The 56,233-nt window shown below is 54.9% G+C and carries 55 protein-coding genes and 2 pseudogenes (1 of these 57 only partly in view); 26 read left to right on the forward strand and 31 right to left on the reverse strand.

Annotated elements, in window-relative coordinates; all coding sequences use genetic code 11:
• From IPZ49_RS23160 to paaA, 11 genes and pseudogenes are all read right to left on the reverse strand, one after another.
• Positions 1–374 (reverse strand): annotated as a pseudogene (locus IPZ49_RS23160) (phenylacetate--CoA ligase family protein); the annotation flags it as partial.
• A gap of 26 nt (positions 375–400) precedes the next feature.
• On the reverse strand, positions 401–1,606 hold the full coding sequence (gene pcaF / locus IPZ49_RS11945; protein ID WP_063145954.1) for a 3-oxoadipyl-CoA thiolase: 1,206 nt from the start codon (positions 1,604–1,606) through the stop codon (positions 401–403).
• Complete coding sequence (gene paaI / locus IPZ49_RS11950) at positions 1,606–2,028, reverse strand: hydroxyphenylacetyl-CoA thioesterase PaaI (protein ID WP_063145955.1); 423 nt, start codon at positions 2,026–2,028, stop codon at positions 1,606–1,608. Before paaI ends, pcaF begins: the two co-directional genes overlap by 1 nt.
• Entirely contained in the window at positions 2,018–3,442 is a 1,425-nt protein-coding gene (gene paaH / locus IPZ49_RS11955; protein ID WP_063145956.1) for a 3-hydroxyacyl-CoA dehydrogenase PaaH, read from the reverse strand. The genes paaI and paaH overlap by 11 nt, the downstream gene beginning before the upstream one ends.
• A gap of 1 nt (position 3,443) precedes the next feature.
• Positions 3,444–4,232, reverse strand: a complete 789-nt coding sequence (gene paaG, locus IPZ49_RS11960; RefSeq protein ID WP_113788081.1) for a 2-(1,2-epoxy-1,2-dihydrophenyl)acetyl-CoA isomerase PaaG — start codon at positions 4,230–4,232, stop codon at positions 3,444–3,446.
• The gene (gene paaF / locus IPZ49_RS11965) at positions 4,232–4,999 is read right to left on the reverse strand and encodes a 2,3-dehydroadipyl-CoA hydratase PaaF (RefSeq protein WP_063145957.1); all 768 of its coding nucleotides are present in this window, start codon (positions 4,997–4,999) and stop codon (positions 4,232–4,234) included. Before paaF ends, paaG begins: the two co-directional genes overlap by 1 nt.
• The gene (gene paaE, locus IPZ49_RS11970) at positions 4,996–6,066 is read right to left on the reverse strand and encodes a 1,2-phenylacetyl-CoA epoxidase subunit PaaE (protein WP_058646320.1); all 1,071 of its coding nucleotides are present in this window, start codon (positions 6,064–6,066) and stop codon (positions 4,996–4,998) included. Before paaE ends, paaF begins: the two co-directional genes overlap by 4 nt.
• Positions 6,067–6,073: 7 nt before the next feature.
• Positions 6,074–6,571, reverse strand: a complete 498-nt coding sequence (paaD, locus tag IPZ49_RS11975) for a 1,2-phenylacetyl-CoA epoxidase subunit PaaD (protein ID WP_063145958.1) — start codon at positions 6,569–6,571, stop codon at positions 6,074–6,076.
• 11 nt (positions 6,572–6,582) lie between these two features.
• Positions 6,583–7,329, reverse strand: a complete 747-nt coding sequence (gene paaC, locus IPZ49_RS11980; protein ID WP_063145959.1) for a 1,2-phenylacetyl-CoA epoxidase subunit PaaC — start codon at positions 7,327–7,329, stop codon at positions 6,583–6,585.
• Positions 7,330–7,337: 8 nt separating this feature from the next.
• Positions 7,338–7,625, reverse strand: coding sequence for a 1,2-phenylacetyl-CoA epoxidase subunit PaaB (gene paaB / locus IPZ49_RS11985; protein WP_003857353.1), 288 nt, complete (start codon positions 7,623–7,625; stop codon positions 7,338–7,340).
• A gap of 12 nt (positions 7,626–7,637) precedes the next feature.
• Positions 7,638–8,567 (reverse strand): 1,2-phenylacetyl-CoA epoxidase subunit PaaA, encoded by a 930-nt coding sequence (paaA, locus tag IPZ49_RS11990; protein ID WP_032624863.1) that lies wholly within the window; start codon positions 8,565–8,567, stop codon positions 7,638–7,640.
• A gap of 285 nt (positions 8,568–8,852) precedes the next feature.
• Between paaA and paaZ the strand changes: the two genes are divergently transcribed.
• The 7 genes from paaZ (at position 8,853) to IPZ49_RS12025 (ending at position 18,112) form a co-directional block, all read left to right on the forward strand.
• Complete coding sequence (gene paaZ / locus IPZ49_RS11995) at positions 8,853–10,892, forward strand: phenylacetic acid degradation bifunctional protein PaaZ (protein ID WP_063145960.1); 2,040 nt, start codon at positions 8,853–8,855, stop codon at positions 10,890–10,892.
• A gap of 225 nt (positions 10,893–11,117) precedes the next feature.
• Positions 11,118–11,600 carry an Hcp family type VI secretion system effector gene (locus tag IPZ49_RS12000; protein ID WP_063145961.1) on the forward strand — a complete coding sequence of 161 codons (483 nt, stop codon included), beginning with the start codon at positions 11,118–11,120 and terminating at the stop codon, positions 11,598–11,600.
• A gap of 113 nt (positions 11,601–11,713) precedes the next feature.
• On the forward strand, positions 11,714–12,007 hold the full coding sequence (locus tag IPZ49_RS12005) for a polymorphic toxin type 44 domain-containing protein (protein ID WP_223825170.1): 294 nt from the start codon (positions 11,714–11,716) through the stop codon (positions 12,005–12,007).
• A complete protein-coding gene (locus IPZ49_RS12010) occupies positions 11,985–12,380 on the forward strand; it encodes a hypothetical protein (RefSeq protein WP_032624319.1) in 396 nt (131 codons plus the stop codon). The genes IPZ49_RS12005 and IPZ49_RS12010 overlap by 23 nt, the downstream gene beginning before the upstream one ends.
• A gap of 159 nt (positions 12,381–12,539) precedes the next feature.
• The gene (gene tynA, locus IPZ49_RS12015) at positions 12,540–14,813 is read left to right on the forward strand and encodes a primary-amine oxidase (protein WP_063145963.1); all 2,274 of its coding nucleotides are present in this window, start codon (positions 12,540–12,542) and stop codon (positions 14,811–14,813) included.
• A gap of 166 nt (positions 14,814–14,979) precedes the next feature.
• Positions 14,980–16,953 (forward strand): alkyl/aryl-sulfatase, encoded by a 1,974-nt coding sequence (locus tag IPZ49_RS12020; protein ID WP_048966596.1) that lies wholly within the window; start codon positions 14,980–14,982, stop codon positions 16,951–16,953.
• Positions 16,954–17,005: 52 nt separating this feature from the next.
• Positions 17,006–18,112, forward strand: coding sequence for a GGDEF domain-containing protein (locus IPZ49_RS12025; RefSeq protein ID WP_023300025.1), 1,107 nt, complete (start codon positions 17,006–17,008; stop codon positions 18,110–18,112).
• 39 nt (positions 18,113–18,151) lie between these two features.
• On the opposite strand, the gene IPZ49_RS12030 is transcribed toward IPZ49_RS12025, so the two are convergent.
• Positions 18,152–19,651, reverse strand: a complete 1,500-nt coding sequence (locus IPZ49_RS12030) for an aldehyde dehydrogenase family protein (RefSeq protein ID WP_022648012.1) — start codon at positions 19,649–19,651, stop codon at positions 18,152–18,154.
• Between the two features lie 241 nt (positions 19,652–19,892).
• On the opposite strand from IPZ49_RS12030, the gene feaR reads away from it, so the two are divergent.
• Complete coding sequence (gene feaR, locus IPZ49_RS12035; protein ID WP_023300024.1) at positions 19,893–20,801, forward strand: transcriptional regulator FeaR; 909 nt, start codon at positions 19,893–19,895, stop codon at positions 20,799–20,801.
• Here the strand turns inward: feaR and IPZ49_RS12040 are convergent, their stop codons facing one another.
• Genes IPZ49_RS12040 through IPZ49_RS12050 form a run of 3 tightly spaced genes read right to left on the reverse strand, consistent with a single transcriptional unit; the run spans position 20,802 to position 23,954 of the window.
• Positions 20,802–21,119: a YdbL family protein gene (locus tag IPZ49_RS12040; RefSeq protein WP_022648010.1), complete on the reverse strand. Its 318-nt coding sequence runs from the start codon at positions 21,117–21,119 to the stop codon at positions 20,802–20,804.
• Between the two features lie 7 nt (positions 21,120–21,126).
• Positions 21,127–21,318 carry a YnbE family lipoprotein gene (locus IPZ49_RS12045; RefSeq protein WP_003857369.1) on the reverse strand — a complete coding sequence of 64 codons (192 nt, stop codon included), beginning with the start codon at positions 21,316–21,318 and terminating at the stop codon, positions 21,127–21,129.
• Complete coding sequence (locus IPZ49_RS12050) at positions 21,315–23,954, reverse strand: YdbH family protein (protein WP_063145964.1); 2,640 nt, start codon at positions 23,952–23,954, stop codon at positions 21,315–21,317. Before IPZ49_RS12050 ends, IPZ49_RS12045 begins: the two co-directional genes overlap by 4 nt.
• A gap of 210 nt (positions 23,955–24,164) precedes the next feature.
• On the opposite strand from IPZ49_RS12050, the gene IPZ49_RS12055 reads away from it, so the two are divergent.
• Both IPZ49_RS12055 and IPZ49_RS12060 read left to right on the forward strand, forming a co-directional pair.
• The gene (locus IPZ49_RS12055; protein WP_003857375.1) at positions 24,165–25,154 is read left to right on the forward strand and encodes a 2-hydroxyacid dehydrogenase; all 990 of its coding nucleotides are present in this window, start codon (positions 24,165–24,167) and stop codon (positions 25,152–25,154) included.
• Between the two features lie 658 nt (positions 25,155–25,812).
• A complete protein-coding gene (locus tag IPZ49_RS12060) occupies positions 25,813–26,649 on the forward strand; it encodes an alpha/beta fold hydrolase (RefSeq protein ID WP_022648007.1) in 837 nt (278 codons plus the stop codon).
• 87 nt (positions 26,650–26,736) lie between these two features.
• Here the strand turns inward: IPZ49_RS12060 and IPZ49_RS12065 are convergent, their stop codons facing one another.
• Both IPZ49_RS12065 and IPZ49_RS12070 read right to left on the reverse strand, forming a co-directional pair.
• Positions 26,737–26,910 (reverse strand): GnsA/GnsB family addiction module toxin, encoded by a 174-nt coding sequence (locus IPZ49_RS12065; protein ID WP_022648006.1) that lies wholly within the window; start codon positions 26,908–26,910, stop codon positions 26,737–26,739.
• Between the two features lie 307 nt (positions 26,911–27,217).
• On the reverse strand, positions 27,218–27,496 hold the full coding sequence (locus IPZ49_RS12070) for a DUF1471 domain-containing protein (RefSeq protein WP_063145965.1): 279 nt from the start codon (positions 27,494–27,496) through the stop codon (positions 27,218–27,220).
• A gap of 250 nt (positions 27,497–27,746) precedes the next feature.
• On the opposite strand from IPZ49_RS12070, the gene IPZ49_RS12075 reads away from it, so the two are divergent.
• Positions 27,747–28,337: a DUF4142 domain-containing protein gene (locus IPZ49_RS12075; RefSeq protein WP_063145966.1), complete on the forward strand. Its 591-nt coding sequence runs from the start codon at positions 27,747–27,749 to the stop codon at positions 28,335–28,337.
• A 74-nt stretch (positions 28,338–28,411) separates the two neighbouring features.
• Here the strand turns inward: IPZ49_RS12075 and IPZ49_RS12080 are convergent, their stop codons facing one another.
• Both IPZ49_RS12080 and IPZ49_RS12085 read right to left on the reverse strand, forming a co-directional pair.
• The gene (locus IPZ49_RS12080; protein WP_063145967.1) at positions 28,412–30,508 is read right to left on the reverse strand and encodes a pyrroloquinoline quinone-dependent dehydrogenase; all 2,097 of its coding nucleotides are present in this window, start codon (positions 30,506–30,508) and stop codon (positions 28,412–28,414) included.
• A gap of 10 nt (positions 30,509–30,518) precedes the next feature.
• On the reverse strand, positions 30,519–30,884 hold the full coding sequence (locus IPZ49_RS12085; protein ID WP_023300020.1) for a hypothetical protein: 366 nt from the start codon (positions 30,882–30,884) through the stop codon (positions 30,519–30,521).
• 368 nt (positions 30,885–31,252) lie between these two features.
• On the opposite strand from IPZ49_RS12085, the gene IPZ49_RS12090 reads away from it, so the two are divergent.
• The 3 genes from IPZ49_RS12090 to IPZ49_RS12100 all read left to right on the forward strand — a co-directional run bounded on the left by IPZ49_RS12090 (position 31,253) and on the right by IPZ49_RS12100 (position 36,839).
• Positions 31,253–32,110 carry an alpha/beta fold hydrolase gene (locus IPZ49_RS12090; RefSeq protein ID WP_023306125.1) on the forward strand — a complete coding sequence of 286 codons (858 nt, stop codon included), beginning with the start codon at positions 31,253–31,255 and terminating at the stop codon, positions 32,108–32,110.
• Between the two features lie 121 nt (positions 32,111–32,231).
• The gene (locus tag IPZ49_RS12095) at positions 32,232–33,197 is read left to right on the forward strand and encodes a magnesium and cobalt transport protein CorA (RefSeq protein ID WP_022648001.1); all 966 of its coding nucleotides are present in this window, start codon (positions 32,232–32,234) and stop codon (positions 33,195–33,197) included.
• 333 nt (positions 33,198–33,530) lie between these two features.
• Positions 33,531–36,839, forward strand: coding sequence for an autotransporter domain-containing protein (locus tag IPZ49_RS12100; RefSeq protein WP_063145968.1), 3,309 nt, complete (start codon positions 33,531–33,533; stop codon positions 36,837–36,839).
• 74 nt (positions 36,840–36,913) lie between these two features.
• Here the strand turns inward: IPZ49_RS12100 and IPZ49_RS12105 are convergent, their stop codons facing one another.
• A complete protein-coding gene (locus IPZ49_RS12105) occupies positions 36,914–37,675 on the reverse strand; it encodes an OBAP family protein (RefSeq protein ID WP_038415995.1) in 762 nt (253 codons plus the stop codon).
• A 117-nt stretch (positions 37,676–37,792) separates the two neighbouring features.
• Between IPZ49_RS12105 and IPZ49_RS12110 the strand changes: the two are divergent.
• Positions 37,793–37,897: pseudogene (locus IPZ49_RS12110) on the forward strand (ASCH domain-containing protein); the annotation flags it as partial.
• A 79-nt stretch (positions 37,898–37,976) separates the two neighbouring features.
• Here IPZ49_RS12110 and IPZ49_RS12115 read toward each other — a convergent pair.
• Positions 37,977–39,245 (reverse strand): Y-family DNA polymerase, encoded by a 1,269-nt coding sequence (locus IPZ49_RS12115; RefSeq protein WP_032622206.1) that lies wholly within the window; start codon positions 39,243–39,245, stop codon positions 37,977–37,979.
• 1 nt (position 39,246) lies between these two features.
• Positions 39,247–39,666, reverse strand: a complete 420-nt coding sequence (locus tag IPZ49_RS12120) for a translesion error-prone DNA polymerase V autoproteolytic subunit (protein ID WP_022647996.1) — start codon at positions 39,664–39,666, stop codon at positions 39,247–39,249.
• Positions 39,667–39,992: 326 nt separating this feature from the next.
• Here IPZ49_RS12120 and IPZ49_RS12125 point away from each other — a divergent pair, with 326 nt between their 5' ends.
• The 3 genes from IPZ49_RS12125 to IPZ49_RS12135 all read left to right on the forward strand — a co-directional run bounded on the left by IPZ49_RS12125 (position 39,993) and on the right by IPZ49_RS12135 (position 41,771).
• Entirely contained in the window at positions 39,993–40,232 is a 240-nt protein-coding gene (locus IPZ49_RS12125) for a DinI family protein (RefSeq protein ID WP_006808847.1), read from the forward strand.
• A 263-nt stretch (positions 40,233–40,495) separates the two neighbouring features.
• The gene (locus tag IPZ49_RS12130) at positions 40,496–41,185 is read left to right on the forward strand and encodes an SOS response-associated peptidase (RefSeq protein ID WP_063145969.1); all 690 of its coding nucleotides are present in this window, start codon (positions 40,496–40,498) and stop codon (positions 41,183–41,185) included.
• Between the two features lie 367 nt (positions 41,186–41,552).
• Positions 41,553–41,771 (forward strand): cold shock domain-containing protein, encoded by a 219-nt coding sequence (locus IPZ49_RS12135; RefSeq protein WP_022647994.1) that lies wholly within the window; start codon positions 41,553–41,555, stop codon positions 41,769–41,771.
• A 248-nt stretch (positions 41,772–42,019) separates the two neighbouring features.
• Here the strand turns inward: IPZ49_RS12135 and IPZ49_RS23165 are convergent, their stop codons facing one another.
• A complete protein-coding gene (locus IPZ49_RS23165) occupies positions 42,020–42,184 on the reverse strand; it encodes a YnfU family zinc-binding protein (protein WP_213083702.1) in 165 nt (54 codons plus the stop codon).
• A 149-nt stretch (positions 42,185–42,333) separates the two neighbouring features.
• Between IPZ49_RS23165 and IPZ49_RS12140 the strand changes: the two genes are divergently transcribed.
• Positions 42,334–42,561, forward strand: a complete 228-nt coding sequence (locus tag IPZ49_RS12140) for a hypothetical protein (RefSeq protein WP_071881491.1) — start codon at positions 42,334–42,336, stop codon at positions 42,559–42,561.
• 208 nt (positions 42,562–42,769) lie between these two features.
• On the forward strand, positions 42,770–42,877 hold the full coding sequence (locus IPZ49_RS23375; RefSeq protein ID WP_022647993.1) for a YnaM/YnfT family protein: 108 nt from the start codon (positions 42,770–42,772) through the stop codon (positions 42,875–42,877).
• A gap of 297 nt (positions 42,878–43,174) precedes the next feature.
• On the opposite strand, the gene dcp is transcribed toward IPZ49_RS23375, so the two are convergent.
• Entirely contained in the window at positions 43,175–45,208 is a 2,034-nt protein-coding gene (dcp, locus tag IPZ49_RS12145) for a peptidyl-dipeptidase Dcp (protein ID WP_193762846.1), read from the reverse strand.
• 143 nt (positions 45,209–45,351) lie between these two features.
• Between dcp and ydfG the strand changes: the two genes are divergently transcribed.
• Both ydfG and IPZ49_RS12155 read left to right on the forward strand, forming a co-directional pair.
• Entirely contained in the window at positions 45,352–46,098 is a 747-nt protein-coding gene (ydfG, locus tag IPZ49_RS12150; RefSeq protein WP_022647991.1) for a bifunctional NADP-dependent 3-hydroxy acid dehydrogenase/3-hydroxypropionate dehydrogenase YdfG, read from the forward strand.
• Positions 46,099–46,188: 90 nt separating this feature from the next.
• Positions 46,189–46,875 (forward strand): GntR family transcriptional regulator, encoded by a 687-nt coding sequence (locus tag IPZ49_RS12155; RefSeq protein WP_003857403.1) that lies wholly within the window; start codon positions 46,189–46,191, stop codon positions 46,873–46,875.
• Positions 46,876–46,910: 35 nt separating this feature from the next.
• Here IPZ49_RS12155 and IPZ49_RS12160 read toward each other — a convergent pair whose 3' ends face one another.
• Entirely contained in the window at positions 46,911–47,342 is a 432-nt protein-coding gene (locus tag IPZ49_RS12160) for a universal stress protein (protein WP_023300013.1), read from the reverse strand.
• Between the two features lie 287 nt (positions 47,343–47,629).
• Between IPZ49_RS12160 and ydfZ the strand changes: the two genes are divergently transcribed.
• Positions 47,630–47,833 carry a putative selenium delivery protein YdfZ gene (ydfZ, locus tag IPZ49_RS12165; RefSeq protein ID WP_003857405.1) on the forward strand — a complete coding sequence of 68 codons (204 nt, stop codon included), beginning with the start codon at positions 47,630–47,632 and terminating at the stop codon, positions 47,831–47,833.
• 44 nt (positions 47,834–47,877) lie between these two features.
• Here the strand turns inward: ydfZ and IPZ49_RS12170 are convergent, their stop codons facing one another.
• From IPZ49_RS12170 to IPZ49_RS12190, 5 genes are all read right to left on the reverse strand, one after another.
• Positions 47,878–49,341, reverse strand: coding sequence for a mannitol dehydrogenase family protein (locus IPZ49_RS12170; RefSeq protein WP_063145971.1), 1,464 nt, complete (start codon positions 49,339–49,341; stop codon positions 47,878–47,880).
• Between the two features lie 223 nt (positions 49,342–49,564).
• Positions 49,565–50,944: an MFS transporter gene (locus IPZ49_RS12175; RefSeq protein WP_063145972.1), complete on the reverse strand. Its 1,380-nt coding sequence runs from the start codon at positions 50,942–50,944 to the stop codon at positions 49,565–49,567.
• Positions 50,945–51,017: 73 nt separating this feature from the next.
• Complete coding sequence (locus tag IPZ49_RS12180; protein WP_063929038.1) at positions 51,018–52,037, reverse strand: Zn-dependent oxidoreductase; 1,020 nt, start codon at positions 52,035–52,037, stop codon at positions 51,018–51,020.
• 14 nt (positions 52,038–52,051) lie between these two features.
• Complete coding sequence (manD, locus tag IPZ49_RS12185) at positions 52,052–53,266, reverse strand: D-mannonate dehydratase ManD (RefSeq protein ID WP_063145974.1); 1,215 nt, start codon at positions 53,264–53,266, stop codon at positions 52,052–52,054.
• Between the two features lie 111 nt (positions 53,267–53,377).
• Complete coding sequence (locus IPZ49_RS12190; protein ID WP_023300008.1) at positions 53,378–53,704, reverse strand: YnfA family protein; 327 nt, start codon at positions 53,702–53,704, stop codon at positions 53,378–53,380.
• A gap of 150 nt (positions 53,705–53,854) precedes the next feature.
• Between IPZ49_RS12190 and IPZ49_RS12195 the strand changes: the two genes are divergently transcribed.
• Entirely contained in the window at positions 53,855–54,193 is a 339-nt protein-coding gene (locus tag IPZ49_RS12195) for a DUF1283 family protein (RefSeq protein WP_023300007.1), read from the forward strand.
• Positions 54,193–54,795, forward strand: coding sequence for a spermidine N1-acetyltransferase (gene speG / locus IPZ49_RS12200; protein WP_063145975.1), 603 nt, complete (start codon positions 54,193–54,195; stop codon positions 54,793–54,795). Before IPZ49_RS12195 ends, speG begins: the two co-directional genes overlap by 1 nt.
• Here speG and IPZ49_RS12205 read toward each other — a convergent pair.
• The gene (locus IPZ49_RS12205) at positions 54,770–55,480 is read right to left on the reverse strand and encodes a YnfC family lipoprotein (RefSeq protein WP_063145976.1); all 711 of its coding nucleotides are present in this window, start codon (positions 55,478–55,480) and stop codon (positions 54,770–54,772) included. The two genes, speG and IPZ49_RS12205, sit on opposite strands and share 26 nt — an antisense overlap.
• 192 nt (positions 55,481–55,672) lie before the next feature.
• Here IPZ49_RS12205 and IPZ49_RS12210 point away from each other — a divergent pair, with 192 nt between their 5' ends.
• A protein-coding gene (locus tag IPZ49_RS12210) for a beta-1,4-mannosyl-glycoprotein beta-1,4-N-acetylglucosaminyltransferase (RefSeq protein WP_023306114.1) crosses the window boundary here: on the forward strand, positions 55,673–56,233 show its 5' portion. Its footprint extends 294 nt past the window's final position; only the first 561 of its 855 coding nucleotides appear in the window; the start codon lies at positions 55,673–55,675; its stop codon lies off the right edge, out of view.

Consider the following 56,233-nt stretch of genomic DNA (forward strand, 5'->3'; position numbering starts at 1 on the left):
CCGGCGGCGCGCAGGGAACGGGCGACGATATTGGCCCAGTTGTCGATATCATTCTGGGTATATCCCACCACGGTCGGCTTTCCGGTGGTGCCCGACGAGGCGTGGATGCGCACCACCTGCTCCATCGGCACCGCAAAGGTATCGAACGGGTAGTTGTCGCGCAGATCCTGCTTGGTGGTGCACGGGAATTTTTGCAGGTCCGCCAGCTCGTTGAAATCGTCAGGGTGAACGCCCGCGGCATCAAACTTGCGTTTGTACATCGGAACGTTGTTGTAGGCGTGGTTCAGCGTCCACTTCAGGCGCGCGGTCTGCAACGCCTGCAATTCATCAATGGACGCGGTTTCGATCGGATCAAGCTTTGTTGTATTTATCATCGCAGGGTACTCACATTATTGTTCGCTCAAACACGCTCAAGGATCATGGCAATGCCCTGACCCACACCGATGCACATCGTACACAGCGCGTAGCGCCCGCCTCGTCGGTGCAATTCATTGCTCGCGGCCAGCGCCAGTCTGGCACCGCTCATTCCCAGCGGATGACCTAGCGCGATCGCTCCGCCGTTCGGGTTGACATGCTCCGCGTCATCCGGCAAGCCCAGCTGACGCAGCACCCCCAGCGCCTGTGCGGCGAAGGCTTCGTTAAGCTCAATGACGTCCATATCGGTGATACTGAGTCCGGCACGTTCCAGCACCTTACGGGTGGCGGGAACCGGGCCTAATCCCATCAGACGCGGCTCGACGCCCGCGGTCGACATGGCCACAATGCGGGTGCGCGGGATTAACCCCTGGGCAAGCGCCATCGGCTCGCTGGCGATAATCAGCGCCGCCGCCCCGTCGTTGACGCCAGAGGCGTTCCCCGCCGTCACCACACCGTTCTTGCGAAACGGGGCTTTCAGCGCGGCAAGCTGTTCAAGGGTGGTTTCGGCGCGCGGATGCTCGTCTACGCTCACTTCCGTTACCGCGCCTTTTTTCCCCGTTACCTGTACCGGGATTATCTCCTGCGCCAGAACGCCATTCTGCTGCGCCAGCGCGGTGCGCTGCTGGCTGCGCAAGGCAAATGCGTCCTGATCGGCACGGCTTATATTTAACAATTCCGCTACATTCTCTGCCGTTTCCGGCATGCTGTCAGTTCCGTATTGCTGATGCATGAGCGGATTCACAAATCGCCAGCCGATGGTGGTATCGAAGATCTCCGCCTGACGCTGAAACGCCGCGGTGGCTTTACCCATCACGAACGGCGCACGGGACATGGATTCGACGCCACCGGCGATCAGCAGATCGCCATCCCCGGCCTTAATGGCGCGCGCCGCAAAGCCAAGGGCATCCAGACCGGAGCCGCACAGGCGGTTAATGGTGGTACCGGAAACGGTCTGCGGCAGCCCGGCCAGCAGCGACGACATGCGCGCCACGTTGCGGTTATCCTCTCCGGCCTGATTTGCGCAGCCGAAGATCACGTCATCTATGCGCTCCAGATCGAGCTGCGGGTAACGCGCCAGCAGCGCACGCAGCGGAACGGCCCCTAAGTCATCGGCACGCAGGCTGGATAATCCTCCACCGTAGCGACCGACCGGGGTACGCACACCCTCACAAATAAATGCGTCACGCATCAGGCTTCTCCTGTCACACTGCCGCCGGTGCGGTGGGATTTCCCGCGAAAAAGAGCGACGGTTTTCTGTTGTTGATTCTGAATTTCGATGTCGTAGACGCCGGTCAGTTTGCCCTGATGCTTCACCCGCGCGGTAGCGGTCAGCTTATCGCCAGCAAAGCCCGGACGCAGAAAATCGATGGTGCAGCCTGAGGCCACCGCCGCCAGCCCCTGACTGTTGCAGGCGTAGGCAAAGGCGGTATCGGCCAGCGAGAATAGCTGTCCGCCGTGGCAGGTTTTATGCCCGTTAAGCATCTGCGGGGTGATGGTCATGGTCACCACCGCGTAGCCCTCGCCCATCTCGATAATGTCCATCCCCATCGCCTGCGCGCAGGCGTCCCGTCCGTACATCGCGCGGGCGTTATGCCAGGCGTTATGACTCATAACTACTCTCCAGAAGCGCACGCTGGCGCAGCAGTGAACAGGGGCGATAACGTTCCTCGCCGTAGTGACGTTGCAGGTTCTCCAGCAGCGTTAACAGACGCTGCCAGCCAAGGCGCTCGCCCCAGGCGATGGGGCCGCAGGGATAGTTGACCCCTAAGCGCATGGCGGTATCGATGTCTTGCTCACTGGCGACCCCTTTTTGCAGGGCATCCAGCGCTTCGTTGGCAATCATCGCCACCGTGCGCCAGATCAGCAGGCCGGGGTAATCCGCAATCTGGACCACACGTTTCTCCTGGTGCTGCAACCAGTAAATGGCTTTCTGCGTGGCGGCGTGCGGGTTGCCGGGCGCGGCGGCTAGAACGGCCACATCCCGCTCGATGCGGTCGACCACCACCACCGGACAGCCGTGGCGCAGCGCCAGCGACTGCGCGGTTTCACCCTGCGTTTCGATCAGCAACAGATCGTCAATTTCCGTGACACCGTCACTTCTTCGCTGTGCGCGCATCGGGCTGAAGCTGTGGCTGACCGGGGCGAGCCAGCTGACGGCGGGTTTGTCCTCCTGCCAGCGGTAAACGCCCTGCCCGCTTTTCTTACCCAGACGCCCCGCCAGCACCAGCTCCTGCTGCACCAGCGACGGCAAAAAACGACGCTCCTGCCAGAAGGCGTTAAATACGGAGCAGGTCACGGCAAAGTTGACGTCCTGACCAATCATGTCCGTCAGCTCAAGCGGCCCCATCGGGAAACCCCCGCCGTCTCGCAGGGCGGCGTCGATCACCTCGGGCGCTGCCACCTGCTCTTCCAGCGCGCGCCAGGCTTCCGAGTAGAAAGGACGCGCTACGCGGTTGACGATAAACCCCGGCGTGGACTGGCAGCGTACCGGCTGCTTTCCCCAGCTCAGCGCCAGCTCGCACAGCGCATCGGCCACTTCGGGTGAGGTCGCCAGCCCGCTGACCACCTCCACCAGCTTCATCACCGGGGCAGGATTGAAGAAGTGCAGCCCGGCGACGCGTTCAGGGTGGTTTACCTCCGCCGCAATCGCGGTAACGGAAATGGACGAGGTATTGCTGGCGAGTAGCGTCTGCGGCGGGCAAACCTCTGCCAGCTGGGTAAACAGCGCCTTTTTCACTTCAAGCCGCTCGGAGGCCGCCTCGATCACCAGATCGGCTTTCGCCAGAGCACTGATATTCGTCACCGGCGTCAGGCGGGCGAGGATCTGTTCCCCGGCGTCGGCAGAGAGTTTTCCGCGCGCAACGCGAGAGGACAGCCGCTGGCGAATGCCGTCGACGGCGCGGGAAATCGCCGCTGCGTCAATGTCGTACACCAGAACCGGATGACCGTGGCTGGCTGCCACTTCGGCAATTCCGGCGCCCATGGTGCCGCTGCCAATGACGGCGACCGTATGGATATTCACCATCTTATTTCCCCGTAAAGTTCGGCGCGCGTTTTGCCAGGAACGCGCTGACGCCTTCCCGGTAGTCGTCGCTGCGTCCGGCCAGACGTTGATAGTCGCGCTCCAGATCAAGCTGGGCGTCAAGGGTATTGGTTTCTGCGGCGTTGATCGCCTGCTTGATCAAGCCCAGGCCAAAGGTCGGCTGCGAGGCAAAATGCAGCGCCATCTGCTGTGCGGTGGCGGAGAGCTGCTCGTCGTCCACCACTTGCCAGATCATTCCCCAGGCCTGTGCCTGCTCGGCGCTGAGCTTATCGCCCAGCAATGCCAGCCCCATGGCGCGGGCGCGTCCGGCCACGCGCGGCAGCAGCCAGGTGCCGCCGCAGTCCGGTACCAGCCCGAGCTTGCTGAAGGCCATCACAAAACTGGCGGAGCGCGCCGCAATCACCATGTCGCAGCCGAGGGCCAGCGTGGCACCCGCCCCCGCCGCCACGCCGTTAACCGCGCAAATCACCGGCTTCGGCAGTTTTGCCAGGCGGCGCACCAGCGGGTTGTAAAAAGTCTCAACGGACATGCCCAGATCCGGCGCGGGGCCGGTCGGGTCCACGTTACGGTCGTTGAGATCCTGCCCGGCGCAGAAACCGCGTCCTGCCCCGGTGATCAGCAGGCAGCGGATGGCGTCATCGCGCTCGGCCTGCTTCAGGCATCCGGAAAGCTGCTGGTGCATGACGTCGTTAAAGCTGTTCAGGCGCTCCGGGCGGTTCAGCGTAATGGTCATTACGCCCTGCTCAACATGGCTCAGAATAAATTCCACAATTAGCGTCCTTTAAAGTCTGGGGTGCGTTTCTGTAAAAAGGCGTTGATGCCTTCCCGGCGATCGTCGGTGGCCGCGAGCAGCGCAAACAGCTGACGCTCCTGCGCCAGCCCGGCCTGAAGCGGGACTTCCTGCGACTGGCGAAGCGCCTGCTTCGCCGCCTGTAGCGCCAGCGGCGAGTGGCGCGCCATCCGCGCCGCCTGCTTCAGGGCGTACTCCAGCGTCAGCGAGGCCGGGTAGACGTCGCTGACCAGCCCGGCGCTGTGCGCCTGAAGCGCCGTGATGCTTTCGCCCGTCAGCACCATTTTGCTGGCCAGCGATTTACCCACGCTTCGGATCAGCCGCTGGGTGCCGCCTGCGCCCGGCATGATCCCGAGGGTGATTTCCGGCAGGCCAAAACGGGCGTTATCGCCGGCAATCACGACATCGCAGAGCAGCGCCAGCTCACAGCCTGCTCCCAGCGCGAAGCCGTTCACGGCGGCAATCAGCGGTTTGGTGAAGGCGTTGATCCGCGCCCACAGCTGCGGGCGGATATCGTTCAGTGTGGCGGGCAGGTCTTTCTCCGCCATTTCGTTGAGATCGGCCCCGGCGGCAAAGCAGCGTTCGTTGCCGTAAATCACACAGACGGCGATCTCCGCATCCACGGCGGCGGCTTCAAGCTGCTCCGCGATTTGCGTGAGCAGGGCATTGTTGAGCGCGTTGCGCGCCGCCGGACGGTTAAGCGTCAGCTGCAACACGCGGCCATGACGGGTGACAATCAGTTCGCTCATGCCATCCCCTTCGCATCAAAATCGACGATAACGTCAGCGGTTAACGGCAGCGCCTGACAGCTCAGCACATAGCCTGCGGCCAGCTCGTCCGGCTCCAGGCTGTAGTTGGTCGCCATGTCCACCTTCCCGCGAAGCACTTTGCATTTGCAGGTGGCGCACACGCCGCCCTTGCAGGCGTAAGGCAGATCCGCCCCCTGACGCAGGGCCGCGTCAAGAATGCTCTCGTCGTCCGCCGCCAGGGTGATCTCCCTGTCGCGCCCGTCCTGACGGACGGTGACCTTCTGCCCGTCGGCCTGCACGCTGACTGTCCGTTTAACGGGGGTTCCCGGCGTGTTAAAGCGCTCAAGATGGATCGCTTTTTCCGGCATACCCAGCGCTTTCAGCGCCGCCTCAGCCTCGTCCATCATCGCCGACGGGCCGCAGATGAAGGCTTCATCGTACTGGCGGAAATTCACCAGCGTTTTTGCCAGCGCCTGGAGCTTTTCCCCGTCAATACGGCCATGGAGCAGATCGCTGTCGAGCGTCTCCTGGCTGAAGATGGAGATCAGCTGCAAACGCTGCGGGTATTTATCTTTCAGGTCCGCCAGCGCCCGGCGGAACATCATGCTCTGGCTGCTGCGGTTGCCGTAAATCAGGGTGAAGTGGCTGTGGGCTTCAGTGGCCAGCGTAGCGGACATAATCGCCAGCATCGGGGTGATCCCGGACCCGGCGGCAATCGCCAGATAGTGGCCTTCGCGTTCGGCCTGCGGCTGGTAGCCAAAATGCCCCTGGGGCACCATCACCTCCAGTGCCATGCCCGGTTTGATTTCGTCCCGGGCATAGCGGGAAAAACGTCCGCCCTCGATGGCTTTGACCGCCACGCTGATCTCACCGCACGCGGTGCTCCGGCAGATGGAGTAGCAGCGGCGCAGTTCATCCCCGCCAGGACTGGCTTTCAGGGTCAAATGCTGACCGGGACGGAAGCGGTACGCCTCCTGTAACGCCTGCGGCACCGCGAAGGTAATGGTCACCGCGTCTCGGGTTTCGGGTTCCACTTTTGCCACTGTTAATGAATGAAACGTTGTCATGGCAGCCTCAAATACATTTGAAATAGTCGAAGGGCTCACGGCAGGTATTGCAGCGGTAGAGCGCTTTGCAGGCCGTGGAACCAAATTCACTGATGAGCGAGGTATCGGTGCTCGCACAGCGCGGGCAGCTCACCTCCGCATGAACGTGGGCATGGCAGCTATGGCCGACAGGCGGGCTGATGCCATATTCCCGCAGGCGCCTGCGGGCATCGTCGGTCATCCAGTCGGTGGTCCAGGCGGGCTCCAGTTGCAGCACAATATGTACCGGGGAAAAGCCGTTCCCGGTCAGAGTTTCGCGGATCGCCCCCAGCAGATGCTCCGTTGCCGGACAGCCCGAATAGGTTGGCGTGAAGCCTATAACCCAGCCTTCCCCCTGCGCCTTCACGCTGCGCACCATGCCTAAGTCGGTGATGGTCAGCACCGGCACTTCCGGGTCGGGGATCTGGCTTAACAGCGCCCAAATCTGCGGGATTTGGGCAGGCGCAATGTCGGCGAGGCGTTGCATAGCGTTCTCCTTTACCACTGCTGGTCGGGGTAAACGCGCTGGAGATACTGCATCTCAGCCAGCATCGGTCCGAGGTGTTCAGTATGTAGCCCCTTCTTGCCGCCCGTGCGATACGCCACTTCCTCGGGCACGCGGAGGGTAGCTTCCGCCAGCCCGGCAAACACTTCGCGCTCCCACGGTTCCCGCAGGGCGCGCGGATCAACCGCCACGTCGGTGTCAATCAGCGCCAGCTCGACGTCGTCGGCGTCGAACAATTCAGCCGTAAAGCGCCACAGGCTATCCACCGCCTGCTGCATTTTCTGTGAGGAGGTTTCTGTCCCGTCCCCCAGCCGCACCAGCCAGCCGCGGCTAAAACGCAGGTGATAGCGCGCCTCTTTAATGGCTTTTGCCGCGATGGCGGCAAGCTGACTGTCGCTGCTGTGGATCAACCGTTCGTACAGCGCTACGTTCCACGCATCCATCAGATACTGACGGGCAATGGTGTCGGCGAAGCTGCCGTTTGGCTGTTCCACCAGCAGCAGATTGCGGAACTGACGCTCATCGCGGCCATAGGCCAGGGTGTCTTCATCACCCTTACCCTCCCGTTCAGCGGCGTAGGTCAGGAAATTGCGCCCCTGCCCGAGCAGATCAAGGCCGATATTGGCGAGCGCCAGGTCAATTTCCAGCTCCGGCGCATGGCCGCACCAGGCGCCCAGACGCTGTGAGAGCACCAGACCGTTGTCGCCCAGACGCAGGGCATAAGCAGATACGTTGTTCATCCCCAACCTCACATATGCTCAATGCCATCAGGGATGGTGTAAAACGTCGGATGGCGGTAGACCTTGCTTTCCGCCGGATCGAAAAACTCCCCGCTCTCTTCCGGCTGGGAAGCGACGATTTCACTCGCCTTCACCACCCAGATAGAACAGCCTTCGCTGCGGCGGGTATAGGCATCGCGCGCGTTTTCCAGCGCCATGCGGTCGTCGGCAGCGTGAAGGCTGCCCACATGGCGGTGCGACAGCCCCTGCTTCGAACGGACAAAAACTTCGTATAACGGCCAGTAAACATTGCTCATGGTTGATTCCTCTTATGCGGCCTGGCGGGCGCGTTGTTTTTCCGCGTGGGCCAGAGCGGCTTCACGCACCCATGCGCCGTCGTCCCAGGCTTTACGTTTTGCGGCCAGACGTTCGTGGTTGCAGATCCCGCGCCCGTTGATCACCTCGTCAAATTCGTGCCAGTCGATTTCGCCGAAGCGGTAGTGGCCGCTCTCTTCATCGAAACGCAGGTCGGGATCCGGCACGGTCATGCCGAGCATCTCCACCTGAGGCACCGTGTTGTCCACGAAGCGCTGGCGAAGCTCATCGTTGCCAAAGCGTTTGATCTTCCAGGCGAGACTGCGGGCGCTGTTTGGGGAGTTGTCGTCGTTGGGTCCGAACATCATCAGCGCGGGCCACCAGAAACGGTTGATGGCGTCCTGCAACATCTGCCGCTGGGCTTCGCTGCCCTGCGCCAGCACCATACAGGCCTCAAAACCCTGACGCTGGTGGAAGCTCTCTTCTTTACAGATTTTCACCATCGCCCGGGCGTACGGGCCGTAAGACGTACGGCACAGCGCCACCTGGTTCACAATGGCCGCCCCGTCCACCAGCCAGCCAATGACGCCGATATCGGCCCAGCTCAGGGTCGGATAGTTGAAGATGGAGGAGTATTTCATCTTGCCGTCGAGCATCTTTTGATAGATGTCCTCCCGGGCGCAGCCCAGCGTTTCCGCCGCGCTGTAGAGGTACAGGCCGTGTCCGGCTTCGTCCTGAACCTTCGCCAGCAGAATGGCTTTCCGGCGCAGCGTCGGCGCGCGGGTGATCCAGTTTCCTTCCGGCAGCATGCCGACAATCTCAGAGTGGGCGTGCTGTCCAATCTGGCGGATCAGCGTCTTGCGATAGGCATCCGGCATCCAGTCCTGCGGCTCGATGGCCGTCTCCTGTGCGATGCGTTGCTCAAAGCGTTGTTCTTGCGTCACATAACCACCTTTGTGATTCGTTAAATCACCAAAAACAGCATAATGGTGAATCATTTGGTTTCTTAAAAGTTACACAAAGGTTAAATATAACCCCAAGAAGCGTTTGTTTATTTTGTGACGACGCTCGCAAGCCTTTTCATGAAAGGCCAATTATACAAGGCTTTCGGGTGGTCAGGCTAAGCAATAGAGATCACAACGTTAACAATTCATTAAAACTCAGCTTGCTTTTTATGATTCGCGATCAAACTATTTATAGTGAAATCACGAAACACCTGGAGAGAAGAAATGCAGCAGTTAGCCAGCTTCTTGTCCGGCACCTGGCAATCAGGCCGGGGCCGCGAGCGCACCATCACCCACGCCATCAGCGGGGAAACGCTATTTGAAGTCACCAGCGAAGGTCTGGATATGGCGGCCGCGCGCCGTTACGCCATTGAACACGGCGGAGAAGCGCTCCGCGCAATGAGCTTTATCGAGCGCGCCGCCATGCTGAAGGCGGTGGCCAAACATCTGCTGAGCCAGAAGGATCGGTTTTATGCCCTGTCAGCCCAGACCGGCGCGACGAAGGCCGACAGCTGGGTGGATATTGAAGGCGGTATCGGCACCCTCTTCACCTACGCAAGTCTCGGCAGCCGTGAGCTGCCGGACGATACCCTGTGGCCGGAGGATGAGCTGATCCCGCTGTCGAAGGAAGGCGGCTTTGCGGCACGTCACGTGTTAACGTCGAAATCCGGCGTGGCGGTGCATATCAACGCGTTCAACTTCCCGTGCTGGGGGATGCTGGAAAAGCTCGCGCCCACCTGGCTTGCCGGGATGCCCGCCATCATCAAGCCCGCCACCGCCACCGCGCAGGTGACTCAGGCAATGGTGAAAGCGATCGTCGAGAGCGGACTGGTGCCGGACGGCGCCATCAGCCTGATCTGTGGTGGCGCGGGCGATCTGCTGAACCAGCTCGACAGCCAGGACGTGGTGACGTTTACCGGGTCGGCCAGCACCGGGCAGAGCCTGCGCGTACATCCGAATATCGTCGCGCATTCCATTCCGTTTACCATGGAAGCGGATTCCCTTAACTGCTGCGTGCTGGGTGAGGACGTGACGCCGGAGCAGCCGGAGTTTGCGCTGTTTATTCGCGAAGTGGTGCGCGAGATGACCGCCAAAGCCGGGCAAAAATGTACCGCCATCCGCCGCATCATCGTGCCGGAAGCTCAGGTTGAAGCCGTCAGCCAGGCGCTGATTGCGCGGCTGGAGAACGTGGTCGTCGGCGATCCGGCCCAGGAAGGGGTGAAAATGGGGGCTCTCGTCAACAGTGAGCAACGTGCTGACGTGCAGGAAAAAGTCGATTATCTGCTTGCCTCGGGCTGCCAGTTCCGTCTGGGTGGTAAAGCCGATATGCAGGCGGCTGGCGCATTCTTCCCGCCCACCCTGCTGTTCTGCCCGCAGCCGGACGAAACTCCGGCCGTTCACGCCACCGAAGCCTTTGGCCCCGTCGCCACCCTGATGCCGTACCGCAACAGTGAACACGCCATGCAGCTGGCGCGGGCGGGCGGCGGCAGCCTGGCGGGAACGCTGGTCACGGCAGATTCAAACGTGGCGCGCCAATTTATTGCCGGTGCCGCGCGCGCCCACGGACGCATTCAGATCCTCAACCAGGAATCCTCGAAAGAATCCACCGGCCACGGTTCACCGCTACCGCAGCTGGTGCACGGCGGCCCGGGACGTGCGGGCGGCGGCGAGGAGCTGGGCGGCCTGCGTGCGGTGAAGCACTATCTCCAGCGCACGGCCATTCAGGGCAGCCCGTCCATGCTCGCCGCCATCGGCAAACAGTGGGTCCGTGGCGCGGAGGTGCTGGAAGATCGCGTTCATCCGTTCCGTAAATACTTCGAGGAGTTACAGCCGGGCGACAGCCTGCTGACCCCGCGCCGTACCCTGACGGAAGCGGATATCGTGAATTTTGCCTGCCTGAGCGGGGATCATTTCTATGCCCATATGGACAAAATTGGCGCGGCGGAGTCGATTTTTGGCGAGCGCGTGGTACACGGTTATTTCCTGATTTCCGCCGCGGCGGGGCTGTTTGTCGATGCCGGGGTTGGGCCGGTCATTGCCAACTACGGCATGGAAAACCTGCGCTTTATCGAGCCGGTCAAGCCGGGCGATACCATTCAGGTGCGCCTGACCTGTAAACGTAAAACGCTGAAGAAACAGCGCACTGCCGAGGAAAAACCGACTGGCGTGGTGGAATGGGCGGTGGAGATCTTCAACCAGCATCAGCAGGCCGTGGCGCTTTACTCCATTCTGACGCTGGTGGCGCGCCAGCAGGGTGACTTTTAATCAAAGCAATGGCATTAACCTTGCTGCCTCGAGTGTTTGAGCGCATCAAAATAAACGGAAGGTAATACAGGGACTGGTTGGCTTTGATTAATCGAACCATCCAGTCTGCCTGGTTTGGATAAGTTACAACCGGAAACACTAAGCAAATTGACCGTATAGTTAGCATAGTTATTATTTATCTCCGGGAATATTCCCGCGTTAAATTACATGGATGATTAACAGACTATGGCAATTCCTGTTTACCTTTTCTTGACTGACGATGGTGGCACAAAAATTACAGGCTCGGTGGATGTTTGTTACCGTGAGGGAAGCATTGAAGTCACTGGCTTTACACACAATCTTCGCCTCCCAACCGATCCATTGACCGGGAAAATGACCAGTAAACGTAACCATGCCCCAGTCGTATTTCAAAAAGAAATCGATTCCTCCTCCCCTTACCTGATGAAAGCGGTTGCGACTGGCCAAACCCTTAAAACGGCCGAGTTCAGGTGGTATCGCATTAATGACGCCGGACAGGAAGTAGAATATTACAATATGCGTCTCGATAATATTCGCGTCGTTTCCGTTACGCCATTGATGCATGACATTAAAGGCCCGACGAAAGAAAAACATAATCATCTTGAAGTCGTGGAACTACGCTATGATAAAATAACATGGACATATTGCGATGGTAATATACAGTTTGCAGACTGTTGGGCTGAGCGTTAAATATGCGAACTCCTTCCTATTCAACACCCTATAATATTGCATCCTTTGCACCACCTGGCGTGGACGTCGTTAGCCACATGATAATAGCGCGATTTCATGGTGGCCCCTCATTAATGACCTACATATGGTTTTATCAAATGGTCAGAAACCATGGTCCCTGGGATTATAAACAAGGTCGTGCAGAGTATGCCAATTTTGGCAATTTTCATTACGGTGCCGTTGGTGCGGCAGCAGGCATTCCTGAGGGAATTCTGCTCCGGGGGGCAGGCACTGCACAGATTCTTGCCGGGACAAGCGATCCTGCAGAATTTGCAAAATTCCAGAACAATAATAATTACGGTGATGATCCAGTCGATCAGTTATGGATAAGGGCAGGAATAGATTATGCGCGACGTTCGGGTTTTTAACTGGCGAGCTGGAATTATTATCTTTAGTTTTCTCATATTCATTGCATACCCTTTCCGCGATCTTTTTACCGTGTATGAAAATTTGCAGGAAAAAATCAAGGTTAACGATCGTTTAACTCTTTACATCACCCAGGTTGAGACGGGTTCACTGTCTAAAAACAGGTATCATATTTATCTCTTTGATGCGAAAAAAAGTCCGGAAGAATTCATGTCTAATATTAAGAATATCAATCCCGTCATGATCACCGATGATGATAAAGCTTCAGCGGCAATTAAAAATGGAGACATTTATCTTCGCGTTCGCGGTACGGTTTATTCGTTCACGACGGTAGGTTTCGATGTCCGCATTCATCTCGACAGTTCACCTTACTGAAGCATACTTTCACTTTCACGGGGTGTGATGCACCCCCGGTCTTTTTTTAACCTGGCAAGACTGACAAACAACCTGGCAGATGCAGGCAAACGCTTTTCGTGCGCGCCTGTCAGGATAAGGCTGACACAACACAATAAACACAACAAGATGAGGTCTGCGATGGGAAGCAATTCTTCTTTTTCTGCCCGTAGAACGGCACTGGCCATGGCCGTTGCGCTCTGTTGCGCCTGGCAATCCCCTGTTTACGCTCACGGCAGCGAGGCGCATATGGTCCCGATGGACAAAACGCTTCAGGCGTTTGGCGCGGACGTGCAGTGGGATGATTACGCCCAGATGTTCACCATCGTTAAAGACGGTGCCTTTGTGAAGGTCAAACCCGGCGCCAACACCGCCATCGTTAATGGCAAACCGCTGACGCTCCAGGTGCCCGTGGTGATGAAGAACAATAAGGCCTATATCCCGGAGACTTTTATCAACGATGTCTTTCAGTCCGGTCTTGATCAGACATTCCAGGTTGAAAAACGCCCCCATCCGTTAAACGCGCTGACCGCTGATGAAATCAACCAGGCCGTAGCCATTGTGAAAGCCTCTGCGGATTTTAAACCCAATACCCGCTTTACCCAGATTGCGCTGGCGGAGCCAGAAAAGGCCAAAGTCTGGGACTTTGTGCTTAACGGCACGGCGGTGGATGCGCCCCGCCAGGCCAATATCATCATGCTTGATGGTAAACACATCATCGAAAGCCGGGTGGATCTGAAGGACAAAAAGATCCTCCGCTGGGAGCCGATCAAAGACGCGCACGGCATGGTGCTGCTGGATGACTTCAATACCGTGCAGCAGATCATCAATGAAAGCCCGGAGTTTGCCGCCGTGCTGAAAAAGCGCGGCATTACCGATCCGAAGAAAGTGATCACCACCCCGCTTACCGTCGGCTTTTTTGACGGCAAGGATGGGCTGAAACAGGAAGACCGCCTGCTGAAAGTGATCAGCTATCTCGACGTGGGCGACGGTAACTACTGGGCGCACCCGATCGAAAACCTGGTTGCGGTGGTGGATCTCGAGCAGAAGAAAATCCAGAAGATTGAGGAGGGCCCGGTCGTGCCGGTGCCGCTCACCCCGCGTCCTTATGATGGCCGTGACCGCGTTGAAACGGTGAAAAAACCGCTGGAGATTATCGAGCCGGAAGGCAAGAACTACACCATTACCGGGGATATGGTGCACTGGCAGAACTGGGATTTTCATCTGAGCCTGGACTCGCGCGTCGGCCCGATGATCTCCACCGTGACCTATAACGACAACGGCAAAAAGCGACAGGTGATGTATCAGGGATCGCTCGGGGGCATGATTGTGCCGTACGGCGACCCGGATATCGGCTGGTACTTTAAGGCCTACCTGGACTCCGGTGATTACGGCATGGGTACCCTGACCTCCCCGCTGGTGCGCGGCAAGGATGTTCCGTCTAACGCCGTGATGCTCAATGAAACCATCCCGGACTATACCGGTGCGCCAATGGAGATCCCCCGGGCGATCGCCATTTTCGAGCGTTACGCCGGGCCGGAGTATAAGCATCAGGAGTTAGGTAAACCCAACGTCAGCACCGAGCGCCGCGAGCTGGTGGTGCGCTGGGTCAGCACCGTGGGTAACTACGATTATATCTTCGACTGGGTATTCCACGAAAACGGCACCATCGGCATTGATGCAGGGGCCACGGGCATTGAAGCGGTGAAAGGCGTGCAGACGAAAACCATGCATGATGCCACCGCGAAGGATGACACCCGATACGGTACGCTGATCGACCATAATATTGTCGGCACCACCCACCAGCACATCTACAACTTCCGTCTGGATATGGACGTGGACGGCATCAACAACAAGCTGGTGGCCATGGATCCGGACGTCAAACCGAACACCGCTGGCGGACCGCGCACCAGCACCATGCAGGTTAATCAGTATGATATTGATACCGAACAGCAGGCGGCGCAGAAGTTTGATCCGGGCACCATCCGCCTGTTGAGCAACACCAGCAAAGAGAACCGCATGGGCAACCCGGTCTCGTATCAGATCATCCCTTACGCGGGGGGCACACACCCGGTGGCGACGGGCGCGAGGTTTGCCCCGGACGAGTGGATTTATCACCGCCTGAGCTTTATGGATAAACAGCTGTGGGTGACGCGTTACCATCCCGACGAGATGTACCCGGAGGGAAAATACCCGAACCGTTCCACGCATGATACGGGCCTCGGCCAGTACAGCAAAGATAACGAGTCGCTGAACGACCAGGATAACGTCATCTGGATGACCACCGGCACCACCCATGTCGCCCGCGCCGAGGAGTGGCCGATAATGCCGACGGAATGGGTGCACACGTTACTCAAGCCGTGGAACTTCTTTGACGAGACGCCAACGCTCGGTAAGAAAAAAGAGCAGAAATAACACGTTGACCGGGCACGATGCCCGGTTTTTCATTCGCTTTCTTGCTGAATACCACTCCCCGATTATAGTTAATGTTACTTCGCTTAATGCTTTTGCAACATCTGAAACATTTTGTAGATATCGAAGTGTCCATGAACAACGCTATACATAACCGAGAGGTTTTAGGATGAAAGTCAATGAGATAGCAAGAAGCCTTGCGCTGGCCGGTTTTTTCATTTCCGCCAGTTCAGCCTGGGCCGCAGAAGCCCCTAAGGATGCAACCGCAGCAACTCAGCAGGCCAACAACGCACTCTTCAACCAGCTTCCTTTCTCCGATAACACCGATTTTACCAATGCCCACAAAGGGTTTATCGCCCCGCTACCTCAGGAAATTATCAAAGGGGAGCAAGGCAACACCGTCTGGGATCCACAGCAGTACGCCTTTATCAAGGAAGGCGATAAAGCGCCCGATTCGGTTAACCCGAGCTTATGGCGTCAGTCCCAGCTGATTAACATCAGCGGCCTGTTTGAAGTCACCGAGGGCGTGTACCAGATCCGTAACCTCGACCTGTCAAACATGACCATTATTGAAGGTAAAGAAGGCATTACCGTGGTCGACCCGCTGGTGTCGGCGGAGACGGCCAAAGTCGGGATGGATCTTTACTATAAAAATCGCGGCAAGAAACCTGTCGTCGCTGTTATTTACACCCACAGCCACGTTGACCACTATGGCGGCGTGCGCGGCGTGGTGGACGAAGCCGACGTGAAGTCCGGCAAGGTTAAAGTCTACGCGCCAGCCGGATTTATGGAGGCCGCCGTCGCGGAAAATATCATGGCGGGTAACGTCATGAGCCGCCGCGCCAGCTATATGTACGGCAACCTGCTGAAGCCGGATGCGAAAGGCCAGGTGGGTGCGGGTCTCGGCACCACCACCTCCGCCGGGACGGTGACCCTGATCGCCCCGACCAATATCATCGAGAAAGATGGTCAGAAAGAGGTGATCGACGGCCTGACCTATGATTTTATGCTCGCGCCGGGATCGGAAGCGCCTTCCGAGATGCTCTGGTATATCGAAGAGAAAAAGCTGATCGAATCTGCGGAAGATGTTACCCATACCCTGCACAACACCTACTCCCTGCGCGGTGCGAAAATTCGTGAACCGCTGCCATGGTCGAAATACATCAACCAGGCAATTGTACGCTGGGGTGATAAGGCCGAAGTTATCATGGCGCAGCACCACTGGCCGACCTGGGGCAACGAGAATGTGGTTAACCTGCTGAAAAGCCAGCGCGACCTCTACCGCTACATCAACGACCAGACCCTGCGCATGGCGAATGAAGGGCTGACGCGTGACGAGATCGCCGCCAACTTCAAGCTGCCGAACTCCCTGGCCAATACCTGGGCCAACCGAGGCTATTACGGTTCAGTCAGCCATGACGTCAAAGCCACCTACGTGCTCTATTTAGGCTGGTTTGACGGCAACCCCGCGACCCTGGATGAACTGCCGCCTGAAGAAGCTGCGAAGAAATTTGTGGAGTATATGGGAGGCGCGGATGCCATCCTGAGTAAAGCTAAAACCGATTTTGACCAGGGCAACTATCGCTGGGTGGCTCAGGTGGTCAGCAAAGTGGTGTTCGCCGATCCAAACAACCAGGCCGCACGTAACCTTGAAGCGGATGCCCTGGAGCAGTTGGGTTATCAGGCTGAATCCGGCCCATGGCGTAACTTCTACCTGACCGGCGCGCAGGAGTTGCGTAACGGCGTGGTGAAAGGTCCGACCCCGAATACCGCCAGCCCGGATACCGTGCGCGCAATGACGCCAGAAATGTTCTTTGACTATCTGGCGGTGCATATCAACGGTGAAAAAGCAGCGGATGCAAAATCGGTGTTTAACATCGACCTCGGCAGCGACGGCGGCAAATATAAGCTGGAGCTGGAAAATGGCGTGCTGAACCACACGGCGAACGCCGAAGCGAAGGATGCTGACGCGACCGTGACCCTCAACCGCGATACGCTGAATAAAATCATCCTGAAAGAAGTGACGCTTAAACAGGCTCAGGATAATGGCGATATCAAAGTGACGGGCGATGCCGCAAAACTCGATGCCATGCTCGGTTACATGGATAAATTTGAATTCTGGTTTAACATTGTGACCCCGTAAAGGCATGCACTCGCGGGCGGTCTTTCCGCCCGCCACAGGGACATTCTCTCTCATGGAAAAAAGACACAACGCCACTCCGGAGCCCGCGACCTGGCCGACCCGTAACGCCATGGTTGTCCACGGGCTGGCCATGAACCTGCCGTGGCTCGCCTTCGTCAACGCGAGCTTTGCGCTAATGATCCTGCTGCGCAATTCCCTGTTCGGCCAAATTGATACCCTCTTACACGTCAGCCCACCTCTCACACAGATGATTGACGCTTCCATGCTGGGGGTAGTCATCCTTTCCGTGGCGTTGGTAATAATGGCCTGGCGCCACATCCGCGGCGTCAGCGCCGTGCTGTTAATGTGTAGCCTGCTATGGTCGATAAGTTGTTACTGGTTTATCAACGTGATACAGCTTCCTCATCCCTGGCCGATATTCGTTACCCTGCTGATGGCCGGTATGACCGCGCTCTATTTTCATCCGGTGGGGCTGGTGTGCTTTATCGCGCCGCTGTGGATCACCATGCCCGTTGCCAGCATGCTGCTGAATCAGGAGATGAACCTTCGCTTTGCCGGGCTGTGGGTGGTGTTCACGTTCATTCTCGTTTGCGGACGCTACATCCTCTTAAGCTGGTTTGAAGAGGCCTGGCGTCGCAACCAGCAGAATCAGCGTTTAATTTCGCGGCTGGATGCGCTGGCCCATCAGGATCCGCTGACGAAAACGGCCAACCGCAGGGCGATGGAGCTGGTGCTGGAAAATGCGGTGGAGCAAGGCAAACGCTTCACGGTCCTGATGCTGGATGTCGACTACTTCAAACTGTATAACGACACCTATGGTCACCAGGCGGGGGACGCATGTCTCGCGCGGGTCGCGGAGGTGCTGAACACTTCGGTGCGCACGCCAGAGGATGTGGTTTCGCGCTACGGTGGTGAGGAGTTCGTCGTGATCCTCTTTGACTGTGAAGAAAGCGTTGCGGAGAAAGTCGCCGCGCGGATCCAGGCTGGCCTGCGCACCGCAGCCATTGCGCACAGCGCGTCGAAGGTGAGTGAATGTGTGACGGTGAGTATGGGCATTGCCGGCTATACCCCAGGACTGGCTGGCCCGGAAATCATCGCCCGCGCCGATGCGGCGTTGTATCGGGCGAAGGAGTCCGGGCGGGATAGGTGGTCGCGTTAAATAATGCCGGGTGGCGGCTACGCCTTACCCGGCGTTTTATTAATACCGCACACACACCGACTTGGTTTCACACCAGCCATCCAGCCAGTCGGGGCCGAAATCGCGCCCGGTGCCAGACTGCTTCATGCCGCCGAACGGCAGGTTGGCATCTATCAGCGTGTGGCTGTTCACCCACACGGTTCCGGCCTGTAGCCTGTCGGTGTACTCCAGCGCTTTACTGATGTTCTGCGTCCAGACGCTGGCCGTTAAGCCGTATTCAGTGTCGTTCGCCAGCTGAAGCGCCTCTTCCCCGTCAGCTACACGGACCAGATTCACCACCGGCCCGAAGACCTCTTCACGCGTCAGTCGCAGATGATTATCCGGGTTGACCACCAGCGTTGGCGAAACGTAATAGCCTTTGCCGTCTGGCCCCCGGTTCCCGGCGATCAGCTCCGCATTGTGCGCCTTCGCCTCATCCAGAAACGCCTGGACCTTATCGCAGTGGGCGCGCGACACCAGCGGGTTGATAAACGCATCCGGCGACATGCCCGGCCCGACGCTCAGGGATTTCACGGCCTGTTCAAAGCCGCTGACCAGCGTGTCGAACAGCGGAGCTTCAATATATATACGTGAACTGGCCGCGCAGACCTGCCCCTGATTCAGGAAGCTGCCGGTCATCAGCCCTTCAATCACCCACGCCGGATCGGCATCTTTCAGCACGATGGCCGGGTTTTTGCCGCCCAGTTCCAGCGTCACGCCCGTTAGCGTATCCGCCGCCGCGCGGGCAATCTGCTTGCCCGTCGCCGTCGATCCGGTAAAGCTCACTTTGGCAATGCGCGGGTGCGAGGTCAGTGCCGCGCCACAGACGGCGCCACTGCCGGTCACCACGTTGAATACGCCATCCGGGATCCCCGCCTCGCTCGCCAGTTCCGCCACCCGTAACAGGGTGAGCGGCGTGGTTTCCGAGGGTTTGATCACGATGGAGCAACCTGCCGCCAGCGCGGGCATCACTTTCCACATGCCAATCATCAGCGGGAAGTTCCATGGCACAATCCCCGCCACGACCCCAACCGGCTCTTTACGCGTCCACGCCTGATAACGCGCGCCCTGCGGCAGTGGAATCGAGAGATCGAGAGTTTTACCGGCAATTTTGGTGGTCAGCCCTGCCGTGTAGCGCATCCAGTTCAGGGTGCAGCCCACCTCGAAGGCGCGGGAAATGTTAATCGATTTCCCCTGCTCCAGGGTTTCGAGCTGTGCCAGCTCTTCGCCATGCTGTTCCACCAGATCCGCAAACCGCAGCAGGATGCGTTCCCGCTCTGCCGGAAGCCGCCCGGCCCAGCTTCGGGCGACAAAGGCGCGCCAGCCAGACATCACCGCACGATCGACATCATCAACGCTGGCATCGGCGGTGGAGGCAATGACCTCTCCGGTCGCCGGGTTGTAGACGTTCAGACGCTTTTCGCTATCGGATGCCGCCTGACGCCCTTCGATCCACAGGCCGTGCTGGCGATCTAAAAACTGCTGCACGCCAGGCAGGACGGCGACGTGTGATTCGGACATAGGATACTCCTTCGTTATGCTTCGCAGGGTGTGTATGCAGTCTAAGAGGGGATTCGCATTCCTGCTTTTGTCTGTGTGACATTCGCTTTGCCAGCTGTGACAGGCTCCGCAAATCGTGATAATTCCCGCTTATATCGCTGTAACCGTTGAGTGTTCTTTCCTATAGTCAGCCTCGTAGTCCTGACAAAATGCAACATAAATGCAACAATGCGAAAACAGTGACGGTGCAGCGAGAAAATCAATGGCATGTGCAAGCGAACAGGACAATTTTCAGCAGTGGCTGGCGCAAATTAACCAGGTTTGTGGGCGCTTTGCGGCACGTCCGTTAGAGGGGGCGTTTCTCGGCGAACTGGAAACCAGCTATACCCAAAGTCTGAAGCTGAGCACGGTGACCGCCGCAGGCGTTAACCTGTTTCGCACCCGTCAGGAGATCAAAAACGGCAACGACGCCTGGTTCTACACCGTGTTTCAGCTGGAAGGCAGCGCCGGAATCGAACAGGACGACCAGCGCGCGCTGCTGAAAGCCGGGGATATCACGCTGATTGATGCCTCCCGCCCGTGCTCCATTTACTGGCAGGAGCGTTCCCGCCAGATTTCGCTGCTGCTCCCGCGACAAATCATTGAGCAACACGCGCGTTTTCAGGAAGTGAGGTGCGCGTTGCCCCTCTCCCGCAGTCTGCCTACCGTACAGCTGAGCTACCGACTGTTACAGGAGAGCATGGGCAATGCCGATCTCAGCGCCAGTGAAAGCGAAGCGGCGCTGGAGGCGATGGTGTGTCTGCTGCGTCCGGCCTTCCAGCAGCATGACGAGGTGCTGCCGCGCAAGGAGCGTCAGTTCCGCCACGTTCTGTCCCTGATTGACGATCATATTCAGTCGGAGGCGTTAAGACCGGAGTGGATAGCCTCAGAGAGCGGCATGTCCGTGCGTAGCTTGTACCGCATGTTTGCCGGGAAAGGGCTGGTGGTGGCGCAGTATATTAAGAACCGTCGCCTCGATTTATGCGCTCAGGCGCTGCGTTCCATCGGCGATGACGAAAAGCTGGCGGGCATTGGCTACAGCTGGGGCTTTACCGACCATAGCCATTTTTCCACCGCCTTTAAGCAGCGTTTCGGGGTTTCGCCGGGCGAATACCGTAAGCGTTACCGCTAGTTACTTTTTCAGCCATTTGCCGTTAATCCCCTTCACGTACTCACCCGGCTGCGCGCGGGCCACCAGCTTTTGCCCCGCCATTTTCGCCACCTCATCGACGGGCAAATTATTGCTGTCAGCAAGCTGCTGGTAACTTTCCGTGCGTGCGGCGTTGATACGGTTCACCAGCGCCAGGGTTTCAGCGTCGTGCTGAACGGGCGCAAGATAGCCGCTCAGGGTTTCCCCTACGCGCCCCTGGGTGCGCGCATCGTTGAGCGTAAGCGTGGCGGCGTGAACGTTCATCCCCAGCGCCAGTAACATCAGAGCTAATCGTTTCATGGCATCCTCAGAACAGATCGCTGCGGGATTTCAGCAGGGCTTCGACGTCTTTATCCACCTTGATATGGATTTCATGCTCGATTTTCACGTTCATGTTGATGGTGATCGGCTCTTTGGGCGCCGCCACTTCAATGCGCGGCGTGCAGCCTGACAGCAGCGCGACGACGGCCACGGTGAGTACACCAGCCCTCTTTTTCATTGTTGTTCCTCACTTTCCTTGCCTGTCGAACCGCGGAGAAGGGGTATCGCCGCATGTTGCTCAAACCATGTTTGCAGATTGTCCCCAAAGCGCAGGCTGCGCCAGAGGGTAAAAATGTTCTCTTCATGGGTGTAATTCAGGTTAACGAAACTGCTTTTGCCCTCGACGCGGCTGGTGCCTTTAATGGCCGCCTGCATGGTTAACACACCCAGATTATCCACATTGAGTTTTGTCCACGACTGCGAAATTTCCATATAGCGGAGCCAGTTGATCGCCGCCCCGGCAACCACGTTGTCTTTCACAATGGCATCCGCCGTGTCCTGGTCGATGCGCAGCGTCATCGGCCCCGGGTTGGTCAGCCAGCCATCTTTAATGATCCATTTCTCATTGTCCAGCCAGAACGGCAGCGCGCCGCTCACCGGGCCGGACATGGCAAACTGCTTCGGATTTACCGCGCTTATCAGTTCGCTGGAGGAAATATTATCCACGCGCAGTAAAGCCGGATCGTGCTGCGGCATTCTCAACTGCTGCATGGTGATTTTCCCGCCGAGCGCTTCCACCTTCACGTTGGTGAGCAGGAGCGGGTTCGCTTCGGTCCAGGGATAATCGCCCTGAAGATCCGCGGTGAGATTTCGGGCTGTGACCAGGTTTTTCACCTCGTCGATTCGTAACGTTACCGGTCCGCGCGTGCCCAGTGACCAGGTGCCCTGGCTTAAGCGGAACGGCAGAACAAAATCAACGCCGTTGATTTCGTTATCCGGCATCCACGCGCTGCCCGCTTTCAGCACCCCGTGCCCCCCGGCCTCAAACCCCTGGTCGGGGGCCGCTGAGAAAGCCACCTGCGCGTACATTTCGCCGCCGCGCAGGGTCATTTTCCAGTCTGGCGGGATCAGCGGCTGGAACACTGTAAGAGACTGTTTTGGCCACCAGGCCTGACCGCGGAGGCGTTCGCCGTCCCAGCGTCCATTCACCTGGACCGGGCCGATGTCATCCGCATGAAGGTTCCCTTTAAACTGGAACACCGTCGGGTCTGACCCGTCAACGCTGAAGGTCAAAACGGACGGCGGCAGCACGCTTCCGCCTGAAAAGCTTGTTTGCCCGGCATTGAGCGCGAGCGCGCCGCTAAAGGTGGGGTTATCCGGGTCCCGCGACCAGCGCACCGGGTGATCCAGCACCAGGCGCGGTTTGCTGACCAGCATCGTGCCGTACTGCAATTTGTCGAACCCCGTGGAAAGATCGGTCAGTTCGATAACGTTGTCGCGCCACTCCCCGGTTCCCCGGACATCCCAGCGCGCGTTCATCGGCGTGAAGTTCCCTTTACCCCAGTAGCGCCACTGCCACAAACCGTTGTCCGGTAAAAAGTCGTTAGCCTGGCCGTCCAGATGCAGCTCAAAATTGCCCATCTCGTTTTCATGCGCCCGCAGAATGGCTTGCAGGCGGCCGTCCACGCCCTTTTGCGTGAGCTTCACGCCCGCCAGCGGCCAGCGGATCTCATCGATATCCAGCGAGTCAATGATGCGTCCGCGCGAGCGCAATAGTGCGCCGGGTTCAAACGTAAGCTGCGGATCGTAAAGGCTGCCGGTCAGCTTCGCCGGGAGTCTGGCATACAGGATCAGATCGTTTTGCTTGGCTTCCCCGCTCAGGTGCAGCGGCATAGCGCTGTTTTCCATACTGAGCGAGCCGGGACCGATATTCAGTACCGCGTTGCCCTTACCCGCATCTCCCTGGGTCAGCACGTTTAGCCGCCCCGTGAAGGTGGCTTTCTCCAGCCCCTGCTGCCAGTTATCCACCTTCAGGCCGATGCGACCGCTCATCGGCATACCGGAGGCTGACCAGTTCCAGCGCCCGTCGCTGATGGTCAACTGCTGAGCGGTGATCTGCCACGGTAAATCGAGCAGCGGATCGGGGTTGTCCCGCGCCATAACCACCAGCTGGCCCTGATTATCCTCCCAGTCCAGATCGGCATCGACCAGCGAGGATAACTGTGGCACGTTAAAGGTCGCGACCGTATGCCCTTTCACCGGTACGCCGTCCGGCACCAGCGGCAGGGTAAATTCACCGACCAGCTTCACGGGCTGCGACTGGTCCGGCAGCTGCACATCGAACTGGCTGATGGAGAGCGTCTGGCCGCGCAACTGCCCCTTAATGCTCACCTGCTCGCCTTTATAGGTGATGTCCTGGCGGGCTGGCGTGAGTGAGGCATTCAGCTCACCCTCCCACTGCTGCCAGGGAGAAAGGGTAAAACGGTGGATGGTCAGCCAGGTGTTGGGCAGGATGGCCTGCCACTGCGCCAGCGTTTTCGGCGCCACCGTAGACGGCGCCGATTGCGGTAATTTGCTCAGGCAGACAGAGTTAAGTTCAAGTGCGCCAATATCCAGATCCCAGCGGCTGGGGTGTGACAGGGTCACGTTTTCCACGCGGGCAATTTCGCACTCTTCTACCAGATAACGGAGATCGGGGATGATCAGGGCGTGGCGCGTGAGCCGAGGGCTTTTTTCAAACGCGATGCGTGTTCCAACGGGAAGCCAGATCCCGGCGAGCGTGGGCACCCACTGGGCGAGCGTCATCAGCAGCGTCAGCGGCACAAGAAATAGCAGCAGTAATAGCGCGATTGCGGCTTTGTATTTACCCTTCATGGGCAGTTAATATCCTGATTTTGCGAAATAAATAAGCCGTTCTTGCCGCTCATTGTCGCATGTTTAGCCAGTCAGTTGAAGGTAATGCCATTTTTAAGAGTAGATGCTCTACAATAATTCATAGAACTTATTGATTTCAATGAATTTTGAAAAATTGTAAGATAATTTTAAACATGCTAACGTGGTTCCAAAATCACTGGAGAAAGTCTTATGAAACTCGCGGTATATAGCACAAAGCAGTACGACAAAAAGTATCTGCAACATGTTAACGAGACGTACGGTTTCGATCTTGAATTTTTCGACTTTCTGCTGACTGAAAAGACGGCTAAAACCGCCCACGGCTGCGAAGGCGTGTGTATCTTCGTTAACGATGACGGTAGCCGACCGGTACTGGAAGAGTTGAAAAAACAGGGCGTGAAATACATTGCCCTGCGCTGCGCGGGCTTTAACAACGTCGATCTCGATGCCGCCAAAGAGCTGGGTCTGAAGGTTGTTCGCGTTCCGGCCTATTCTCCGGAAGCCGTGGCAGAACATGCCGTCGGGATGATGATGTCGCTCAACCGTCGTATTCACCGTGCCTATCAGCGTACCCGTGATGCCAACTTCTCTCTGGAAGGGCTGACCGGCTTTACCATGTACGGTAAAACCGCAGGCGTGATCGGTACCGGCAAAATTGGTGTGGCCGCCCTACGCATCCTGAAAGGATTTGGCATGCGCCTGCTGGCGTTTGATCCGTACCCAAGCGCCGCTGCGCTGGAGCTGGGCGTGGAGTATGTCGATCTGAAAACGCTCTTCTCGCAGTCTGATGTTATCTCCCTGCACTGTCCGTTGACCCCAGAAAACTATCACCTGCTTAACCAGTCGGCGTTCGACCAGATGAAAGACGGCGTGATGATCATCAATACCAGCCGCGGCGGACTGATCGACTCTCAGGCCGCTATCGAAGCGTTGAAAACGCAAAAAATCGGCGCGTTGGGTATGGACGTGTATGAGAACGAACGCGATCTGTTCTTTGAGGATAAATCTAACGACGTGATTCAGGACGACGTGTTCCGTCGCCTGTCGGCCTGCCACAACGTGTTGTTCACCGGCCACCAGGCGTTTCTGACCGCCGAAGCGCTGATCAGTATTTCGGAAACCACGCTGGGGAATTTACAGCAGCTTGATAAGGGCGAAGCGTGCCCTAACGCGATCGTTTAAGACCGTCAGGCCGGGTGGCGGTAACCTCTGCCCGGCCAATAATAAGCCCATCAGAAAATAAGCACAGGTTAACTATTAAGATGGCTAACGTTCATCGTAAATATAACAATCAAGGATATGACTGTTCCGGTGTGACCATATCAGAATGAGGCTCTGCTGAAGGCTGCGTGATTTGCTGCACTATCGTAACCAGTTGTTCAAAAACAGCTCTCATTTGCGTCGGGTAGGTTAAAGACAACCAGGTTGCCAGCACTGCTCCAGCCAAAAAGCCCAACTTCATACACCATCCCTAATAAATTCAGCGAGATACAAGCTTTAACGTATGTGTGGTGCCGGGTGCCTCCCGGTGAGTCGTTGGTCAGCCACCTTGACCCGCTGCTGATTGCCTAAGCTACACGTGCTGTTTAGCCCCTCCGCACAGGGGGATTCACCACGCGAGAAAAATAACACAGTGCCCCGGCTGGTTTAGGGGATATTTCGTTTAAAAATAAATAATGACCATACAAAATTAATCTATAACTGTTTTCAGGAACCCTTCTACACTTTAAGCGGATATATCAGTAATAAGATTAATATAAGTCAGTTTTATTACGTCCCTAAATGCTGGGCTATTTACTTAGCCTTCACACATGTTGCCATTAGCAGAGGAGTCTGAAATATGGCATTCGTAACAACGAAAGATGGTGTCAGTATTTATTACAAAGACTGGGGTCCGAAGGATGCGCAGCCGATCGTTTTCCATCACGGCTGGCCGCTGAGCGCCGATGACTGGGATAACCAGATGCTCTTTTTCCTTGCAGAAGGCTTCCGCGTCATCGCCCTCGACCGTCGTGGTCATGGTCGTTCCGATCAGGTAAGTGAAGGTCATGATATGGATCATTATGCCTCCGACGCATCAGCCGTGGTCGAAAGCCTTGATTTGCGTAATGCAGTGCACGTCGGCCACTCCACCGGCGGAGGCCAGGTCGCCAGATACGTTGCGAAGTACGGCCAGCCTCAGGGGCGGGTGGCCAAAGCGGTACTGGTCAGCGCCGTTCCTCCGCTGATGGTAAAATCAGACACGAACCCCGGCGGTACGCCCATTGAGGTGTTCGACGGCTTCCGCCAGGCGCTGGCCGCTAACCGCGCCCAGTTTTACCTCGACGTCGCCAGCGGTCCTTTCTATGGATTTAACCGAGACGGAGCAGAGGTTTCGCAGGGAACAATCCAGAACTGGTGGCGTCAGGGTATGATCGGTAGCGCCAAAGCCCACTATGATGGCATTAAGGCATTTTCAGAAACCGACCAGACGGACGATCTCAAAGCCATCACGGTTCCCGTCCTGGTGTTGCAGGGTGATGACGATCAGGTCGTCCCGTATAAAAATGCCTCCCTTCTTCAGGATAAGCTGCTCGCAAACAGCGAGCTTAAAATCTATCCAGGCTTCCCGCATGGGATGCATACCACGCATGCAGATACCATAAATGCCGATATCCTGACGTTTATTCGCTCATAAAGACATTGATTATCCATAAAACAACCGGGCACCACGCCCGGTTCTCTTTTGCGGCAACAATTGAGCGACCATTTCAGGAAGAAACGCTTACAGGAGTTTGATTTTTACTTCATACCCCTCCAGGCCTGTCATGGCCTCACGAGCGATAAACTCAATTTCAGATACTTCCTGCCCTGTTTTTTTTCGTAATTCTGCAATTTTTTTGGCTATAAGCGCTGAAATTTCTTCCTCTGCCTTTTGCGTCATTGCGTCAACTTTCATATTTACCTCTTGCGGCCGTTTACTGTTTCCAGTATCTAACTGGTTTTAACCATAACCCTATGTAAAGCGTAGACTATCTGCGTTACGTATGCTGCCTTCACCTTGAGATGAGCAGCAGATGGGGCCATTGCATTTAAATATGCATTTAGATTGCATTATTTGAATAAGCTGTTATTGTGCCAACGCCTTAGAGCACATAAACATAAGAAAAGATTTGACTCAAACTCGCCCCGCACCAGGGGCATTTTTTTTGCTCTCTATAAGCAAAAAACCCGCCATGAGCGGGTTTCTGCGTTATTCGGAAAGATTATTTGAAGACTTCTGCTACGGCCTGGAAGTTAGGGCCATGCTCTCGAGCAGCGATGATGACATAGTATTTCCCGCCCTTCTCATCTGCCAGTTTCGAGAGTTTTTGATGAAGATCTGAAGGTGAAGAAATTTGTCCACCTGAAGCCCCTACAGATACATTGCCCAGGTATTCAAGTTTGAAGTGGTGCGCTTCATCTTTGGAAATCATATCTGCCGCAGATGCGCCAAAGCTTGCAACTGTTAAAGCCAATACAGTCCCTAATAGTGCTTTTTTCATATCATTCCTCCTGTTAATAAATCTATCTATTTAACATTAGCATCAAATATGGGAATGATCCGTGCCAATGTCGTAGAGAGACTGAGCGATAAGCGTCGCCTTATTGAGCATTATTACCTGCCCTCTCTGACGCAACCTGCGATTACAGCAGGTTCATCTACTATACTGACCTTTGCAGTTAGCATTTATCTGCCCGGTTGCGCGTAAGGTAACCGAAACTTACCTGTACCATGACCATCAGGAGAACAATATGCACACGAGTAAAACCCTGAAAAGGCTGCTAGCCGTATCAGCAGTTGCAGCAATGTTCAGCACCGTTGGCGTACAAGCCCAGACGACAAGCGCCGCGCAAACTAACGCTGCGGGCCAGGCTCAACCGGACGCCAGACTCAGCTCCGGCGACGAGAAAGCGTTGAAGGACATGGCGCAGGCCAATATCAACGAAGTCGCCGCCGCCAGGCTCGCCCTGGACAAGGCCCAGACCAGTGAAGTGAAAACATTCGCCCAGAAAATGGTCGACGACCACGGCGCCGCCCTGACCAAAGTGCAGGCCGTTGCCCAGAAAAAGGGCGTAGAGCTGCCGACCGAGCCAGACGCCGCCCATAAAGCCCTGAACTCAAGGCTTGAAAACCAGCGCGGTGATGCTTTTGACAAAATGTATATGGAATATGCTGGCGTGAAGGACCACGAGAAGGTGCTGTCGAAGCTTAAGAGCGACGCCAGTAAAATCGACGATCCGGATGTGAAGGCTTTGGCCAAAGAGCACACGCCGGTCGTTGAGCAGCATCTGAAGTCCGCCGAGCAGATGTCAACGCGTGCTGGCGCATCAGCCGATAAATAAGCGCGTCGGTGAAACGACTACTGCAAATAAAGTGGGGCCCGCAGGCCCCACGCTTATTTCACCTTCCTGATGAATTATTCCGGCAACGCGTAGACAACCACCTGATCGCCTACCTGATCCTTCAGGATCGTGTTTCCGCCAGCCACGAAGGCCACATACTGCCGACCCTTATATTCATACACGGACGGGTTCGCTACCGCTGGAGCTTCTGCCTGATCGGACCACAGCTCTTCACCGCTCTCTACCGAGTAGGCACGCACTTTGGCATCCATTGAAGCACCGATGAAGATCACGCCACCCGCCGTCACTGCCGGGCCACCAATGGTAGGCGAACCCCAGCTTTCCGGCATGAAGAAGCCATACTGCTGTGAGGCGCCAACCGGACGACGCCATTTCACATCGCCCGTGTGCATGTCTATCGCCACGATTTCACCAAACGGCGGTTGCCAGCACGGCATGCCCAGCCAGTTGCTCGCCACCAGCAGACGCATACCGTACGGGGCGCCTTCCTGTGGGGCAAAGCCGCTTTCGTTGCCGGAGTCTTTGTCCGCGTTATCGTAATCCTCACGGCTGTAGAGCTTCACGTACTGAACGATATGCGAGGTGTTGACGATGGCGATCTGTTTTTGCGGATCGAACGCCACCCCGCCCCACTGCACGCCGCCGGCGCTATCGGGATAGGTGAGCGTGCCTTCGCCTTTGGTGGTAGGCGGAGTATACATTCCCTCATAGGTCAGGTTATCCCACAGGCGAGAGCACTGGCCGCCACCGACGATATCCGCCAGCTTCCAGATTTCCGGCTTTTTCGACTGGTCGAGCAGCGGCGCAGGTTTGGTCGGGAACGGCTGTGTAGGCGAGAGAACTTCGCCCTGGACCGAACCATCACCCTGCGGAACCGGACGCTCTTCGATTGGCCATACGTCCTCCCCGGTCAGGCGGTTAACCACAAACAGGAAGCCCTGCTTGGTGGCCTGAACCAGCGCCGGGATCTGCTTGCCGTCTACGGTGATATCCATCAGCGTCGGGGCAGAGTTGATGTCGTAATCCCAGACGTCGTGGTGTACCCACTGACGGGACCAGACCACTTTACCGGTGTTGATGTCCAGCGCGGTGGTGGAGGTGCCAAGCGGAATTGCGTCGACGCGGTTGCCGCCCCAATAGTTGGGAGACGGCGATGAGACCGGGAGATAGACCAGCCCATTGGCCTCATCGGCGGACATGTGCGTCCAGACGTTAGCGGTACCGGTACGCTTGCGGATCTCTGCCGGTATCGCCTCAAAGGTCCATTCAAGCTTGCCGGTCTGGGCGTTGACAGAAAATACGGTACCCGGAGGCGCTTCGGCATAGGCCCAGTCTTTCCCGGCCCAACCCACCAGCAGATGGTTGCCGACGACGGTTGGCGGTTGCAGGACAGAGAGCGGATACTTGGCGTTAACGGTGTTCCACTGGTTCAGATCCAGCACCCCGTTCTCCGCAAAGCCGCTGCACGGTTTGCCTGAATCGGCGTCCAGCGCAAAGAGCTTGCCGTCAACGGTGCCCATATAGACCATCTTCTGGCACGCCTCTCCCTTCACCGGATTTTTGGTCTGCCAGTAGGAAACGCCGCGGTTTTTCAGCACCGGCTGGGTCAGTGCCTTGCGCGACGATTTGGTGTCATAGTGCCACTTCTCTTTACCCGTGCCCGGATCCAGCGCAATCAGGCGATCGAAAGGGGTGCCGATGTAGAGCGTGTCGTTAGCGAAAATGGGCGTTGCGGACCACACGGTCGCTGGCGTATCACCTTTACCATCCGAGACGTCGCCGGTATGGAACTCCCAGACTTTCGTTAATTTACTGACGTTATCCGCCGTGATCTGGGTAAGCGGGCTGTATTTCTGCGCGTTAAGCTGGCCGTGGAAGCTGTCCCAGGTTGGCGTGCCGGGCACCAGCGGCGTCGCTGGCTGGCTGGCCGAGGCGACTTTCTTTCCGTCACCGCTACCGGTTGAGGCATCGTCTGTGGTTTTTGTGGTTCCAGGCGCCTGCTGATCGGCCGCATCAATATTCAGTGATTCCTGGGTCCCCTGAGAGGCCTCAGCGGCTTTATCCTGCGCCTGCAGCGCGAACGGGGTGACCAGCAGCGCCAGCGCCGTCATGCTGACTTTTATGAAGGGATAATGCTTATCGTTATGCACGGGCGGCTCCTCAGGTTCTGACGGAATGGTTGTAACGGGCGGAATGGCTGCTCAGCATAATCAGACCAATCAGGCCGACCACCATGGCTGCCGTTATGATGTACTGGTGCAGCAGCGCGGCGGCAAAACCAATACCCGCCAACACCACCAGGGTGACAATAATCAGGAAAACACGCGCCCCGCGCCCCGATGCCGCACGTAACACAAAGATCAGTATCGCCAGCACCGCGCTGGCAATGGCCACGCCCAGTGCGCCAATGGTGCCTGTGACGCCGGTAAGCGGCGTCCACCAGGCGTATAGCGCCACCGCGAAGCCTATAACCGCGGCCAATAGCAGCAAAATAGTGCCGACGCGCGAAGATTGAGAATGCAACATACCAGGAATCCCCCTCTAAAAAATGCAAAATGGACCAACATTAAGGCGTTTTCGTGGATATATGTCCCTGCTGTTCGCGCGTGCAATGGCTATTAAAACAACGCGACGTGAAAAACGGCGGCATATTTCCCTAAACGTAACTGAGTATAGAAGAGGATTTTTTAAAGGGGCGTTTATCCGGCGAGTACCCTTCCTCACGTTGAGCCCATAAGGCAGTGTGTTTCGCTAAAAACGCACGGGCGAGGTTTATTGTCTGCTTTGAGCGAGGGACAAACGCTGGGGTGTAAAAAAAAATCGCCAGATGGGGTAGTAAAGGCTAGATTTAATTCAGGCATAACTGGTATGACCACATAAATAAGGCTCTATGAATGCGTTCAGTCATAATACCCGTCAATGAAGGTGGATTTCTGGCAGCCACAATTTGGGAAAGAAGCGATGCCAAAGCGATAGTGCTCCTTCATCCGGCAACGGCGGTTGTACAGGGGTTTTATAAGGGATTCGCAGAATATCTTTTTAACAGAGGATTCAACGTCCTCACATACGATTATCGCGGCACCGGCCTCTCTAAATCCGGGCTGGTCCGTACTTACCGCGTTTCTATGTCTGACTGGATCGACCAGGACGTCGGATGTATAACCGCCTGGGCTAAAGCACATTTTCCAGAGCTTAGCCTGTTGGCGGTAGGACACAGTGTGGGCGGGCATGCCGTTCTGCTTTCAACAGCCACCCACGCCCTGCAAGCTGCGGTCATTGTAGCCTCACATGCCGGGGTGACGAGCACCATCAAACGCACCACAGAAAAGGTGCGTGTCTGGTGCGTATTACGTGTTCTGGCTCCGATTCTGTGCCGTATCTTCGGTTACATGCCTGCCAGGCGCCTGGGGCTGGGTGAAGATTTACCGGCGCCAGTCATGCTTCAATGGGGGCGCTGGAGCGCAATGCCTGGATATTTTTACGATGATCCACACTGGAATGCACGCCAACGGGCAAGTGAGATCACCCTACCCGTGCTGGTAATGGGATTTGATGACGATCCCTGGGCTAACCGTGAAGCTATTGCGCGGCTGATGGAGCCGGTGCAACAAGCAAAAATAGAACGCTGCGAGATACGGCACGCAGAGTTTGGTCTTTCGTCCATTGGGCATATGGGATTTTTTCGTACGCGATGTGCGGAGAAATTATGGCCCGTCGTCGGTCAATGGCTGGAGAGTCAGTGCCCGGATTGAACGACGCGTGAACATGACCTTTCTGAGTATTCAACATATTAAAACCTGCCGGCATAAAAATTTGGAAATTTAACGGAAATGGTTAAGCTTCTTAGACACATGCTTAAGGGATAGTCAGGAAATGATTGTTAACTGTATGGTCTACCGTTCAGGCCACCCCGCCGAAACCGTAGATATTGAGGATATCAGTGAAGTCATCCAGGATACCGATGCGTTTATCTGGCTGGGGCTTTGGCAGCCTGAACCTGCATTTATGTACAAAGTCCAGGAGGAGTTCGGTCTGCACGATCTGGCCGTTGAGGATGCGCTTAATGCACATCAGCGGCCTAAAATAGAGCGTTATGGCAGCTCGGCATTTATCGTTGTAAAAACCGTCAGTGGACAGGACGACAATATTGAGTTTGGCGAAACGCATTTGTTTGTGGGCCGAAACTTCCTTATTACGGTGCGCCATGGTGCTTCAGTGAGCTATGCACCTATACGCGCCCGTGCTGCTGAGGCCCCGGACATGCTTTCGTACGGTCCGGCTTATCCTCTTTACTGTATTCTGGATTTTATTGTTGACAGTTATGCAGAGCTGACTGCGCGCCTCAACACCAAAATTGGTGATATAGAAGCGACACTTTTTCACAGTGAATTTGACCGTGAAGCTATTCAGGACGTGTATTCCCTCCGCCGTAATCTACTCGGGCTTCGCAACGCCGCTCAGCCAGTAGAAGAAATCTGTACAGAGCTTATCCGCATTCATGAAGAACTTATTCCAAAACCCCTCAGGGCGTATTTCAGAGATATTCAGGATCACGCAAGCCATGTAGTAACGGATGTAAATGACATGCGTGAGCTGCTAAGCAGCGCGATGCACGTTAACCTGGCACTGGTTTCAGTGCAGCAAAACGAAGTCGTGAAGAAACTGGCCGGTTGGGGGGCCATCCTCGTGATCCCGACGGTAGTCTTTAGCATGTATGGTATGAACTTCGAACATATGCCGGAACTGAAGACGCTCTTTGGCTATCCGGCTACGGTCGCTGTCACGCTGGGAGCCTGTGTATTACTGTGGCTTCGGCTCAAACGCTCTCGCTGGCTTTGATTGATAAGCGATCTGATAGTTTTTGGTGTCGTGAAGTACAGTAAAGCCTCACGCTTATGTCGATTATGCCACGACACCATACCCTATCCGTTATTTCCCCTGCATATGTCGGTACATTCCTGTTCACCGGGACCCGGTTGCTCAATCCGGGATCGCCCGCTCCACCGTTTATAAAATCCTGAAAAACGAGGCTATCACAGGGCAAGTTCACTCGTTATTCTAAATTATCAAACCACATCGATAATTATTATATTTGTTTATGATTCATTGAGCTCAGATGTGAATTTATATTGACGGACGTAAACATTATTTTTTCATACAAGGATGGTTAATATGAAAAGGGTTTTTATGACGGCTGCATTAACGGGTTTATTTGTCAGTAATAATCCGTATGCAGGAGAAAACTATCTGGTCTATAACCCACATAATATTGCGGTATTTGAAGTGCGTTTCTTTAATGTTGGCGACGGCCCCTTTATGCCGGACTGGCCGAATGCGTCTGAGTCAACCTGGGATCTTCGCCAGCAACAAAAAGAAAAAATACTCGATGCTATGCGTTACTGGGCTGAGGTTATTACCCCCAGCCCAGGGCAACTGCCTGCCATTATCAATGTGGGGACGTTTAACGACGAGAATGCCGCAGGTTCCAGCGATTCAGTTACCGACGGCATTATAAGTCTGACGCAGTTGCAAGGCGCATTGAACGGCATTGATACCGGAGAGCTGACCTTTGGCTCCCACGCCCAGTTCATCATGGGCAAACTGGATTTTGATAACGTTCCCTATGTGCCCGCGCAATTGCCGCGCACTGGAAAGGCCGATCTGGTCAGCGTCGCTGTTCATGAGCTGGCACATGGACTGGGAATATCCAATATGGTTACCGATCTGCAAGGAAGTGGCACATTCACGCCTGCTTTTGATACCGTGCCTTTTGGCTCCTGGACCAGCCATCTGCGCGATGACCGTGGCAATCCTGCCCGGCCAGGGCAAGTAATATTGTGTAATGGATGCAATAACAGATGGGATCCACAAGGCTTTGATGTACGGCTTGATAAAGGCTATTTCACCGGCAGGCATGTGGATGAAGTCCTTGCAGGCGCCATGCCTGGCGTGCCGGTGAAAATGTTAGCAGACGACGGCTCGGTCGATGATAACTACATGAGCCATATCGAGCTGAAAAACAGCATGATGAGCCATCAGAACTACCGCAATTACACCACGTTTATGGAAGCGGAACTGGCGTTGCTGCAGGATATGGGATATCAGATTGACCGGCGTAACTTTTTCGGTTTTTCGCTATATGGCAACGGGCAAACGCTCGTTAACCGCAATGGCTATTTTCAGCGTAATCAGCAGGCGGATGGCTATCTGGCTGGTCAATACAATACCGCTAATCTGGGAGTTGGCCTGCATGTGTATGGCAGTAATAACCATATCTTTCAACAAGCGGACCTGTTGACGTCAGGGGCTGGCGGCGCGGGCATCCGTATAGATGGGCAAAATAACACCCTGAGCATCGATCCCGGTGTACGGATATACGCCGATGGCGTTAATGGCCGTGGGGTGATGTTTGCCTACGGTAAACAGCACAGCCTTATTCAACGTGGCGACGTTCAGGCACTGGGAGCCAGTGGCGTCGGTATCAGTTTTGATTTTGGCAATAACCTCCTGGGTAACGAGGTGGACTATCGCGGATCCTGGCTTCATATCGTGGACGGCTATTACGATGCGTTATTACCCGAGTTGCAGGGAGCGCTGGTAGACAATGCCGACATCAGCGGACGGGTTGCCGGTAAAGGCGCGGCGATTTATATATCACCGAACGCGCTGGTCGGTAATATAAATATATTAACGGGTGCCCGGCTGGGGGGTTATATTTATTCGGACTACGCCCAGCGGGATGACTATGGCCAACAGCGGTTAACGCTGCTTACCTTCGGTCGGAAGGCCAATGCGTACGGGCAAGCGACGGAAGCTGCCGATGCTGATTTCAGCTTTACGTACCGCGGAAACATTGAAGGTATCAATAATCTGGCACTGGACGCGCACGGAGGGAAAACCTCGCTTAATGGCGATTTCCAGATTTACAGCATGACTATCGCGCCAGGTGCCAGCCTGTCCGGCAACGCCAGCTATACGCTTAATGAGGAAGGCCGCTTTGTAAATAACGGGATCCTTGCTCCGGGTAATTCACTTGGGCAAATCAATATATCCGGTGCTTATCAACAGGGGAATACCGGGCAGTTGTTGTTGGAAGTCGACGGGCGCGGCAGGCATGATACTCTGCGAGTGGACGGTCACGCACAATTTGACGGTCAACTGACGTTTGCGCCGCAGCCGGACTGGTACGCAACAAACTGGCGTCTGAATACGCAAGATTTGCTAAAAACGGACGCTTCCGACGGCAATTTCAGTGCGGTGAACAGCGTGCTCCGTTCACCCACGCTAACGCTGCAAACAACGCCACAGGGAAAGAATGGCTGGCAGCTCTCAATGCTGCGCGCTTCAAACGCATACAGCCGGTATGCGCAGGACGCTAATGCGCGTCAGGTAGGGCAAGCGCTGGATAAAATTGTGGCGGAAGCTAAGTCGGATATACAACCGCTGTACCGTACTCTGGATTTCTCAGCCACTGATGGCGGGAGTATCAGCAATGCCTTGCCGCAACTTTCTGCGGGCGCCTACAGCGCCATGTTCGCAAGTTCCCTGCAGCGTGAACAGCAGATAGCGCGGATCGTTGGCGGGCCAAATCCTGTGGTTATGCCGAAGCAACTGACGGAAGGCGAATGGCGCAGCTTTGCCATACCCTTTGGCGGCGGCTTCTGGCAACAGCGTCAGGGTGACAGTGTAGGGTACGACGCCAGCAGTTATGGCATTGTATTCGGTGCTGAAAAACAAAACGATGAGAATCACAACTGGATGTATGGCTTTCATGGTGCGGTCAGCGGTCAGTCGGTGACGGTGAAATCACCAGAAACCGCAACCGGGAAAACCACTGCTTTCGATCTGGGTGTTCATGCTCGTTACGGCGCTGAAAGGTCCGAAGGAATGTATTTATTCGGCACTGGCCGATTGGGTATTGAAGACAGCTGGCTGGACAGAAACATTAATGTAGAAACTTACGGAGCAAGCTACCATGCCACCTGGACCGGATTGTCAGGTTCTGTTACGGCCGGCGGAGGCTATCGATGGGCGCTGAATAATAATGTGAACGCCGGACCGGTAACGTCATTGAATTACACCACATTACATCGTCCCGACGTGAAGGAAAGCGGCAATGACGGCAGCCGACTGATGCTGGGTTCGCAGACCTTCGATTCTCTGAGATCAAGTATCGGGGTGAATGGTAACTGGAATGTACCCCTCGCTTCAGGGGCGTCGTTCGCAGCTGAGCTGCAGCTCAGCTGGGATCATGAACTGCTTGATGGCAACGTAGTGCAACAAGCCTCTTTCGCCAACTATCGAAGCACAGGGTTTAGTTCCAGGAATCAGGTGACTGGTCGTGACACTCTGGGTGTTAAGGCAGGTATGAGCTATAAAATCAACGCTGATGTCGAATTGGGCATCGGGGTTGAAAGCGAAATGTTTCGTTCTGGCTATGACTCGATTGCAGGTAATCTTTCAGCCACATGGCGTTTCTGATGCCTGAGGACGAGAAAATAATAGGACTGGCCCTATCCCCGGCGTTGCCGGGGTATTCCTGAAGGCTTTTGATATCAAAAATGGCTTGTGTCGCCCTGGCCATGCTCACCTGAACCTTTAACCCGCTTAAGCTGGATCTCTTCACCACGTTGCCAGGCATCCGCTCCCTTAGCAACTGGGTGCGCCACAATATCCTTACGTTCTTCTTTGATGGCTTGCGTGCTCACGTCAAAGCGTCGATCTCTGTCCGCCAGAAGTTTAGGGTCTAACTGCCCTTCCCCGGTAAAGCCCATCATCAGTGCCGGAATGCCGAGCGGCAGCTTTTTATCGCGGTCGGTGTGCCAGGTATGCCAGGTCTTGCCGTAGGTATTCACAATTTTGCTCATCAATGCTTTGTCAGCCACTGCAGGTAAACCTGGAGCAATCAGGCTGCCGGATTTCACTTCATATTGATGGCTGTGCCACAATTTTTTTTCTTCCGGCGGCAGTGTGTTAAACAAACGCTCACTAATGATGTACTCAACGCCCATTAAACGGGCATCTTTGGTGTTACCGTCGTAGATCACCGCCTGCATCACGTCTTCATTCAACACGGTTACATAATGATGGGCTTCCATCTGGCCATTTTTATCCCCGCTATAAAAATGGAAACCGTCAAGGTAGGCACTCATTGCATCAATGGGCGGACGGGACTGGATAAGCTGAGCACCGGCTTCAAGCGTGCTCGTCCCGACGGAGGTTTTTACACCCGGAAGAGGCGTATTTGAAGGGGTATTGTTCGCGCCACAACCCACTAACGTCAGGCTCGACAATAATAAAAGCGATAATGGTTTCATTGACCCTCCCTGTAAAAGTCACTTTACTGAAAGTAGTACATTCGCGCAGACACGCCAGGTGAGTTTTTATTAAACCATCCGGCAAACTGGCGTACGTTCCGTTTAAGAACACCATTTAAATACTGGCAGAAAGAGCATCAGAGATTTTTCAGCCGCGAAGGCCATTTTTCTGAAGATATGGAGTTGATCGCAGAAGAGTTTGAAGTGGTTGAGATCCTGTAGGACAAAGTAAAGGGGCTGGCGTTTGATCAATTGCCATTTATATCAATGTCCGCTTCTGGCACAAAACAGCCATTAACATTCATCGAATTCTCAGTAAATCTGAATACCGGGTCGTATACCGCGGCGAAAGCATTTCACGCTTCATCTGCCATTGCTGCTGTATGCCCTGCCCGGCAAAATAAAGCGTACCCTTTCCATCTTTCGCGTTCAGACGATCCAGCACTTCCATCAGCTTTTCACTTCCGGCACGCGGCGCGCTGTTGTCAAACAAATTGAGCTGGGCAACGCCCTGGCTGAAGAAGTCCCCGAGCATAATGCCAGCTTTCTGGTAGCGGTGGCCCTCCTTCCAGATTTTGTCGAGGCACTTTACCGCGGCGTTGATAATGTCGCGGGAGTCCTGAGTGGGTGTGAGAAGCGTCATTGAGGCACTGTTGCCGTAATAGGGTTCGTTCAGAGCGAACGGAGAGGTCTTTACGAACGCCGAGATAAAGCGGCAATACTGGTGCTCGCCACGTAACTTCTCAGCGCCACGGGCCGCATAGCTGCATATAGCCTGGCGCACCTGCTCGTATTCTGTCACGCGCTCACCGAATGACCGACTACAGACGATCTCCTGCTTTGTCGGTGCAAACTCTTCCAGATCGAGGCACGGCTCGCCGCGGAGCTCCCGGACCGTTCGCTCCAGCACTACATTGAAGTGCTTGCGGATAATCCACGTGCTCTGCTCTGAGAGATCCAGCGCCGTTTTGATACCCATCGCATTGAGCTTCTTGCTGATGCGCCTGCCCACGCCCCATACGTCCTCTACAGGCACGATAGCCAACAACCGGCGCTGGCGGTCGATATTGGATAAATCAACCACCCCACCCGTCTGCTGCTGCCATTTCTTCGCCGCGTGATTTGCCAGCTTCGCCAGCGTCTTCGTCTGGGCTATGCCAACGCCGACCTTCAGGTGCGTACGCTTCAAAACCGTTTCACGGATCTCCTTGCCAAAATCAGTCAGGTCCCGGCAATTACGAACCCCGGTGAGATCACAAAAGGCCTCATCAATGGAATATATTTCGACGCGAGGGCTTATTTCTTCCAGCGTGGTCATTACCCGGCTGGACATGTCAGCGTAAAGTTCGTAGTTACTGCTGAAGCAAACCACGCCGGCGCGCCGGAACAGGTCTTTCTGCTTAAAGTATGGCGCCCCCATGGTAACGCCAGCGGCTTTGGCCTCTGCGCTGCGCGCTATCACGCAACCGTCGTTATTTGAGAGGACAACCACCGGTCGGCCTCTCAAATCTGGCCTGAATACCGTCTCGCATGATGCATAGAATGAATTCACATCACAGAGCGCAAACATATCAGCTGGCCGATTTAACAATAAAAGTGACCACACCAAAAACGTCCAGCGTGTCTTCACTGCCAACGATAATCGGTGAATAAGCGCTGTTCATCGGATTGAGTTGAACATTAGGCCGCAGTTGCAGGCGCTTAACGGTGAATTCCCCTTCCACCGCGGCGATGACGATATCGCCGTGCTCAGCCGTTCGGGAACTATCGACCACCAGTAAATCGCCGTCGCTTATTCCCCCTTCAATCATTGAATCACCCGCGGCTTTAACGAAATACGTCGAGCTGGGGTGGGCAACCAGAAGTTCATTAAGATCAATGCGCTGCTCCACATAATCGGCAGCCGGGCTTGGGAATCCGCACTGAACTAAATCGCTGAAAAGTGGAAGCGCGATAATCTCACGCAGTTCTGTAGGTCTGATAAATTCCATTACGCATACCTCTAATACTGTTTTTATATACAGTAGTTTTGTTTTAAAGCACGCGCAAGGCAGCTGAACCGTAGCGACTGTTTAAACCTTCACCGTTTCGTTTGTAAGTTTCTCTCTGGCTTCAAATTATGGTTTTTGTAAATTTTACGATTAAACGCTTCGACTGCTCGTTTTAAAGGCTAAATGAATAGATTGTCATCAACATAAACAAGGTGAAGGGCGGCATGGCATTTCTTTAGCCGGAATGCCGTTTGACTGTACCCATATACAGTAGTATTTTTACGTGCAGACAGAATCGCACAATTAATATTCATAGGGAAAAAATAATGTTTGTTGAACTGGTTTATGACAAGCGAAACGTACAGGGGCTGGAGGGAGCCAGGGAGATAATTCTGGCTGAACTGACAAAACGTGTGCACCGGATTTTTCCTGATGCCAGCGTGACGGTTAAGCCAATGCAGGCGAATGGCCTGAATAGCGATGCCAGCAAAAGCGACCGGGAAAAGCTGAACCGTATGCTTGAGGAAATGTTTGAAGAGTCGGACATGTGGCTGACGCAAGAGTAACAAGGTTAACAAATACCAGCCCACCGGGGAAAAACCGGGCGCAATGCCCGGTTCTGTTTTCAGCCAGTAATGCCTTTAATCACTCACCCGCGGTTCTCCAGCATCGGTTCATTTCTCGGATCGTGCCCGCAAGATAAAAACGCCTCCCGGAATTTCTGCCCATTTTCTCGCGTTATCTTGTACAAGATACAGCTTTTGCATGTCGATCAAGTCATCTTATCCCTGCCCTATACTTTGAGTATGACATCCGACTGGAGGTTTCTATGTGTGGACGCTTTGCACAAGCCCAAACCCGTGAAGAATACCTGGCCTACCTTGCCGACGAAGGCGATCGCGACATCGCGTATGACCCGGCCCCCATTGGCCGGTACAACGTCGCGCCCGGTACCAAAGTCCTGCTGCTGAGCGAACGCGACGAACTACTGCACCTCGATCCGGTGTTCTGGGGCTACGCACCTGGATGGTGGGACAAAGCACCACTGATTAACGCACGTGTAGAAACCGCGGCCACCAGCAGAATGTTTAAACCTCTGTGGCAACATGGCCGGGCGATCTGTTTTGCCGATGGATGGTTCGAATGGAAGAAGTCAGGTGACAAGAAACAACCCTACTTCATCCACCGGGCCGACGGTCAGCCAATCTTTATGGCGGCGATCGGAAGCACACCGTTTGAGCGCGGCAATGAAGCCGAGGGATTTCTGATTGTGACGTCTGCGGCTGATAAAGGCCTCGTCGACATTCATGACCGCAGGCCACTGGTTTTGTCACCAGAAGCGGCACGCGAGTGGATGCGCCAGCATGTTGGCGGGAAAGAAGCTGAAGAGATAGCTTCAGATGGTGCAGTGCCCGCCGATAAGTTCGTCTGGCATGCGGTAACGCGTACAGTAGGAAATGTAAAAAACCAGGGGAGGAATTTGATAGAGCAAATAGAAATCAAATCTGATCTTAGTTAGACCTGCACTTTTTAGATGGGATAATAAAACCCTTCTCTCTATTGAAGTCAAAACCTTTGACAACTCCTGTCATTTTACGGGACAAATTATTTCCTTGCTGTAAATCAAATTCGACGACACAGGAAAAATTTGGATTGGCTAATCTAATCTGTATGGCCTCCCAGATGGCTAAAATAAGATTTGCTTAAAAGATCTACACGTGCCTTAATGATGCGGTTGGTTCGATGCAATGTGAATCTGACTTTTCCAAAGTAGTCCTCATAACCAGGTGCTATCTCTGATATCCCCTCCTCTTGAGTCCATACGTATGCCATCATGCGTTTCTTTTCATGAACTTGTAACTTTTAAGTGTTCAAGTGGAGTTTTTATGTCATCAAAAATGATAGGTCTTGTTAAGTGGTTTAACGATGATAAGGGCTTTGGCTTCATCTCCCCACTCGATGGAAGTAAAGATATCCTTGTTCACTCTTCTTCTCTACAGGGAGAGACATTCAAAACTCTTTTTGAAGGCCAAAAAGTTAAATTTGCTGTCATTGCCGGTACCAAAGGTCCGACAGCTGCAAATGTTACGCTTTGCGATAAATAACCCCCCTCAATGACCGCTTAAGCTTCTGTGAATTAAATAATCAGAAGCGTCATTTATCGTTTGCGAATATCATTACAACAGGCCAGCATATTTACAGCACCGTCAAATTTGCTGACCGATGTGATGAAATGCAGGACTGCTGCATGAATAGTCTCAAAGCAGAAACTAACTGCTTATAAAATATTAAAGTGCGTAAGAGGTTAGGCAGCCTCCAAAAGCATCACTTCTTAGTTATTATATGAGATTTTTTAGTAATGTTGAGGGGATTTGAACAACGCGTTGCAGTAAGGGCAAACCAGTTGAGCTCCCTTTTGTACACGATTGTAACTATGCTCCGAGTCTCTTGTGCAGTTTGGACAAGGGCATTTGACTAAATAATTTCGGCGGAATTGCGTGTTTTTACGTGCAGACATAAGCTTCTCCAGTACAAATGGACTGCTACAGTACACGTTAAGGCAGAATATTGCTTGTTTTAATTTCGAAAGAGGTAACTAAACGTCAATAAATCAACACCTTTCGAACAACCCCGGGCCATAAAACCCCCTGAAATACATGGTGATACATGAAAAAAGTAATTATTTTCTTTAATGGTAAACCAGGTAAAGTAATCACCGTACTTAAGGGCGTGACATCAATACGCGAACAATACCCTAATGGAGAAGGGATAAACCTTCCGATAATGTCAGCCGGTTTTCCCTCTTTAACAGGTGACCATGAAGTTATCTATGTTGCATCAGATCGAGAGCTTACATCTCAGGAAATATTAGATGCAGCCAGGAAGTATCTATAAGCTTCAATATCTTCTACCAACACTGCAGATAACCTTTAGTAACAAGCATTATTAAAACAATTAGGAATTATCAGTATTGCCTACCTGGCGTAGGCTTTTTTTTCATTTAGCAGACGATACATTCCTGTCTAATGTCATATATTATTTAGGACTCGGAACATTTTTTGATTCAAACAGTCTAAAAGATATACTCACAAAGGGGGCCTTTATGACAACGCTTATCATCTCTACTATCGTGGCAATGGTACTGGCATTGATGATTTTAAGTCTGATCAAGATCGGGATCAGCGTATCGAACAATCCTGATGAACTGTAATGTATTCAAGTTTCCATAACCTCTTTATTTACTGGGCAGCCTATTCACCTTTCCTCGCAGGCAGCGCCACTCCAGCCCCGGGTACGTGCCACAATTAATTCCCTCTCCATTGGCGCAGCAGGAAGCTGCCCAGTCGTTCGCCCTGATATATAGGGTCAGCCATAAGAAAGTTATCCTGCAAATTTCGCAGAATTTAAGGATTCATTTTGGGGAGGAATTTGGAGGAGTTTCGGGGAAGAAAAAATCGAACAAAAAACCGGGCATCGCGCCCGGTTCTGTTTCCACACTAAAAAGCCCTTAAACACTCAATCCACGATTCTCCAGCATCGGTTCGATCCTCGGATCGTGCCCGCGCCAGTTCCGGTAAAGTTCAGCTAAATCAGTGCTGTTGCCGCGCGACAAAATCGCCTCGCGGAATGTCTGTCCGTTTTCGCGCGTCAAACCACCCTGCTCGACAAACCACTGGTAGCCATCGTCCGCCAGCATCTGCGTCCAGAGATAGGCGTAATAGCCCGCCGCGTAGCCGCCGCCGAAGATATGGGCAAAATAGCTGCTGCGATAGCGCGGCGGTACGGCTGGAAGATCCAGCCCTTCTTTTTTCAACGCGGCGGCTTCAAAGGCTTCCACGTCTTCAATGGGCTCATGAATGCCGTGCCAGTTCATATCCAGCAGCGCGGCGCTCAGCAGTTCCGTCATGTCATAACCCTTATTAAACTGGGTCGCATTGAGCATTTTTTCCCGCAGCGCATCCGGCATCGGCTCGCCGGTTTGATAATGGCGGGCAAAGTGCGCAAACACCTGCGGATGGCTGGCCCAGTGTTCATTGATCTGCGACGGGAATTCAACGAAATCACGTGGCGTGTTGGTGCCTGAAAGCGTGGCATAGCGCTGGCTGGCAAACAGGCCATGCAGCGTATGGCCAAACTCGTGGAACAGGGTAATCACATCATCCCAGGAGATCAGCGCGGTCTGCCCGTTCGCTGGTTTTTGATAGTTGTAGACGTTATAAATCACCGGACGCGCGGCAAACTCGTAAGACTGCTCAACAAAATTCCCCATCCACGCCCCGCCCGCTTTGGAATCACGCGCGAAAAAGCCGCCGTAGAACAACGCCATGCCTTCACCCGTGTGGTCGAAAATCTCCCACACGCGAACGTCCGGGTGATAAACCGGAATATCGAAACGCTCGACAAAGCGGATACCGAACAGCTGCGTGGCGGTCCAGAATACGCCATCTTCCAGCACGGTATTGAGCGCGAAATAGGGTTTGATCTGCGACTCATCCAGCGCGTATTTCGCTGAACGCACGCGTTCGGCATAAAACGCCCAGTCCCAGGCCTGCACCGTAAAACCGCGCTGCTCGTCGTCAATGACCTTCTGAATATCCGCCTGCTCCAGCGCGGCCCTGCTGCGCGCCGCAGGAACTATCCCGCGCATGAATTCGAGCGCGGCATCCGGCGTTTTCGCCATCTGATCGGCAATGCTCCAGCTGGCATAGTTGTCAAAGCCGAGCAGCTGCGCCTGTCTTGCCCGCAACGCGGTAAGCCGACGGATCAGGTCGCGCGTATCGTTTTCGTCGCCTTTTTGAGTGCGTTCCCAGCCCGCGCTAAACAGCTTTTTACGGGTCTCGCGCAAAGACAGCGCCGCCAGCGCGGGCTGTTGCGTGGTATTCAGAAGCGGGATCAGCCAGCGATCCGTCAGCCCTTTTTCTGCGGCAGCATGAGCCGCGGCAGCCATCTCCTCCGCACTGAGTCCGTCAAGCTGGTGAACATCATCCACCACCAGCCCTCCCGCCTTGTTCGCAGCCAGCAGGCGCTGGTTGAACTGGCTGGTCAGGGTGGCGGCTTCGGTATTCAGAGATTTCAGCTCGGCTTTTTCATCGGCGTTCAGACGCGCGCCCGCAAGAACAAAGTGCTGATACGTCTCCTCCGTCAGCCGGCGGGATTCGGCATCCAGCGTGTCGCGATCCTGCCAGACGGCTTCCACGCGAGCGAAAAGCGTATCGTTTAGCCAGATATCGTTCGCCAGCCCGGCCAGTTCGGTGGAGAACTGCTCGTCCAGTGCCTGAAGATAATCGTTGGTGTGTGCGGACGTCATGGCGAAGAACACGCTGCTGACGCGCGACAGCATGGCCCCGCTCTTTTCCAGCGCCAGCACGGTGTTGTTGAAGTCCGGCACGGCGCTCTGCGCGATAATCGCGTCAATATCTGCACGCTTGAGGCGCATTGCTTCATCAAACGCCGGGCGATAGTGGCTGTCTTCTATCACATCAAAACGCGGAGCCTGATAAGGCAGCAGGCTAACGTCAAAGAAAGGGTTGTTGACCGACATCGTTTACTCCTGAGCACGGTATTTCTCACCAGAGTAGGCCAGCCTGCTCCGGCCTGCAATGGCGTCATACAAATGTTGCCTTAACGATGTGCCCGAGTGCGTGCTATGGTAGTACAACACAAAAAGCGTTGAGGAACAGTGAGATGATTATATTAGTTACCGGGGCGACAGCAGGTTTTGGTGAAAGCATCACGCGTCGCTTCGTCGCCAACGGACATAAGGTGATTGCAACGGGTCGTCGTCAGGAGCGTCTCCAGGAGCTGAAAGACGAGCTGGGCGACAGCATCCTGACCGCACAGCTGGACGTGCGCAACCGCGCCGCCATTGAAGAGATGATTGCCAACCTGCCTGCCGAATGGCGTGAAATCGACGTGCTGGTCAATAACGCTGGCCTGGCGCTGGGCATGGAGCCTGCCCACAAAGCCAGCGTGGAAGACTGGGAGAACATGATCGACACCAACAACAAAGGCCTGGTGTACATGACCCGCGCCGTGCTGCCGGGCATGGTTGAACGTAATCGTGGTCATATCATTAATATCGGTTCCACCGCAGGCAGCTGGCCTTACGCGGGCGGCAACGTCTATGGCGCAACCAAGGCCTTTGTACGCCAGTTCAGCCTGAACCTGCGCACCGACCTGCACGGTACCGCGATCCGCGTGACCGATGTTGAGCCGGGTCTGGTCGGTGGAACGGAATTCTCCAACGTGCGCTTCAAGGGTGACGACGCGAAAGCGGATAAAACCTATGAAAATGCGAATGCGCTAACGCCGGAAGATATCACCGAAACCGTCTGGTGGGTCGCGACGCTGCCGAAGCATGTCAACATCAACACGGTTGAGATGATGCCCGTCAGCCAGACCTATGCCGGACTCAGCGTGCATCGCGGGTAATTCACCCTTCCCGGCCTGCGGGCCGGGTATGTGATGACGGTTAAAAGAATGGTAGTATGTTCAGGTTAACTCTCTGAGAAATCACAACCCATGGCCGCTGAATCGCAACTTAATCCTACCCAGCCTGTAAATCAGCAAATTTATCGCATCTTACGCCGTGATATCGTTCGCTGCCTGATCCCACCGGGAACGCCACTCTCAGAAAAAGAGGTTTCGGTACGTTTTGACGTTTCCCGTCAGCCCGTGCGCGAGGCGTTTATTAAGCTCGCAGAAAACGGCCTTATCCAGATCCGCCCTCAGCGCGGCAGCTATGTAAATAAAATTTCGCTTTCGCAGGTACGGAATGGCTGTTTTGTTCGCCAGGCCATTGAGTGCGCCGTTGTGCGTCGCGCCGCGTCGCTCATCAACGATAACCAGTGCTACCTGCTGGAGCAAAACCTGCATCAGCAACGCATTGCCATCGACCGCAAACAGTTAAACGACTTTTTCCAGCTGGACGACGAATTTCACCAGAAACTGGCGCAGATCGCCGAGTGCCAGCTCGCGTGGGATACCGTCGAAAACATCAAAGCTACCATCGACCGCGTGCGCTACATGAGCCTCGACCATGTTTCTCCGCCAGAGATGTTGCTGCGCCAGCATCACGATATTTTCAGCGCACTGGAAAAACGCGACGTGGAAGCCGTAGATAAAGCGATGACGCTTCACCTTCAGGAAATTAGCGAGTCAGTTCAGTTAATTCGTCAGGAAAACCGCGAGTGGTTCAGCGAAGAATAAAACCTCGCCGCCCCCTTTCGGTTGCGGCGAAGTGATTAGCGGACCACTAATACCGGAATAGTGGCGTAGCGCAGGATAGTTTCAGCATTCGAGCCCAGCAGATGTGTTGTCATGCTCGGGTTTCTTGATCCAATAACAATAACGTCATATTTCCCCTCTTTGCTGAGCTGGATGATTTCATCGCGTACGTTGCCGAAACGTACTTCACAATCAATATTTTCTGGGGACATATCAAAGAGCCGTTTCAGTGCCTTCATCTTCTTATCCGACTCGGCGGTCATATACTCTTCGAACTTCTTAATATCGGCATTGAACCCCCGCAGTAACGAACGGCTGCTGTTAGGGAGAATGTTGACCAGGGTGATCGTCGCGCCTTCCGATTTCGCGAGGTTGACCGCGTGGCGTACCGCTTTATCGCTTAGATCCATTTCAAACACGTCAACAGGCATCAAAATTTTCTTATACATAAGCCTGACTCCTTTTCCGATGAAGGGTTATTTTCTGCCTCCAGAATGGCATTGTGGATATAAACAAAGCCTAAACACTTGCGTCTGGAAACTATCAATTAAGGAAAATAACTGTCCGCTTTGTAAAGCGGTGTCCTGAACCGTCAACGCCATCAGGAAATAAGAAAAAAGTGTGAGCTTGATCAAAAGCAAATAATTTCGTTTAAGAGAGGCGTATTAATAGTGCCCCGTGAACGGCAGCCGTTGAATTAGCGCCGTAACGGATAAGTGCGAGAGGAGAAAATACCATGATGACATACGACCGTAACCGAAATGCAATCACCACTGGCAGCCGCGTCATGATTAGCGGCACAGGTCAGTTTGGCGTGATTAAAGCGATCCACAGCGACGGCCTTAATGCCGAGCAGGTGCGTCGTGGTAAAACGGTTGAAGTGGAAGGATGCGAAGGTAAGTTCGAACCGATTGAGCTGATTCGCCTGGGGATGCACTAAGCTGTGCCCCGACATGCCGCCGCGAACGGCGGCATGTCAAAGCGTTAAAGCCGGGCTGCGTACTCAGCAACCGTGGCCTTCGCGCCTTTTTGCAGCAACGTTTGATAGGCCTGCATGACGGCAGCCACGAATACCGTGTCCTTCGGCAGCTCGTTACCGAAAATAGCCTCAATGCCCAACAGCGCGCTAACGCGGCTTTCACCTTCAGCGCTACCGTTTACCGCCGCCTGAATCACCGCCAGCTGCGGATCGCTCACCTCAATCGCGTTACCCTGCTCATCCACACCGCCGACATAACGCATCCAGCCCGCCACGCCGAGGGCCAGCAGCGGGAAGGGTTTCTGGTGGACAAGGTGCCAGCGCACGGAATCGAGCATGCGCTGCGGCAATTTCTGGCTACCGTCCATGGCGATTTGCCAGGTGCGGTGACGCAGGGCCGGATTGCTGTAACGCGCAATCAGCTGGTCGGCATAACGACCCAAATCCACGCCCCGCACTTTCAACGTCGGCGCCTGCTCTATCAGCATCAGCGCATGCGCGGCTGCGCGATAATGTTCATCTTCCATGCAGTCGTTAATGTGCTGATAACCGGCCAGATAGCCGAGATAGGCCAGGAACGAGTGGCTGCCGTTAAGCATTCGCAGCTTCATCTCTTCAAACGGAATGACATCAGAAACCAGCTCCGCACCGGCCTTTTCCCACTGGGGACGTCCGGCAACAAAATTATCTTCCACCACCCACTGGCGGAACGGCTCGCAGGCGACACCTGCCGGATCGCGTACGCCAGTCAGTTGTTCGATTTTATCAAGCGTATCAGCCGTGACGGCGGGCACAATGCGGTCCACCATCGTTGACGGGAAGGTGACGTTCGCTTCGATCCACTCCGCCAGTTCGCCGTCTACGGCGCGCGCGTAGGCACAGGTCACATTGCGCATCACGTGGCCGTTCTCCGGCATGTTATCGCATGACATCACGCTGAATGCCGGTAGCCCCGCCGCCTTGCGACGCGCCAGCGCCTCAACCACCACGCCCGGCGCAGATTTAGGCTGATGCGGGTTTTGCAGGTCTGCAACGATTAACGAATGATCGAACATCAGTTGTCCGGTTGCCGGGGAGTGGCAATATCCTTTCTCGGTGATGGTCAGGGAAACAATGGCGACCTGCGGCTCGCACAGCGCCGCCAGCACGGTTTCCAGCCCGTCGATCTGCGCATGCAGCGCGTTTTTGACGACGCCGACCACGCGCGCCGTCCACGCATCGGCAGACATCTCTGCCACGGTATAAAGGTTATCCTGTGCCTTCAGATCGGCGATCTGCTGTTCGCCGCCAATCAGGTTAACTTCGCAGTAACCCCAGTCGCTGCCCTGTTCTGCGGCGAGTATATCGGTGTACACAGCCTGGTGCGCACGGTGAAACGCGCCAAACCCTAAATGAACAATGCGTGCCTTGAGGCTGTCGCGATCGTATTGAGGATGCGTTGCCTTCGCCTGTAATAACCGGTTTTCCATGATTGAGACTCGTTAATTAATGAAAGCTGTGATCCACTGCCGCTTCCTTTTAAGAGCGGCAGCGCCTGCTGACTACACCATCTAGAATGGCAGTCGGAGTCAAAAAACGCTGCCATTAACCATACTGATACATCATTTTCAGATCTTGATTTACATTAACTTTTCGCCATGTGGTGTGACATCGGTAAAAAGTTGTGTGACAGGTAGCGCAAGATGTAAACCACTAGCGGCGTGAAGAGAGCGCGCCGTAGGCTACCGATTCCTTATGAGGAGCCTCCGCAGCATCTTCGGCTTCACTCAAATCGCGGTCGCGCACTTCCGGCATCAGCAACGCGGAGACCAGCCCAATCAGCGAGTACGCCACCAGCATCACCACAATCGGCCACCAGGACCCGGTCATGTTGCAGAAGATCCCCGCCAGCACCGGACCAAACCCTACAGCTACCAGCCCGCCCGCCTCTTTCGAAATAGCCATGCGGGTAAAGCGGTTCCGCGAACCAAACATCTCTGCCATGGTGATATTTTCCAGCGCGAACAGCCCGAGCACCGCAAAGTTATGAATAACGATGATAGAGAGCATAATCACGCCCGGCGCGTAACTCTTATCGACGATAATCGACAGCATCGGGTAAGCCAGAATAATGGCTGAAATGTTAAAGAGGATATACGGCAGACGGCGCCCCACTTTATCGGACAGCCAGCCCAGCAGCGGGATGGAGAGGAAGCCGAGAATCGAACTGATCATCAGCGCATCGGTTGGGATCGCCTTATCAAACAACAGCGTCTGCACCAGATATCCGGCAAGGAAAGTCTGAATCAAACCTGAGTTGCCGGCCTGACCAAAGCGCAGCCCCGTCGCCAGCCAGAACGATTTGCTCTTAAACATCGCACCTAATGAGGTATCCTGCGCAGCAACCGGCGCAATGGTTTCAGCGTCGTTAACCTTCTCAAACACCGGGCTCTCTTTAAGGTTCATACGCAGCCAGATGGCGAAGATCATCACCACCACGCTGGCGAGGAACGGCACGCGCCAGCCCCAGGCAATAAGTTCTTCACGATCGAGGGCAAAGAACATCACGGCCCAGATCGCCGTGGCGCTCAGCGTCCCGCAGTTGGTTCCCATGGCCACCAGCGAGGAGATGATGCCGCGTTTACCCTTCGGCGCGTACTCCGCCAGCATGGTACCTGCGCCGGAGATTTCTGCCCCCGCGCCCAGCCCCTGAATAATACGCAGCGTCACCAGCAGCACCGGTGCGAAAATCCCGATCTGCGCGTAGGTTGGCAGGACGCCGATTAAGGTGGTGCAGATCCCCATCATGGTGATGGTGATAAACAGCACCTTTTTGCGGCCAATTCTGTCTCCCATTCTGCCGAAGATAAATGCCCCGACGATACGCGCGATGTAGCCTGCCCCATAGGTCCCCATCGCCAGGATCAGCGCCATGGCCGCGGATTGTTCAGGGAAGAAAATTTCATGGAATACCAGCGCGGCGCCAAGGGAGTAAAGCTGAAAATCCATAAACTCCAGGGCGGTGCCCAGCCAGCCGGATACGGCGGCTTTCACCAGGTCTGACGTACTTCTTTGAGGTTGTGCTTGAGTCATAATGGCTATCTCTGCAAGGTAAGATGCGTACCACTGAGAGCCTGTCTTCGCAGGCTCTTAACCGCGTGAATTATTATTGGTCGAACGTGAGCAAGACTTTGCAGCACTGCCGCTGGTCTTTTTCAAACAGTTCGATGGCGTCTGTAACGTGGTGATAGTCAAATGTATGGGTGACCAGTTTTTCAGGGTCGATCAGCCCTTTTTCCAGCCAGTCAATGACCACCGGGAATTTGTTGGCATTCAGGCGCGAAGAGAAGATCGACAGCTCTTTGCCGGTGATCCCCTGCTGCACGATCTGACTCGGGTCGCTGGAGAAGCCCATCAGCACGATGCGCGCCGCCGGAGACGCCAGCGTAATCGCTTCCTGCAAAATGGACGGATGACAGGCAGCATCGATGATTAACGTCGGCTTGATGCCTTTTTCATCCAGCGCGGCCTGTAACGAGTGCTCGCTGTTGTTGGAGACCCAGTCTGCGCCGCTGCGTTGCGCCATCCCCAGCCGCTCATCAATGCGATCCACCACAATGACCTGCTTCACCTTGTAAACGCCCTTTAGCGCCTGCACGGTGACCAGCCCCATCGGGCCTGCGCCGTAGATCAGCGCCACGTCCTCTTCGGTAGGTTTCGCCTGCCCTGTCACGTTGGCGGCAATGGTGAAGGGCTCAACCATCACCGCGTGTTTGTCAGGGATCGCATCCGGAATGTGCCAGGCATTTTTCGCCGGCACGACGGCGTATTCGCTGAAGCCGCCGTCACGGTGGACGCCCAGCACCACCAGCGAGGTACAAACGTTCGGTTTTCCGACGGAACACGGGTAGCAGTGCCCGCAGCTGATCACCGGATCCACAGACACGCGCTGGCCCAGTCGGGTGCTCTCCACACCTTCGCCAACCGCGTCTATTTCGCCAAAGAACTCGTGACCGATTACCCGCGGGTATTTCGCAAACGGGTTATGCCCGCGATAGATATGGCTGTCTGAACCGCAGATACCGGCGAGCTTAATTCTGACGCGGACGTCGCCTGCGCCCGGCAACGGGAGAGGACGCTCCTCAATCACCAGCGCATTCGGCTGTTGGATCACTACGCTTTTCATTATTCGCTCCTCGTTTACCAGTTCCAGAGGGTGCCGTCTTCCAGACGGGCCACCGGCAGACAGGCCGGTTCGTACGGGTATTTCGCTGCCAGCTTCTCATCAAACTCAATGCCCAGCCCTGGCTTGTCGCCCGGGTGCATATAGCCGTTATCGAAGCGCCAGCTGTGCGGGAACACTTCCAGCATCTGCTCTGAATACCCCATATACTCCTGCACGCCAAAGTTCGGTACCCACAGGTCAAAATGCAGCGCCGCGGCGTGGCAAATCGGCGACAGATCCGACGGGCCGTGTGAGCCGGTGCGCACCTGGTAGAGTGAGGCAAAGTCAGCAATGCGACGCATCCCGGTAATGCCGCCCGCATGGGTTATGGTGGCGCGAATATAGTCAATGAGCTGCTCTTCAATCAGCTGCTTGCAGTCCCAGATGCTGTTGAACACTTCCCCCACCGCAATGGGCGTGACGGTGTGCTGGCGGATCAGGCGGAAACACTCCTGGTTTTCAGCGGGAGTCGGGTCTTCCATCCAGAACAGGCGGTACTCTTCAATGCTTTTGCCGAATCGCGCCGCTTCGATGGGCGTCAGACGGTGGTGCATGTCGTGAAGGAGATGTTCGTTGAAGCCGAACTGACTGCGCACTGCGTCGAACAGTTTCGGCGTAAAGTCGAGGTATTTCTCGGTGGACCAAAGCTGCTCGTCCGGCCAGTCGCCCTTGGTTGCAGGCTCATACGCCAGCCCTTTTCCTTTAGACATACCATAGGTGGTTTTCATCCCCGGCACGCCGCACTGCACGCGAATAGCCTTGAAGCCCATCTCTTTATGACGGGCATAATCTTCCAGTACGTCGTCAATGGTGTGCCCGGTGGTATGACAATAAACCATCACCCCTTCCCGGGAGGCTCCGCCCAGAAGTTGATAGAGCGGCATGTTCGCGGCTTTCGCTTTGATGTCCCACAGCGCCATATCCACGGCAGAAATCGCTGACATGGTGACCGGGCCACGACGCCAGTACGCGCCTTTATAGAAGAATTGCCAGATATCTTCGATGCGGTGCGCATCGCGGCCAATCAGCTGAGGGCACAGGTGATCTTTCAGGTAGGAGGCAACGGAAAGTTCACGTCCGTTAAGCGTGGCATCACCCAGGCCGACAATGCCCTCATCGCTGGTGATTTTAAGGGTGACAAAGTTACGCCCCGGGCAGGTGACAAATACTTCAGCCCCGACAATCTTCATAATCCATTTCCTTACATCGCTCGTTGTGATGCAGGAAATTTACGCAACTACACTACTACCATACGAGTATAACGATCGAAAAATCGGCGGGCGATCACACTATGAGGACGACTATGCGCGTCCCCAGCCAGCCACGATGATCAACATGCCGCACAGGGCAACCAGCGCGCCTGCCCAGTCATACAGGCTTAGCCTGATGCCATCGACAAAGCGCAGCCACAGCAGCGCAGTACAGACGTACACCCCTCCGTAGGCCGCATAAACCCGCCCGCTGGCGGCCGGATGCAGGGTGAGCAGCCAGACGAAAAGGACCAGGGACACACCCGCCGGGATCAGCAGCAGCGCGGAAGCGCCCCGCTTTAGCCAGAGCCACGGCAAAAAGCATCCGATGATTTCACACAGCGCGGTCGCGAAAAAAAGCAGCGTCGTTTTGAACATTTTTCTCGTTTCGTGAGGATTGATTTAGACATCATACGCGATAATGCTCTCATCGTTCCCATACCTGCCGCGCGGGTATGACACCCTTTCGGATTGGTGTAGAATCCAAGGGGGTAATCCGATTGTCTGCACCCGTTTAAAGGAAACGCTATGACTACATTAAGCAAACGCCTTTGTCTGACAGCCGCACTGGCGCTGTCCTCGTTCGCCTTTGCCGCAACGGCATCAGCCGAAACCAGCAAACTCATCATTGAGTCTGGTGACAGCGCGCAAAGCCGCCAGAACGCCGCCATGGACAAAGAACAATGGAATGACACCCGCAGCCTGCGTCAGAAAGTGAATAAGCGCGTGGAAAAAGAGTGGGATAAAGAAGACGTCGCGTTTGATGCCCGCGACAAATGCCAGCAAAGTGCCAACGTCAACGCTTACTGGGAGCCTAACACCCTGCGCTGTCTGGATCGTCGCACTGGCCGCACGGTAGCACCGTAATGTCGACGCCGTGTGACGTTAAGCTCCGTCCGCTGGAGCGCGAAGATTTACGCTTTGTCCACCAGCTCGACAACAATGCCAGCGTGATGCGCTACTGGTTTGAAGAGCCTTACGAGGCCTTCGTCGAGCTGTCCGATCTCTACGATAAGCATATCCACGATCAGAGTGAACGCCGGTTTGTGGTGGAGTGCGAAGGTGAGAAAGCCGGGCTGGTTGAGCTGGTTGAGATCAACCATGTTCACCGTCGGGCGGAATTTCAGATCATTATTTCACCGGAGCACCAGGGGAAAGGTCTTGCGTCGCGGGCGGCAAAGCTGGCGATGGATTATGGGTTTAACGTCCTGAATCTCTACAAGCTTTACCTTATCGTCGATAAAGAGAACGAAAAAGCGATTCATATCTACCGTAAGCTCGGCTTTATGGTGGAAGGTGAACTGATCCATGAGTTCTTTATTAATGGCGAATACCGTAACACCATCCGCATGTGCATTTTCCAGCATCAGCATCTGGCCGGGCATAAATCCTCCTCGCCAACCTGCTTAAACCCACCGCGCAGTAACCTGCGCGGTTTTATTCTTAATAATATTCAATGCTGTTTTTGATGGTGTACTTGCGCTCAATGGTAGGTCTAACGCTGTCATCGACGATAACCAGCTCACAGCTCACCGGGTTGTTGTAGCGATCGTAATCGCAACTCTGCTTTACATTGCCCATCGGTTTATCGTTCAACAGGCTTACCGCCGTATAATCCATGCGCTTACGCAGATCTTTCGACGGCATCGATTTGACCGATAATCGCTGGTCGCCGGAGACCGTGGTTTTACCGAGCGGGTAGCCGTCGGTATCATACTGGTACTTCACTTCCATCTCTTTGCTGTGCGCGGCAACCACAAACCCGTTATCGTCGGTGTCCCACGTCAGGCCGGCAGACGGCAGTTCCGCCAGCTGACATTTTCCCTGCAACTTCACCTTCTGCTGCTGGGTTTCCGCATCGACGTAGTAGTTAGCATCCAGCACCAGCGCAACGCCCGTGTTAGCCTCCAGATCGTGCAGTTCAAGGGTATCGAAACACCCCTCCGACGACATCGTTCCGGTCACGCGTTTAGAGACTTCACCCTTATCGTTCAACAGCGTCTGGGTAAAATCTTTCACCGGCCCGCGCAGAGGGTCAAAGTCAAACTCGTTCGAAAAGCTCGCCATCTCCGGCGTAAATGACAGCGGCGCGGTGTTGTTGTCACATCCCACCAGTACCGTTGCCAGTAGCGTTATCGCTGCGTATTTATTCACATCATTTACCGTTCAGAGAGAGATACAATCATATTAGCAAATACAGCAACTTACATAACAGCACTTCATTTGACTCTTTACGCTGTATAAATCCGTCATTTGCATTGACGAGACCTGCCAAAGTGGCTACTTTGGGCGCGGAAAATTCCACATTATTATAAAATTAGATTCTTAAATTTTCGGGTTAACATCATGATTTACGACTGTTTTTTGTACTATGACGAAGATATGTTGCTCGACATCAGATTACATACGCTCGCTGATGTCGTTGACCGTTTTGTCATTGTAGAAGCAACACACTCTTTTACGGGCATACCGCGAGAATTACATTTCGATATTACGAAGTTTGCCAAATTCAGAGACAAAATTATTTACGTGCCTTTTGACGCGCAGCCTATTTTAAACAGTGCTGACAATAACCAGGTTGATGCCTGGGCAAATGAAGCAGCGCTTCGCAACTCCATTATGAATGGGTTAAAAGACGCGGCAGACGACGATCTGATTCTGGTGTCAGACGTTGATGAAATTTTCTCTCCCGAGACGGTCAGGGCCATTAATCCACGCGCGCTCTGCACGACTATTCATCAAAACGTGTTCAACTATCAGTTTAATCTTCAGGTTCACAACATGGATGGTACGCCGAGAAAATGTACCTTGCCCCGCGCGACGTCCTATTACAACCTTAAGCATTTCTTCCACGGTGAGCCTGAATCTTTCAGAAACTGGAAGCGTGCACGCAAAGATAAAAACTGG

The organism is Enterobacter cloacae complex sp. S2, from assembly GCF_015159675.1.
GTDB lineage: Bacteria > Pseudomonadota > Gammaproteobacteria > Enterobacterales > Enterobacteriaceae > Enterobacter > Enterobacter intestinihominis.

Bases quoted from the DNA above. Each gene is read 5' to 3' on its own strand.
- IPZ49_RS12115 (WP_032622206.1), bottom strand. From the start codon at position 39,245: ATGTTTGCGCTCTGTGATGTGAATTCATTCTATGCATCATGCGAGACG.
- IPZ49_RS12070 (WP_063145965.1), bottom strand. From the start codon at position 27,496: ATGAAAAAAGCACTATTAGGGACTGTATTGGCTTTAACAGTTGCAAGC.
- IPZ49_RS12025 (WP_023300025.1), top strand. From the start codon at position 17,006: ATGGAAAAAAGACACAACGCCACTCCGGAGCCCGCGACCTGGCCGACC.
- IPZ49_RS12125 (WP_006808847.1), top strand. From the start codon at position 39,993: ATGTTTGTTGAACTGGTTTATGACAAGCGAAACGTACAGGGGCTGGAG.
- IPZ49_RS12105 (WP_038415995.1), bottom strand. From the start codon at position 37,675: ATGAAACCATTATCGCTTTTATTATTGTCGAGCCTGACGTTAGTGGGT.
- IPZ49_RS12160 (WP_023300013.1), bottom strand. From the start codon at position 47,342: ATGTATAAGAAAATTTTGATGCCTGTTGACGTGTTTGAAATGGATCTA.
- IPZ49_RS12065 (WP_022648006.1), bottom strand. From the start codon at position 26,910: ATGAAAGTTGACGCAATGACGCAAAAGGCAGAGGAAGAAATTTCAGCG.
- pcaF (WP_063145954.1), bottom strand. From the start codon at position 1,606: ATGCGTGACGCATTTATTTGTGAGGGTGTGCGTACCCCGGTCGGTCGC.
- IPZ49_RS12195 (WP_023300007.1), top strand. From the start codon at position 53,855: ATGACTACATTAAGCAAACGCCTTTGTCTGACAGCCGCACTGGCGCTG.
- IPZ49_RS12120 (WP_022647996.1), bottom strand. From the start codon at position 39,666: ATGGAATTTATCAGACCTACAGAACTGCGTGAGATTATCGCGCTTCCA.
- IPZ49_RS12075 (WP_063145966.1), top strand. From the start codon at position 27,747: ATGCACACGAGTAAAACCCTGAAAAGGCTGCTAGCCGTATCAGCAGTT.
- IPZ49_RS12190 (WP_023300008.1), bottom strand. From the start codon at position 53,704: ATGTTCAAAACGACGCTGCTTTTTTTCGCGACCGCGCTGTGTGAAATC.
- speG (WP_063145975.1), top strand. From the start codon at position 54,193: ATGTCGACGCCGTGTGACGTTAAGCTCCGTCCGCTGGAGCGCGAAGAT.
- tynA (WP_063145963.1), top strand. From the start codon at position 12,540: ATGGGAAGCAATTCTTCTTTTTCTGCCCGTAGAACGGCACTGGCCATG.
- IPZ49_RS12010 (WP_032624319.1), top strand. From the start codon at position 11,985: ATGCGCGACGTTCGGGTTTTTAACTGGCGAGCTGGAATTATTATCTTT.
- IPZ49_RS12055 (WP_003857375.1), top strand. From the start codon at position 24,165: ATGAAACTCGCGGTATATAGCACAAAGCAGTACGACAAAAAGTATCTG.
- paaD (WP_063145958.1), bottom strand. From the start codon at position 6,571: ATGCAACGCCTCGCCGACATTGCGCCTGCCCAAATCCCGCAGATTTGG.
- IPZ49_RS12005 (WP_223825170.1), top strand. From the start codon at position 11,714: ATGACCTACATATGGTTTTATCAAATGGTCAGAAACCATGGTCCCTGG.
- IPZ49_RS12020 (WP_048966596.1), top strand. From the start codon at position 14,980: ATGAAAGTCAATGAGATAGCAAGAAGCCTTGCGCTGGCCGGTTTTTTC.
- manD (WP_063145974.1), bottom strand. From the start codon at position 53,266: ATGAAGATTGTCGGGGCTGAAGTATTTGTCACCTGCCCGGGGCGTAAC.
- paaI (WP_063145955.1), bottom strand. From the start codon at position 2,028: ATGAGTCATAACGCCTGGCATAACGCCCGCGCGATGTACGGACGGGAC.
- dcp (WP_193762846.1), bottom strand. From the start codon at position 45,208: ATGTCGGTCAACAACCCTTTCTTTGACGTTAGCCTGCTGCCTTATCAG.
- IPZ49_RS12180 (WP_063929038.1), bottom strand. From the start codon at position 52,037: ATGAAAAGCGTAGTGATCCAACAGCCGAATGCGCTGGTGATTGAGGAG.
- ydfG (WP_022647991.1), top strand. From the start codon at position 45,352: ATGATTATATTAGTTACCGGGGCGACAGCAGGTTTTGGTGAAAGCATC.
- IPZ49_RS12140 (WP_071881491.1), top strand. From the start codon at position 42,334: ATGAAAAAAGTAATTATTTTCTTTAATGGTAAACCAGGTAAAGTAATC.
- IPZ49_RS12155 (WP_003857403.1), top strand. From the start codon at position 46,189: ATGGCCGCTGAATCGCAACTTAATCCTACCCAGCCTGTAAATCAGCAA.
- paaB (WP_003857353.1), bottom strand. From the start codon at position 7,625: ATGAGCAATGTTTACTGGCCGTTATACGAAGTTTTTGTCCGTTCGAAG.
- IPZ49_RS12050 (WP_063145964.1), bottom strand. From the start codon at position 23,954: ATGAAGGGTAAATACAAAGCCGCAATCGCGCTATTACTGCTGCTATTT.
- IPZ49_RS12100 (WP_063145968.1), top strand. From the start codon at position 33,531: ATGAAAAGGGTTTTTATGACGGCTGCATTAACGGGTTTATTTGTCAGT.
- paaZ (WP_063145960.1), top strand. From the start codon at position 8,853: ATGCAGCAGTTAGCCAGCTTCTTGTCCGGCACCTGGCAATCAGGCCGG.
- feaR (WP_023300024.1), top strand. From the start codon at position 19,893: ATGGCATGTGCAAGCGAACAGGACAATTTTCAGCAGTGGCTGGCGCAA.
- paaF (WP_063145957.1), bottom strand. From the start codon at position 4,999: ATGAGCGAACTGATTGTCACCCGTCATGGCCGCGTGTTGCAGCTGACG.
- IPZ49_RS12090 (WP_023306125.1), top strand. From the start codon at position 31,253: ATGCGTTCAGTCATAATACCCGTCAATGAAGGTGGATTTCTGGCAGCC.
- paaE (WP_058646320.1), bottom strand. From the start codon at position 6,066: ATGACAACGTTTCATTCATTAACAGTGGCAAAAGTGGAACCCGAAACC.
- paaH (WP_063145956.1), bottom strand. From the start codon at position 3,442: ATGGTGAATATCCATACGGTCGCCGTCATTGGCAGCGGCACCATGGGC.
- IPZ49_RS12000 (WP_063145961.1), top strand. From the start codon at position 11,118: ATGGCAATTCCTGTTTACCTTTTCTTGACTGACGATGGTGGCACAAAA.
- IPZ49_RS12095 (WP_022648001.1), top strand. From the start codon at position 32,232: ATGATTGTTAACTGTATGGTCTACCGTTCAGGCCACCCCGCCGAAACC.
- IPZ49_RS12040 (WP_022648010.1), bottom strand. From the start codon at position 21,119: ATGAAACGATTAGCTCTGATGTTACTGGCGCTGGGGATGAACGTTCAC.
- IPZ49_RS12060 (WP_022648007.1), top strand. From the start codon at position 25,813: ATGGCATTCGTAACAACGAAAGATGGTGTCAGTATTTATTACAAAGAC.
- IPZ49_RS12135 (WP_022647994.1), top strand. From the start codon at position 41,553: ATGTCATCAAAAATGATAGGTCTTGTTAAGTGGTTTAACGATGATAAG.
- ydfZ (WP_003857405.1), top strand. From the start codon at position 47,630: ATGATGACATACGACCGTAACCGAAATGCAATCACCACTGGCAGCCGC.
- IPZ49_RS12030 (WP_022648012.1), bottom strand. From the start codon at position 19,651: ATGTCCGAATCACACGTCGCCGTCCTGCCTGGCGTGCAGCAGTTTTTA.
- IPZ49_RS23375 (WP_022647993.1), top strand. From the start codon at position 42,770: ATGACAACGCTTATCATCTCTACTATCGTGGCAATGGTACTGGCATTG.
- IPZ49_RS23165 (WP_213083702.1), bottom strand. From the start codon at position 42,184: ATGTCTGCACGTAAAAACACGCAATTCCGCCGAAATTATTTAGTCAAA.
- IPZ49_RS12175 (WP_063145972.1), bottom strand. From the start codon at position 50,944: ATGACTCAAGCACAACCTCAAAGAAGTACGTCAGACCTGGTGAAAGCC.
- paaC (WP_063145959.1), bottom strand. From the start codon at position 7,329: ATGAACAACGTATCTGCTTATGCCCTGCGTCTGGGCGACAACGGTCTG.
- IPZ49_RS12085 (WP_023300020.1), bottom strand. From the start codon at position 30,884: ATGTTGCATTCTCAATCTTCGCGCGTCGGCACTATTTTGCTGCTATTG.
- IPZ49_RS12170 (WP_063145971.1), bottom strand. From the start codon at position 49,341: ATGGAAAACCGGTTATTACAGGCGAAGGCAACGCATCCTCAATACGAT.
- IPZ49_RS12045 (WP_003857369.1), bottom strand. From the start codon at position 21,318: ATGAAAAAGAGGGCTGGTGTACTCACCGTGGCCGTCGTCGCGCTGCTG.
- IPZ49_RS12130 (WP_063145969.1), top strand. From the start codon at position 40,496: ATGTGTGGACGCTTTGCACAAGCCCAAACCCGTGAAGAATACCTGGCC.